We start from the raw sequence: 57,671 nt of genomic DNA, 5'->3' as shown, positions 1-57,671 counted from the left end.
AGGATCCCGGCCACGAGCGCCCGGTCGCTGCCGTGGCCCCTATAGGTGTGGGCGAATGAGTTGTAGAGGGTGAACTCTGCCCTCCTGAGCTCGCGGGGACCCAGCGAGCGGGCCACGAGGGCGATTCTCAGGGCGCCGGCGGTGTGCGACGAGGAGGGGCCCACCATGATGGGGCCCAGGATCTCGAACGCCGAGGTGGTCATCATGGGGCGTCTCTCCTAGCTGCCGCCGGCCCCTGCCGGCGAACGTCGTCAAAGTTGGCGGGCCGAGGCAGCTCCCGTGGGGTGCCCCGGCCCGCATGCATGCCCATTGTGCCCAATCCGGGCGGCTAGCCCTCGCTCGTCTCGGTGAGGGGCAGGGCGCGCTCGAGGCGCGCCAGGACCATGTCCCGGCCCAGGAGCTCGAGGGACTCTCCCAGCGGGGGAGAGACCTGGTTCCCGCACTCCGCCACGCGCACGGCGCCGTAGAACTTGCGCTTGTTGGCGCCGAGCCTCTCGGGCAGCGCCTCGAGGGCGGCGTCGATCCGCGTTGCGTTCCACTCGTCCTCGCCCAGCGCGGCAAGCGCCTCGGCGGCCGCCTTGAGGTAGCCGCGTGCGCCCTCCTTTGCCAGGTTCTTGGCGACGGACCTCTCGTCGAAGGCGAGCTCCTCTCCCTCGAAGAGGAAGCGGGACTTCTCGACCACGTCGGGGGCCAGCGTGGTGCGGGGCTTGAGGATGCTGGACAGGAGGTCGAACCAGGGGGCGCTCGCGCGGTAGACGGCCTTGGGGTCGTCGGCGACGAGCCCCGCCTCGTGCAGCTGGGGGAGGAGCACCCGCTGCGAGAACTCCGCGTCGCTCATGGCCTGAACATACTGGCCCTGGATCCAGTCGAGCTTCTTGAAGTCGAAGGTCGCCGGGTTCTTGGACACGTGGTCGAGCGAGAAGCGGCTGGCCAGGACGTCGCGGGGGACGATGGTGGTCTCGCCGTCCAGGGCCCAGCCGAGGAGCGCCAGGTAGTTGACGAAGGCGTCCGCGTCGTAGCCCTGGTCGCGGTACTCCTCGACGGAGGTCGCGCCGTGGCGCTTGCTGAGCTTCTTGCCGTCCGGCCCCAGGATCATGGAGATGTGGGCGAAGGTGGGCGTGGGTGCGTCCAGGGCCTCGTAGACCATGACCTGGCGCGGGGTGTTGGAGAGGTGGTCGTCGCCGCGGATGACGTGGGTGATCCGCATCAGGGCGTCGTCCACCACGGTGGCGAAGTTGTAGGTGGGTGTGCCGTCGGAGCGGAAGATGATGAAGTCGTCCAGCTCGCGGGCGTTGAAGGTCACCTCGCCGTGGACGGCGTCCGGGATCACCACGTCGCTGCGGTCGTCGGGCACCTTGATGCGGATGGTGTAGGGCTCGCCGGCGTCCACGCGAGCCTGGGCCTCGGTCGGGTCGATGTTGCGGCAGGTGCGCTGGTAGCCCTGGAAGGGGTCGTGCCTCTCCTCTGCGGCCTTCTTGTCCGCCGCGAGCTTCTCGGGCGTGCAGAAGCAGTAGTAGGCCTTGCCCTCGGCCACCAGGCGCTGGGCCGCGTCGCGGTACAGCGCGAGACGCTCCGTCTGTTTGTAGGGACCGAAGTCGCCGCCCACGTCGGGACCCTCGTCCCAGTCGAGGCCCAGCCAGCGCATGGCGCGCAGGATGATCTGGGTGTTCTCGTCCGTGGAGCGGGTCGGGTCGGTGTCGTCGATGCGCAGGACGAAGCTGCCCCCGTTCGCGCGGGCGAAGGCCCAGTTGTAGATGGCCGTGCGGGCGCCTCCCACGTGGAGCTTGCCGGTGGGGGAGGGCGCGAAGCGCACGCGTACGGGTCTGGTGTCTGACACGGGGTCTCTCCTGACGTGCTGGCGCGGGATGCCACGCGAGGTGTTGTCCAACTCGCCCAGTATAGGCGTTCGGGACGGGCGTCCGCAGGCAGCGCGACAGCGCGAGTCCTTCTATGGGGGGTGACGCAGCGGCAGGTGCGTGTGGAAGTCGCGCGCCCGCCGGTCCCGTTGGCCCTACATCAGCCTCGTGGACTCGAGGCTGCGCTCCATCCAGCTCGTGAGCCGCGCCACGGGCTTGCGCAGGAGGAGTCCCAGCAGCAGCGTCGGCGGCAGGAAGGCGAGCAGACGTGCCAGGGCGAGCCAATAGTCCGCCCCCCAGAGTCCCGCGATGGCGCAGCGCATGGCCTTCTCCGCGTGCACGAAGGGCAGGAAGGGGTAGGCCGCCTGGAAGAAGCCGGAGGGCAGCATCTCGCGCGGGAAGGTCCCGCCCGAGCCCGCCACCTGGATCACCATGAGGAAGACGGCGATGGCCTTGCCCACGTCGCCGAAGCTCGCCGTGAGGGCGAAGGTCAGGTTCACGAAGACGAGGGAGGCCAGCCATCCCGCGAGCAGGAAGAGCCAGGGGTGCAGGCACTGGATCCTGAGGAAGAAGAGGTCCCCCAGGAGCACGAGGGTGGTCTGGGCCAGGCCGACGACGGCGAAGAAGGCGAGCCGGCCCAGGTAGGCGTGACGGGGCCTGGCACCGGTCCGTCTCAGGACCTCGGGCGAGAGGCCCGTCCTCACCAGGGCGCAGAGGATGACGGCGCCGACCCATATGGCCAGGGTGGTGTAGAAGGGCGCCATGGCCGAGCCGTTGTTCTGGACCGGGAAGACCGCGTCACGCTGGAGGCTCACGGGAGACGAGACGAAGTCGGCGAGGTCGGCGGGGTCGCCGCTCAGGACGGCGCGCACGCGGTCCACGTCCGCGGAGGCGAGGGCCTCGTCGAGGCTCGCCCTCGTCGCGTCCATGCGGTCCGCCGCGGAGTCGAGGCGCGCCCGCGCCTCTCTCAGGGTCTGCCCCATGCCGTCGAGGCCGCTCGTGGCGTCCGCCACCTTGCCCTGGGCACCTTGGATGGCCGAGCTCGCCTGGGACGAGACGGAATCGGCCTTTCCGGCTGCCTCCTCCATGTCGTCCGCGAGCGAGCCCAGGCTCTGCCCGAGCTCGCCCTGCCACGTCGAAAGCCCCGAGGAGAGCTGGTCCTTGGCGTCCGCGACGAGGCCCTCGAGCTCGGCCTTGCTGCCGGTTGCGTCCCTCCGGGAGCCGTCCACGTCGTCGATGGCCTCCTGCAGGGCGTCGGAGAGCTGCCCCAGGTCGTCGAGGGCGGAGGAGACGCGGCGGTTCAGCCCCTGGATGGTGAGGCGGAGCTGCCGGACGTCCTGGAGCCTGGCGGCGTCGTCCCCCAGGCTGTCCTCGAGCTGGGCCGAGAGCGTGTCGCTGCCGTCCAGGTCGTCGCTCAGGGCCTGGAGGTCGGCCCTCCTCTGGTCGACCTCCGCCTTGGCCTTGGCGAGGCCGTCGGAGAGGTCGGAGCCCTGCCCGTCCAGGGTCTTGTATGCGGAGTCGAGCGCCGAGGACACGCCGTCCAGGCTCGAGGCGCCCCTCTGGAGCGAGCTCGACACGGTCGTGCCGGCGTCCTCGAGACCCCCTCCGAGACCCCTCACGCCGCCCGCCGCCTGCGAGAGCGACTGCGCTAGGGTCCCGCCGTCGCCCTGGGTGCCGGCGAGGAGGGCGTCGGCGCTCCCCATGAGTCCCTGGAGCGAGTCCACCACCGCCTGGTAGCTCTGAAGGGTGCCCGAGGCCTGCCTGAGCGACTGCGAGCTGCGGGCGAGCAGCCCCTCGAAGGAGGAGGCGAGGCGGGTGGTCTGGTCGTCGTCCAGGTAGCTGCCCAGGTCCTGCAGGACGGAGGCGCCGACCTGGGTCACCGCGTCGGCGAAGGAGGAGTCTATCTCCTCCTGGACGGAGGTCGACACCTTGCCCGTCACGATCTTGCCGATGGCGTTCTTCTTGTCGTTGCTGTAGTAGCTGACCTGGGCCTTGGTCGCCCCGGGAGAGAGGATCCCCAGGATCTTGCGGCTGAAGTCGCGGGGGATCACGATGGCGGCGTAGTACTCGCCGCTCCTCACGCCCTCGAGGGCCTGGTCCTCGTCGCAGACCACGTATCCCACCTTGTCGCTCTGGCGCAGGCGCGCGACCACGCGGTCGCCCACGTTGAGCTCGACGGGCACCAGCTCGCCCTTGTAGCCCTCGTCGGAGTTGGCGAGCGCCACCTTGAGGTTGCCCGTGCTGCCGTACGGGTCCCAGGCCCCGGCGATGTTGAACCAGGCGTAGAAGCTGGGGACCACCACCAGCCCCACGCAGACCACGAGCGCGATCACGTTGTGCCTGAGCGCCAGGAAGTCCCTCCTGGCGACCTCGAGGACGCGGCTCATCGGGCATCGCCCCCTTCCTGGCCCAGTTCCTCGTCCAGGAGCTCGTGAAGCCTCTCGTGCGGGAGCGAGCCCAGCTCGGCGCGGCTCGAGAGGTGGCTGTGCAGGTACTCCACGACGATGAGGTAGCTGCAGATGACGACGAGGGAGACGATCCACAGCACCAGGAGCGGCATCTTGGCGTCGAGGGCGAAGAGGAGCGCGCAGAGCGCCACGGGAATCACGACGAGGCAGGCGAACCCGCGCCTCACGAGGGTGGGGTAGGCCTCCTCGAAGCGCGCCGCGCGCCGCGTCAGGCGCTCGCGGTACTCCTCGGAGCCGGAGATGGCGCGCAGCAGCTCCCGTATGCCCGGCCCCTGCCGAGGGGGCGCGACCCTCTCGCTCACCATGAGCTCCGTCTGGGCGAGGCGGGCGTCGAAGAGGGCGTTGATGTTCACGAGCCTGCGACGGGCGGCGAGGCCCACGAGCAGGGCGGGCGCGAGGAAGGCGAGGAGCACGAGCAGGTTCTGCAGGTAGAGGTTGCCGTAGTAGCCCGCGATGGTCTCCCTCATGGCGTTGATGCCGTAGGTGAAGGGGAGCCAGGGGTTCAGGGCCTGGAAGAAGCCAGGCATCATCTCTATGGGATAGGTGCCCGATGAGCCCGGGATCTGCACGATCACGAGGAGGACGCCCAGCGCCATGCCGATGTGCTTGAAGGCGACGCAGAGGGCGAAGACCACGCTGACGTACACGAAGGACTCGATTACGCCGGCGAGGACGAAGGCCACGGGATGCAGGCACTGGATGCCCAGGGCGAGGTCGCCCAGGCAGCAGACGAGGGCCTGCACGAGCCCCAGGAGGCTGAAGAGCGCCCAGCGCCCCAGGTAGCCCTGCCAGGGACGGATGCGCCCCACGCCCAGCCCCTCGAGGTCCACCTCGCGCTTGTAGATGGCCACGAGCACGAAGCCACCCACCCAGAGCGCGAGGTTGGTGTAGAAGGGCGTCACGCCCGAGCCGTAGTTCTGAACGGGGAAGACCGCCTGGCTCCGGAGCTCCACGGGCGAGCCGAGGAGCTCTCCCACGCGCTGCGCGTCGAGCTTGCCCGCCGCGGAGAGGAGCCTCCAGGCCGTTCCGCTCTGGATGGCGGCCAGGTCGTCGGCGAGCTGGGAGACGCCGTCCCTCGCCGTGGCAAGGGACCCCGCGGTCGCGTCAAGGGCCGCCTTCGCCTGGACGAGGGTCTGGTCGAGCTGCGCCAGGCTGCCGTCGGCGCGGACGAGGGTGGGCGAGACCTGCCGCGCCGCGCCCGCGAGGCCGGCCCCCGCGTCCGCGAGTTGGTCGAGCGAGGCCTCGAGCTGGGGCAGGGAGTCGTCGGCGAGGGCCGACCTGAGGTCGTCGAGCTCGCTGGCGCTGCCCTGGATGGCATCGTTCACGGAGGAGGAGAGCCCCCTCACGTCGTCCGCGCCCGCGGACACGGAGGACGAGACGCGCCTCAGCTCCTCGAGCCGGGCGGCCTGGGCGTCGCTGAGCCCGGCCAGCACGCTGACCTCCGCGTCGATCCTGCCCTGGAGCTCGCGTCCCAGCTCGGCCGAGCTGCCTCCCGCCCCCTGGAGGGAGGCCGTGGTCGAGCGCAGGCCCTCCAGCGTCACCTTGAGCTCCTGTGTGGACTGGAGCGTAGTCTGGAGGCGTGCGATGGCATCGTCCAGCCGGCCCTGGGCCCATCCCACGTCGCCCGCGAGCCTGCCCAGGTCGTGGGAGGCGGTGGTGGAGAGCCCCGAGACGCCGGCCGACCCCTTGGCGACTGCGGCGTCGAGCTCCGCGGCGAGGCTGCGGGCCTTGCCGCGCGCCGCGCCTATGCTGGCAAGCCCGTCGTCGAGTTGCGACGCGACCCCGTCCCCGTCGCCAGAGAGCCCCTGCAGCGCCTGGCGCGCCTCTCCCACGCCGCCGCGCGCGCCGTCCACCCTTTGGCTCGCGTCAGAGAGCCTGTCCTGGAGCTCCCCCAGGCTGTCCTGCACGCCCTGGAGGTCTGCGAGTGCGCCCCGGCTGGCGTCCCTTGCCTGGCCTTGGACGGTCCCGGCCAGGTCTGCCGCCCGCTGGGTCACGACCTCCCCCACGACCTTCACGAACTCGTCGCCCACCTGGTCCTCGAGGGTGGTTGCGCCGGTGTCGGTCACCTTGGGGGCGACGGCGTTCTCCTTCTCGTTGACCAGGTACTGGATGTCCGCCTTGGCGGTCTTTCCCTCGAGCACCCCGGCGAGGGTGGAGCTGAAGTCGGGGGGGATGATGATGGCGGCGTAGTAGCGGCCGGAGCCCACGCCCTCGCGCGCGGCTCCCTCGTCGGTGAAGTCCCAGCCCAGCTGGTCGTTCTGACTCAGGCGCTCGACCACCATGTCGCCCGCGTTCACGAAGCCCCTGCTGCCGGCATTGGCGCCCTGGTCCTCGTTGACCACCGCGACGGGCACGGTCGAGGTGTTGTTGTAGGGGTCCCAGTTGGCGAGGATGTTGAACCACGCATATAGGGAGGGGATGACGCAGACCCCCAGGGTGACCACCACGGCCACGGGGTTGCGCAGGATCCGCCTCAGGTCCCGGAGGAATATCTTTGCCGCCGTCTTCATAGCGCTCCTTGCCACGGGGCCCCAGGGCCCGACGTTTTCCTGCGACAGTCTACCCAAGGCGCACGTTCATTTGAATGTGAGTCAAAAATTTCATCAACGAACTACAGGGGGAGAGGGGCGAAACAACCGGGTCGTGAACTGCGCTTATCTTGCATGAGACGGGCGTCGCGGCATCAAGACGACGCGCTTCTCTCCCCCTCGATTGGTGCGTTGGGGGGAGAAGTTCAAAAATTCTCGTTCCTGCATGCTAGAATCGTCGCGGCCAAGGGGGAAGGACGGCGATGGGTATCATCAACGAGCAGGCTGCGGTTGAGGTCGCCGGTGCGGCGCGCGCCATGAGGGGCGTCGCACATGGCGTCGTCGAGGGGCAGGTGGAGCGCACGCGCCAGCGGCTCAGGTCCTCGTCCAAGACGCGCAAGAGCGCCGCCACCCGTGAGCGCATCATGACCGCCGCCTCCGAGCTCATGGCAGAGCACGGCAGCACCGACTTCCAGATGAGCGAGGTCTCCGACCGCTGCCGCATGTCCAAGGGCGCCCTCTACTATTACTTCGCCGACCGCGACGAGCTGGTCCATGCGATCTTCGAGGTCGCGAGCGACGAGCTGGTCTCGTCCATCGAACGCGTGGTCTCGGAGGCGCCCACCGCGCGCGACGCGCTGAGCGGCCTCTGCGCCGAGCTGGCGCAGCGGCTCAGGACGGGAAGCCCCCTCGCCCTGGCGCTCACGCGCGAGCTCACCGAGTCGGGGGAGGGAGCGCTGCCCCTCTCCAACAGCCATTTCCTCCGCACGGTCAGGATCCTGGCTGCCCAGATTGAGCGTGCGAAGACCGAGGGCATCGTGCGCCAGGACGTAAACAGCGAGCTCGTCGCCACCTTTGCCGCGGGCGGCTTCCTGGTGACGTCGCTCGTGTCCGCCGGAGGCGAGCGCTTCGGTGACAAGGACGTGCTGGCAAGCTCCCTGCTCGACCTCTCGATCGAGGGCATGGGGACGCCCGGGGAGGCGGCTGCCATAGCTGGCGCGCGCCTGGCGTAGGGGGCGGCACTGAGCCGCTGCCGTGGGGTCCTGGCGGCAGCATCACCGTTTAGGGTAGACCCCTGCCGTCATGACATCTTGATTGCCTGTCATCGTGGTTGCGGCCCATCGGCGTCACCCTGTCCGACGTCCGCCCCGTCGCGGCATCGTGAGTTTTGAACTGCTCTCAAAAATCTGGTTTACAGCGCGGGCGCGATGTCATACTGTGTACTCGCTCGTCAAGAGGCGCCGCGAGGCGCAAAGAGCTGAGGGACCGAGCCCCATGAAGCTCCGGCAACCAGCCTCAGGGCATGGTGCCAAATCTCGGCAGGCCAAGGGCCTGGAAGACGGGGGAGCCGCGTGCCAGCAACAGCGATGTCCCCTCTATTGGAACAGGGGCCGCCTGGCCCCGCAAAGGTGCGCTGGCACCGGGAAGGGGCGCTGACATGGCGCACAGGAACTACCTTTTCACCTCGGAATCCGTGACCGAGGGACATCCCGACAAGATCTGCGACCAGGTGTCGGACGCCATCCTCGACGCGATCATCGAGAAGGAGGCACGCCTTGAGGTGGAGGGCTACGTGTCTCCCTCCGGGCACCCCGCTCGCCTCGAGGACGTGCGCGTGGCCTGCGAGACCTTCGCCACCACGGGCACCATCGCCGTCATGGGGGAGATTCGCACCCAGGCCTACGTGGACGTCCAGGGCATCGTGCGCGAGACCCTGCGTCGCATCGGCTACGACCGCGCCAAGTACGGCTTCGACTGCGACTCCTGCGGCGTGATCAACATGATCCACGAGCAGAGCCCCGACATCGCCCAGGGCGTGGACGGGAGCTTCGCCCGTGCGGGGGACGAGGACCCCTGCGAGCGCATCGGCGCTGGTGACCAGGGCATGATGTTCGGCTATGCCACGGACGAGACCGACGTCCTCATGCCCATGCCCATCTACCTGGCGCAGAGGATGGCGCAGCGCCTGGCCGAGGTCCGCAAGGACGGCAGCCTGGGCTACCTGCGTCCGGACGGCAAGACCCAGGTGACGGTGCGCTATGAGGATGACCGCCCCGTCGAGGTTACGGCCGTTGTCGTGTCCACCCAGCATGCGGCCGACGTCGAGCTCGCGCAGATCAGGCGCGACATGATCGAGCAGGTCATAAGCCCCGTCCTGGACGAGGCCGGCATCGCCTGGAAGGACGCGACCATCTACGTCAACCCCACGGGGCGCTTCGTAGTGGGCGGGCCCATGGGCGACACGGGCCTCACCGGCCGCAAGATCATCGTGGACACCTACGGCGGCATGGGCCGGCATGGCGGTGGCGCGTTCAGCGGCAAGGATCCCACCAAGGTGGACCGCTCCGGTGCCTACGCGGCGCGCTGGGTGGCCAAGAACGTCGTGGCAGCGGGACTCGCACGCAAGTGCGAGGTCGAGCTGGCGTACGCGATCGGTGTGACCGAGCCGCTCTCCATCATGGTGGACACGCAGGGCACCGGCGTCGTAGACGACTCCGTGCTGGACGCGGCCGTGGCGCGCGTCTTCGACCTGAGGCCCGGCGCGATTATCCGTGACCTGGACCTGAGGCGGCCCATCTACGAGAAGACGGCGGCGTACGGCCACTTCGGCCGCAAGGATCCCGACTTCACCTGGGAGGCCACGAACCGCACGGACGAGCTCAAGGCTGCGGTGGAAGGGCTCACGGCGTAGGGGAGCGGGGCCAGGAGCGACCGTTTTGTAAGCGAGAGGGACGGGTGGGGGCGAGGCCACCGGTCCCTCTTGCCTGTTTGTGTTTCTTGCCTTTTCCTGTCGCTTGTCTCCCGCACCCGCCCTCGAATGCGCAATCGTCGCGAGCCCCCTCCCGCGCTTACGCGAGTGCGCAATCTGAAAGCTTCAGCTTGCGCACTCGGAGGTCCTAAGCGCTGTAGATTGTCTCCAAGTTGCTGTCGAGTGCGCAATTCCGTGCTTTAAGCTTGCACACTCGGGCGGGGATAGGCGTGCCTGACAAGTTCTGCCTGGCTCCGTCAGGTGTTGGCCAGAGGCACCGTCGCTGCACAATCCGCTACGACCTCGCTGTCGATGATGGTGCGCGTGATGTGGAAGCCCTCCACCTTGTCACTGACTCTGGCGCGACAAGGAAAACCCGCTCCACGAGACGAGCGGATGTGCCCCCCTCGCAGAGGAGTTCCCGCATGGGCGCTTCGGCTCCGGCTGCGGCGAGATGGATGGCCGGCCGGACCTCTTTTCGGTGACCACGAGTTCGTTGCAGGACCGTCCCGAGAAGGTCGTGATGGTGCCTGGCTGGGCAGTGACCGGTCCAGTCTCGCTTTGCCACGGGGGCCGCCGCCGACGATGTGACAGTCAGCCGAATCGGATAGTAAAACTCAGGCGTACACAATGGTAGAGGGGGAGTTAACGCCTATTTTTAATTGCTTACAAACTGCTGAGCCGCATCGCTCCTGTTCAGATTCAGGGTTTCCGCTACTTCCAGGATGTGTTGACAGACGATTTATTTGAACGTTGGATATTGCTCCTTGAAGAGTTTGACATAATTAATCAAATGTACCTGTATGCGGTTTCAAAAAACGGCATGCCAAGAGACGTGTCCTTGGCCTTTGCGGTTGAGCTGGCAGAGCCCATGGTGGAGATCCTCGTTGCGCGGAAAAAGTTGCCCGCTAACACCAGACGTCAAACATTGAAAGAGTGTCTCGAAGCTCTTCTTGTCGAATATGACAACGTGGTCTTTTATAAAGAAACTTCTGCTGACAGCGATGGGTTTCTTGACAAGCTTAAGAACAATAGAGTACAAATTATGCATATCAAGCATAATCAGAAGAAGGAAAAATGCTTCGTCGGGGCTCACTGCGTTCTTTACCTATGCAAACTCAGCCTGCTCTATAGGTCGATTCCCCTTGATCTTTTTGACATTTCCGCCTGTGCCTACAAGGGCAAGCTCAAGATGAATGTCGCTGCCCTAGATGCTTGGGCAGAGAACCTCTAAGAGTCAAATGCGAATCGAATCGATTATTTGATTCGTACGTCAAGCGCGTCCTCGTTGGCTTGCTACCTCTACTGCCTGGATACATAAGGGCTGCTACGATATATTTCTGCTGATTGAAAATGCATTAATCAGCATTTTGCGACAGCCGTGAGTCACTTATGACCGAGCGAATGTCGAGCACCGAAATAAAGCGAGATCACTATCTCAATCTGCTCATCGGAAAGAAATGGAACGGCTTCATCAAGGTAGTGACTGGCGTGCTCCGCTGCGGAAAGTCCTTTCTCATCTTCGAGCAGTTCAAGAGGCACCTGCTGGAGAGCGGCGTCGCGGGGAATCAAATCATCGAGATGGCGTTCGACGATCCCGAGAACGAGGAGTACCTCGACTACAAGATGTTCTACTCCCCCATAAAGGAGCTTACTTCCGATGAGGGATCCTACTATGTACCGCTCGATGAGGTGCAGGAGATGGAGGGCTTCGAGAAGGTCCTCAACGGCCTTCTCCGCAGGCGTAATTTGGATGTATATGTCACCGGTAGCAATGCCAGGTTCCTATCTCGGGACATCATCACTCAGTTCCGTGGGCGCGGCGACGAGGTCCGTATGAGGCCACTCAGTTTCTCTGAGTTCATGTCGACGTATGATGGCGAGAAGTCTGATGGCTGGGCGGAGTACGTACAGTTTGGCGGCATCCCCCTGGTGGTGCTCGAGGGTACGGACGAGGAGAAGATGGGCACACTGCAGGCGCTCAACCGTGAGACGTATATCAGGGACCTGGTCGAGCGCAACGCGATACGCGACGACGCGGAGTTTGCCGACTTTCTCAGCGTGCTTGCCTCCGGCATAGGGTCCCTGACAAACCCGACGAGGATGGCTGACACGTTCAAAACTGTAAAGGGAAAGGGCGTGAGTCCCACCACGGTGCGTAGCCGGATTGGCTTTTTGGAGGACGCGTTTGTAATCGAGGAAGCTCAGCGATACGACATAAAGGGCCGCAAGTACATCGGTTCGCTCGTCAAGTACTACTTCTCGGACATGGGACTGAGAAATGCCCAGATTGGTTTCCGTCAGATCGAGGAGACCCACATAATGGAGAACGTCCTCTACACAGAGCTCGTCTCCCGGGGGTACAACGTGGATGTGGGCGTCCTCAATACCTCGGAAACGAATGCCGAGGGTGGGTCGTCCCGGAAGCAGCTGGAGGTCGACTTCGTCTGCAACAAGGGTTCCCGGCGCTACTACGTCCAATCCGCGTACTCCCTACCGACCCACGAGAAGACCCTGCAGGAGCAGAGTTCGCTTCTCAAGATCGACGACTCGTTCAAGAAGGTCATCGTTGCCAGGGACGCAGTTGCCCCCTGGTTATACCGAGGAGGGCGTCCTGGTGACGGGGCTCTTCGATTTTCTTCTCGACGGAGAGAGCCTCGAGAGACTCTGACGGAATCGCTGATATCCGTCGGTGTGGACTTGACCCTGATTCCTAATCACCGCGAAGTGAGAATCAACGGGCAGCGTGACCCTTCGTGTCTTGAAAAGTGATGCCCACCATGTTGAACGGCTGTGGCTAGACGACTGGAACCACGAGCGCTTGCCGCCCATAATGAGTGTGACGTCAATGCGGGACCACGACCTACCAAGGGGGCGGCGTGAAGGCATCTGAGGCGGCGAAGGCCTGGGGTTGGTCGGAGGACAAGGTCCGCAGGTACTGTCGGGACGGCATGGTCCCCTTTGCGAGCAAGGAGCTGGGGCGATTCGGGCGCGAGGAGTGGGTGATTCCCAACGGCAGTGCCGTGCCACCCATCTCGCTTTATGACGCAGCCAACTGGATGACGCTGATTCGCGACGTCTCCGAGGGTGCCGCCCCCGACCTTCAGGGTCCCGAGGGGAGCGACGTCAGAATCGCGGACGCCCTTGCGTACCTGGGCCAGCTTGGCTGGTGCACACGGCTTGAGCTCCGGAAGGACGCGCGTGGCAGGCTGCTGCCGCTCGAGACCGTGCGCGGAATCAGCCTCACGACGAGCGGCCTGCGGTGCCTGGACGAGTTCAACGACTCGCGGAAGCGCAGCGTCACGGTCGTTCGGTCCGGGGCGTTGACCAAGTCGGCGGCGGGGTTGCTGGGGCTTTCCATGAAGGGGGAGGTCCAGGAGACGAGAAGCGTCTACCGCGGGTAGGGGCGTCCGGGCTTATCGTTGATCACCGAGCGCGACGAGACATACCACCTTAAGACGAACGTCCATGACACGGAGCGCGAGGTGGAGCTCATTGATATCCTCCGGCGCATCGAGCCGGGCAGCGACCATGAGACCAACCACTTTGGCGTGTCGCTCGACTACGCCCAGACCGAACGGCAGATCCAGGAGGTCGTCACTCTTCTCACCCAGGGGATTTGCACGCTTTGCGAAGAACGCGGCTGAGCGAGTGAAACGTCGGCGTCACGCCCGCTGAGTTATTCTCGTCCAAAGGAAAGCATCGACGTGATCGACAACATCGGGATAGACGCCGGAAGCGACTTCGCGGTGGCCTATCACAACGCCACTTATGACACCGATGAGCTGGCCATAATCATCGGCAGCGTGCGTGAGCTTGGGCTGCTCGGTTCGGGCATCTACTCTCAATGATGCTGCCTCGCTCATTGGCAGAGTGGTCATGAGTCCTTCTTTGACGAGGAGCATCTGCCGTGGTTCCGGATTGCGTTCAGGCGTCTGCAGGAGTTGGTGTGGTGAGATTCTCAGGGGCAACAGGGCGCAAGAAGGGATTGCTTCGCCGTAATGATCCTCTCATGGTGAAGTGGAATCGTCGGATTCCCCAGTCTGATGAGTGCCAAAACGTAAAGCTCGTTTGTGTCGACTTGGGGCTCCGTTTCGGCACCCAAATGGACGGGAAGTTCGTTTGTGTAGGAAAAAAGACTGTCTGTCGGCATGAAAGCGCTCTTTTTCTCTACACAAACGCACTTCCCGTCCAAACCGAGGGTCATTGGGTGTGTGGAATCGACACAATCGCACTTTCCATGCAGTAGACTCCGAAGGCTCGTGTGTGTTTTGTCTTATGGCGCATGTACCCTACCGCTCGATGGGTGTGCGTGACCGGGCAGCGGCATGTCATTGGCATGTGCGCCTGGTTAACTAGCGGAGACGTTATGACAAATAAATCGCCGCGCTTGCAATTATGCGCACACCGCATTGGTTCATGGTAGGTCGGCGATTCGTATGTATCAATGCTATTTGTTATCAATTTGCGGAATAGAATCTATCTACACAATTTATAGATTTTGTAATTTCTTCTTTATCTTCAGTAGGTATGATCACGTCATTAATGGCATCGTATATGCAACAAGGCCATCGACTTCCATATCGATAGGTTACAAGCCACAACGAGAAATTTCCCACGCCGGAAGTTCCAGATTTTAAGCGGTCTTCGCTGGGATTAAAATCACAGGGCGCTTCGATGCGATAAATTGCATGACCAGCGGCCAATTCTTGTTCATAGAAATCCATCATTCGAGAAATAAGCTCACTGTAGTTAACATTCTCGGCATAGAATCCAGCGCTGCCATTCGTTGCGATGACGAAGTCGCAGGTATCCATCTCTATCGTCATTCGACCAAGGCGGCAGTCACTAGACAAGGTTTCCTTGGTGGCCTTCCTTATCTTTCTCATTATTCCTTTAATTGCTTCGACGATGAGTTCCGATGTAACGCCGGTCACGAGTGAAACGACGACATCTACTCCGAGGCTAACGCCAGCCGCTACAGCAAATTGACCTCTAATAATTGGGTCAATCCCATCCTGTAATAGGTTTGATTGGACCTGGGCATCGAGCGTGGTCCTGTATGCGCTCCCATGAAAATCGAGTCGAAGATGCCTGATTTCGTTCACGGAACTCTGCGATTCCATAGTGGTGTCTCCTTTCGGAAGGCAGGGCTGTTCGCTGACCCCTTGGCCTTGGCTATGGACTTTTGGTTGCGGACTCTGAAAGGTGAGAACTCCACAGGTGACTAGCATTTGGAAGGGTCCGGGCGCGTTTGCGCAGATGGCGCATCGTTGGCTGCGGACTCTGAAAGGCGAGGACTCCGCAGTCAACTACGGCTTGCGCGTGCGAGCCGGTTTCGGGTACGTTGCCCCGCCTCTCTCGCCCAAGAAATCGTGCGAGTGTACAATCTGAAGGCTTCAGCTTGCGCATTCGAGGGGCGAAACGGTGACGTTTGCCTGCGGACGGCCGTCGAGTGCGCAATTCCGCGCCTTAAGCTTGCGCACTCGACTAGGAGGGACGTGCCCGAGCGAGGACACGCATGGAGACGCGCCGCGTCCGGGCCGGAAGAGGGATCCAAGACCGTGGAAGGGGAGGCGAGAGATGCCGGCAACAGCGACAACCATACGAAGCCTCCTCGTGGGGCCCGAGTCCGACGGCGTGCGCCTCGACTCCTTCCTCGCCGCCCAGCCGGGCATGCCCAGCCGCTCCGCCTGCGCGCACCTCGTCGAGGGTGGCTCCGTGACCATCAACGGCACCCTCGCCACCAGCAAGAGCGAGCGCGTCCTCCTGGGCGACCGCGTCCAGGCGAGCGTCCCCGAGCCCGAGCCTGCCCCGGGCTCCCTGGCCCCCAACCCCGAGATACCCCTCGATGTCCGCTTCGAGGACGACTACCTCATCGTCCTCTCCAAGCAGTCGGGCCTCGTCTGCCATCCCAGCCCGGGGCACGTGGACGACACACTGGCAAACGCCCTCGTCGCCCACTGCGGCATCTCTCGCCTGGGAACCCTGCAAGGGGACGACCGTCCCGGCATCGTGCACCGCCTTGACATGGACACCTCGGGGCTCATGGTCGCCGCAAAGGACGACACGACCCAGAAGGCGCTCCAGGACCTCATCCGCATGCGCGTGCTCGACCGTCGCTACGTCACGCTCGTCCAGGGCTACGTGGCCCCCGAGCAGGGCACCGTCACCACCGGCATCGCCCGCTCCACCCACGATCGCCTGCGCATGGCGGTCTCGGACGACCCCATGGCGCGCGAGGCGATCACGACCTTCACCACCCTGGAGCGCTTCGAGGCGGGGCGCTTCGACGATGGCTACAGCCTCCTCGAGTGCCACCTCTACACCGGGCGCACCCACCAGATTCGCGTGCACATGCGCCACCTGGGCCACCAGGTCGTGGGTGACCAGCTCTACGGCCGCGGGGACGACCGGCAGAACCAGGGCCTCAGGCGCCAGTTCCTGCACTCCTGGCACATCCGCTTCGACCACCCCGCTACGGGCCAGACCATCGAGCTCGCCGACCGCCTGCCATCGGACCTCCTGGCTGTACTAGAATCTTTGAAGGGAAGCTCGATGGGTCGCACCGAGGCAGGGGAGAGGATCTGCCCCCAGCTGGGCATGGGCGACCTCTCGTAGCGCGCACACGAGGAGAGGTAGGGCCGTGTTCAACAGGTTGGGACTCACGCCGATAGTCATCTTCAACGGCATCATCTGGCTGTTCTTCACGCTCGCCTACTTCTACCAGCTGGTCTACATCATCCGCGTGATGCTGCGCGGCACGGTCGTGCTGCCGAAGGCGAAGCGGAACCACAGCTATGCTTTCGTGATCGCCGCCCACAACGAGGAGCCGGTCATCGGCAACCTGGTGCGTTCCATCCTCACCCAGGAGTATGACGGGATCATAGACTGCTTCGTCGTGGCGGACGCCTGCACCGACTCCACCGCGGACGAGGCGCGCAAGGCCGGCGCCATCACCTGGGAGCGCAACGACCTCGTGCGCAAGGGCAAGAGCTGGGTGCTCGACTACGCCTTCGACCGCATTCTCGACGAGTACGGGGAAAAGTACGAGGCCTTCTTCGTGATGGACGCGGACAACATCATCGCGCCCGACTACGTCCAGGTCATGAACCAGGCCTTCGACGCCGGCTACCTGGTCTGCACCAGCTACCGCAACTCCAAGAACTTCGACTCCAGCTGGATCAGCTCGGCGTACGCTCTCTGGTTCCTGCGCGAGGCGAAGTTCCTCAACAACGCCCGCATGATGCTGGGCACGAGCTGTGCCATCTCGGGATCGGGTTGGCTCGTCGCCGCGAGCATCATCCGCGGCATGCACGGCTGGAACTTCCACACCCTGACGGAGGACATCCAGTTCTCGACCTTCTGCTGCGCGCACGGCATCCAGATCGGCTACGCTCCCGCGGAGTTCTTCGACGAGCAGCCCCTCACCTTCAAGGCGTCCTGGATTCAGCGCATGCGCTGGACAAAGGGTTTCTACCAGGTGTTCTTCTCGTACAACAGGAACCTGCTCCATGGCATAGGCAAGGGGCAGTTCGCCTCGTATGACATGCTCATGACGGTTGCCCCGGGCATGATCCTGACGCTCCTCTCCGCCTTCGTGAACGCGTCCTATCTAATCGTAGGCTACCTGAGCCACGGCTTCATCGCCACCGATGGCGAGCTGGCCATGTGCGTGGGCTCGCTCATCATGACCTTCGCCTCTATGTACGTGGTGTTCTTCATCCTCGCCGTCATCACCACGATCAGCGAGCGCAAGCACATCCACGCCAAGAAGAAGTGGCGCATCTTCACCAACCTCTTCACCTTCCCGCTCTTCATGATGTCCTACATCCCCATCACGGTCGCGGCCCTGTTCAAGAAGGTCGAGTGGGTCCCCACGAAGCATGACATCGCGGTCAACTTCGACGATGTCATGGGGGAGGGCGCGAGGTAGCCCGAGCCTGTGCCGGATGCTAGAATCGACCACAACTTAGTCTGCAAGATGCGCCACGGCCCAGGTCGTGGCGCATCGCGAAGAAAGGGGAGCTGCATGGCAACGTTCTTCGAGGGAGAGTCCCACACCTTCTCCGAGTATCTTCTGGTTCCCGGCTACTCCTCCCACGAGAACGTCCCGGCGAACGTCTCGCTCGAGACGCCCCTCGTCAAGTTCAGGCGCGGCGAGGAGCCTGCCATCAAGATGAACATCCCCATGGTCTCGGCCATCATGCAGGCCGTCTCCGGCCCGCGCCTGGCCGTCGCCCTCGCCCAGCAGGGCGGCATCTCGTTCATCTACGGCTCGCAGACCCCCGAGGACGAGGCCGCCATGGTCCGCGAGGTCAAGACCTACAAGGCCGGCTTCGTCGTGTCCGACTCCACGCTCACGCCCGACATGACCCTGGCCGACGTGCTCGAGCTCCGCGACCGCACGGGTCACACCACCATGCCCGTGACCGAGGACGGCAGCCCCCATGGCAGGTTCTGCGGCATCGTGACCAGCCGCGACTACCGCGTGTCGCGCGACGACCGCGGCAAGCTCGTCAGCGAGTTCATGACCCCCGCCGCCGAGTGCGTGACGGCGGACACCACGGTGCCCCTCAAGGTCTGCAACGATATCATCTGGGACAACAAGGTCAACACCCTTCCCATCGTGGACAAGGACGGGAACCTCTCGTCCCTCGTCTTCCGCAAGGACTACGACTCCCACAAGTCGCGCCCCGACGAGCTCCTCGACGAACACAAGCGCTATATCGTGGGCGCCGGCATCAACACCCGCGACTATGCGACCCGCGTGCCCCTGCTGGTGGAGGCCGGTGCCGACGTGCTCTGCATCGACTCCTCCGAGGGCTACTCCGAGTGGCAGAAGCTGACCCTGGACTGGGTGCGCGAGCATTACGGCGACTCCGTCAAGGTCGGCGCGGGCAACGTGGTCGACGCCGAGGGCTTCCGCTACCTGGCGGACTGCGGGGCCGACTTCGTCAAGGTGGGCATCGGTGGCGGCTCGATCTGCATCACTCGCGAGCAGAAGGGCATCGGCCGTGGCCAGGCCTCCGCGCTCATCGACGTCTGCCGCGCCCGCGATGAGTACTTCGAGGAGACGGGCGTCTACGTGCCCGTGTGCTCCGACGGCGGCATCGTGTACGACTACCACATGACGCTTGCCCTGGCCATGGGTGCCGACTTCCTGATGCTGGGCCGTTACTTCGCCCGCTTCGACGAGTCGCCCACGCGCAGGCTCAACGTAAACGGCTCCTACGTCAAGGAGTACTGGGGCGAGGGGTCTGCCCGCGCCCGCAACTGGGCTCGCTATGACCTCGGGGGAGAGAAGAAGGCCCTCTCGTTCGTCGAGGGCGTCGACTCCTATGTCCCCTACGCGGGCCCGCTCAAGGACAACGTCGAGAACTCCCTCACCAAGGTTCGCTCCACCATGTGCAACTGCGGGGCTCTCAACCTTCCCGAGCTGCGCGACAAGGCCAAGATCACCCTGGTCTCGGCCACCTCGCTGGTCGAGGGCGGCGCGCATGACGTCATGCTGAAGGACTCAAACTCAGACATGAACTTCCGCTCGTAAGAGGCGGCGCCCGCGACGAGCCAACCTCGTCTCGGTCGAGGCCATGCGACTTTGGGCGAGAGGTCCCCGGCACGAAGCCGGCGGGCCTCTCGCCTTGTTTTGGCTGCTGGACGTTGGGTATGATATGTAGAAGAATATCCATATCAGGGGGTGGAAGGATGAATGCCGTCGCCACGATGGAAGGCACTACGAAGCTCGGTCGTTGGGGCGGCTCACGGGCGGTGCGCATACCCAAGCCGATGTGCGACCTGCTTGGGGTCGATGTCGGAGCGACGCTTGACGCCGTCGGTGGGTCGGATGAGGAGGGACCATTCATCACCCTCAGACCCCTTGGTCCCCACCGTTCGTACGGTGACGCCCCCTATCAGAGCATAGAGAGCCTCTTTAGGGGCTACGAAGGAAGTGAGCCGAGCCCAGAGCCCGACTGGGGGGATGACGTCGGGGCGGAGGTGGTGGAGTGACGCCGCTCGAGCAGGGCGACCTCGTCGAGGTGAGCTTCACCCCGGCAGTGGGACATGAGCCTGCGAAGTCCAGGCCTGCCGTGGTTCTGAGCACCTATGGCTTCAACTGCAGGTCGAGCCTGGTTGTGGTTGCGCCAGTCACCAGTACGAACAACGGCTATCCCTTGCACGTCCCGTTGAGCACGGGGCTGGTACGGGGTTACGTTCAGGTGGAGGTCCTGCGTTGCCTCGACCTCGAGCGCCGTGGATACGAGCTGCTCGGCGTCGTGCCTGAAGCCACCATGACCCGCGTGATGTCCCACGTGCGCTCGATATTTGATCTCAGGTAGGTGCCTGCCGCAGCCGGTTTGCAGGTTGCCCGGCCTACGACAGCGTTCCTTCGGGTGGCAGTGGCTTCGTTGCCGTCCCTCCCCGCCCGATTGGCCTGCCTGCGTTCGGTCGGGCTTGCGGCCTTGTCGGACGGACCCCCTTGGGTTTCGCACGAGTTTTTTGCCGCCGGGTCCCTCTGTTCCATCCGGTGGAGATAAAATTACTCTGTATGAAATTTAGTATATAAAAGCAAAGGAGTGAGAATGTCCACAAGGAGCTCTCGGGAGCTGGGCCTGGGAAGGCGGTCCCTCGTCACCGCGCTCACGCTCGCCTTGGCACTGCAGGGATTCCCCGCGGTCCCGGGCTATGCCGAACCGGCATCGGGCGCCGCCGCCGCATCGACCTCTGAGCCTGTGTCCGACGGGCAGGACGTTCCTGACGGGACGGCAGCGTCAGCAACATCGGGAGACGCTGGCGCCGAAGGCGTCGAGGCTGCCGACGCCGCTCCTGCTGACGAGGAGGCGAGTCCCTCCGCTTCTGCTGAAGCGACGGCCGCCGAAGCACCCGCCCTCGCCGCGGCACCGCCCGCGTCCGCCCCGACAGAGACGGTGGAGCTCTGGGTCGACGGCAGCACCGGAAGCGACGCCGACGATGGGTCGAGCACAGCTCCCCTCAAGTCCCTTGGCAAGGCGCTGGAGCTCCAAGCGGCAAACCCGGCGATAACGACCATCAAGATCAAGGGCAGCTTCTCTGCGCCCGCTGCGGCCACCATCCCCGCAGGTGTGACCCTGGTCGTCGCCGGCGTCACCACCATGGAGGGCACCGGCGCGGATGGCATCACGCTTGCGAGCGGATCGACCCTCAGGTGCCTGGATGGCGCCACGCTGACCATGTCCGGCTTTGGCACGGCACTGACCGCCAGGGCGGGTTCGACAATCACCGACGGCAGCTACGTGTTCGAGGACAACGCCGGCGGGAACGGCACCCGTGGCATCGCCCTGGGCGGAACGGTCAGGGGCAGCGGTGGCAAGGACAGCCTCACCATCACGGCCGACGACAAGTGCGACACCAACTTCTACGAGTCGGGCATCACCTTCGAGAACTGCACCGTGAGCGTGAACTCCCAGACGCGCACCTGGTTCGACGCTCGTGACCTCAACCTCAAGAACGCCTCGCTCACCGTGGCGGGCTTCGGCCAGACCTACTACATGAACCAACTCAACATGAGCGACTCCGAACTGACGATCAACAAAGGGAGTTCCTGGCGCTATCCCACGGGCATGGCCATCCAGTCGTCCTGCAACATCGTGAACTCGCACATCACCTCCAACACCGGGTCGACGGCCGGCATCTCGGTCGGCGGCAACGCGAGCACGACGGTCACCGTGACCAATTCCACCATCGAGCTCAACAACGGCGGCACAGGTGGGCTCAACGTCAACACCGGAAAAGTGGTCTTCGACAACTCGACACTCAAGGGCAACGGCAAGAACTCCGGCGCGCTCTTCGGCGCGCAGGGCAACGGCTACATCGAGTTCGACGGCAGCTCGCTCGTCGAGTCGCCTGCGGCGAAGAACGCAGACACGGGCGCGGGCCAGACGGGCACGAACTACGTCGTGCTCGGTGGCTCCCACCTCGTGAAGTATGCCCCGGACTACAACTCCGGCAGTGGCAGCACCGTTCCCACCAACGGCGCGGACAACGGCAACGAGCGGCTCATGCTCTTCACGCTGGCCGACGCAAGCACGAGCGCGCTTTCGCCTCTTAACTCGAACGGTACAAGCTACAGCTACCCCGTGGCCAACGCCTCGTCCGACGGACAGAAGCACGTGTGGGTCCCCGCCGAGAGCGTTACCTTCAGGCTCAATGCCCCGGACGCCGCCCAGGCGGTCGGGGCGAGATTCAGTGACGGAACGGTCGCGGACAAGGCTGCCGTCGCCATGCGCGGCTACGCGCTCGCCGACGCCACGCCCGCAGCCGGCAGCGCGCAGGTCCCAGGCGACCCCACGGCACTTGGCTATCACTTCGAGGGTTGGTTCTACAGGGATGCGGACGGTGTGGAACGCGCGTACGACAGCTCCGTCACGGTCAATGCGCCCCTGGTCGCCTATGCCAAGTGGTCGAGCGACTCCGCCAGCTATGGCATCGTCTACCACAGCAACCTTGCCGATGACGCCACCTATACCGTCTCTGCGAACAGGCCCGACCGCAGTGCGACCGTAGCGTCGATCGATGCTGCCATCGCCGCGAACGGCGCCTTCTCCCAGCCGGGCAAGATCTTCAAGGGCTGGAACACCAGCGCCGACGGCAGGGGAGAGGAGCATGCCTCTGGCGACGTCCTCACGCTTCCCACCGACAAGAGCTCCGTAGATCTCTATGCGCAGTGGGAGGACCAGCTTGCGACGGTCCGCTTCTCTGCCAACGGGGGAACTTTTTCCGATGACAGCGTGTTCAAGACCAAGACGGACGTGTTCTCCATCTCCACCGGGGCCAACGGGGGAGAGGTCGCGACCGTCAAAAGGCAGGCCAAGGTCTCGGACAACCAGAAGCTGGGCGACCTCCTGAAGTCCCTTGACGGCTCCGTCGACGCCAGCACCGCTGGCATCGCGTCTCCGAGCAAGGACACAGCGGGCTTCGAGGGCATGGCGTCCCGCGCGGGTTTCCTGCTTGAGCACGAGACAAAGGATCTCACGTTTCTCGGCTACGTTTATGGCCACGAATACAGTTATTGGTACGACGACCCCCAGGGCTCCGACGTTGCGACCCTTGACTCCGGAACCACGGTCAAGGGCGACGTCACGTACTACCTCAAGTGGAAGGACGACCCCTCCGTCCCCACCATCCAGGCGAGCGGCGCGCTCGATGCCGATATGTGGGGGGACTCCAAGGACGTGTCCAACGAGATCAAGTTCGTCGAGGCGGGCAAGGAGTTCAGCCTGACGGGGGCCATCGACACCACTGCGATCAAAGACCAGATGCGCTCTATCGAGAAGAGCTTCGAGGAGGATTCCGAGCACTTCTCGGACATCGAGCTCTCTGGTGCCGCGTCGACGTTCACGGCCAAGGTCACGCTTCCTGACGAGGTGAAGGTCCCTGCGGATCCCCAGGTGCAGGTTGCGGGCATGGGCGACCTCTTCAGGCTCGACTCCGTCACCGCCTCCGGGCAGGAGGTGACCGTCACCTTCAAGCTCAACGACGGCTTCACCACCTATCAGCTGCTGAAGGATGCCGTGGACGGTACCGGCCTGGCTGCCGAACGTGCCGCTAGCATCAACGACTCAAACTTCATCACGGCGACTATCTCTGGTCTCACGCTGGCCGACGGCGTCCAGAACGGCGTCGAGTTCGCCGCGACCGGCGACGTGAGCGGTAACTTCTTCGCCGTCGCCAAGAAGGGGAGCGAGACCAAGCGCTTCGTCTTCGACTGGACCTCCCAGCAGCTGGAGGCCGGCAGGGACCCCCGCGGCGACGACGTCCGCCAGACCATGGTCTCCGTGGTCCCCTCCACCATCGGACTGCCCGCAGACCTCGAGGCGGACGGTGACACGGAGCACGAGGCAGTGCACGAGGTCCTGCAAGGCGAGGAGGTGAACCTCACGGGCGTCGTGGGGGTGACGAGCGTCAAGAGCCAGATGGAGGCCATCGAGGGCCAGTTTGGCACCACCCCCGACCGCTTCGAGTCCATCGCGCTCTCGGACCTCAGCTCGGGCTTCGTGGCCACGCTCACGCTTCCCGAGGGTGTGAGCCCCAAAGTCGGGCTTGGGAAGAGGGACGTCACGGTCGAGGGCTTCTCCGACACCTTTGCCGTGTCGGACGTCACGACGGAGGGCAACAAGGTCACCGTCACCATGGACCTCAAGTCCGGAATCGCGAACTACCAGCAGCTGAAGGATGCCGTCTCCGCAGTCTCCGACACGATGAGGCTCACGGTTCCCACGCGGGTCTCGGATGACGTCGCGGTGGGTACCCGCCTGAGCGTCACGGGCACGGTCACGGGGACCTTCCACTCGAAGGCGACCTCCGAGGGTGGGAAGACCAAGGTCTTCGCCTTCACGTGGAACGGCGAGCAGACAGACGAGGGGCGTGATGCCATCCTGTCCGCAAGCGATCCCACCATCCAGCTGACCCTCGCCACCACCTCGCCCATCGAGGGCGGTCTCGAGGGTGACATGCTCGTCGCCGGCGACACCGAGCACGACGCGGTCATAAGGGCCGAGAAGGGCTCCAGCTTCGACCTGACCGGGGCGATTGACGTCGCTCCCGTCAAGGCGCAGATGGCCGCCATCGAGGCCCGCTACCCCGGCGTCAGCCACGAGGACATCAAGCTGGACGTCAGGGACTTCGGCTTCAGCGCCAGCTTCACCGTCCCCGACGACATCGAGCTCCCCGCGTCCCTCGATCCATCTCAGGTCACGACCGAGGCGTTTGGCCCCGGCTTCAAGGTGGGTGACGTCAGGGTCGACGGCAAGACCGTCACCGTCTCCTTCGTCCTGAGCGACCCCGACCAGATCACGACCTATGACAAGCTCGAGGCCGTCGTCGACGCCGCCGGTGACGCGGGCGAGAACAGCCCCAGCTGGATGAGGCTCGTCGTCCCCGGGCTCAAGGTCTCCACGAATGCCGAAACGGGCAAGACGTTGACCATCGTGGGCACGGTCGGCGGCCATTTCGCGGCACGCGCCACCACCGACGAGGGGACCTCGAAGGTCTTCTCGTTCGTGTGGAACGGCACGCAGTGGGCACCGGGCAAGGATGCCGTGGCGACGGACGATGACACCATCCAGCTCTCGCTCGAGGTGACCGAGCCCTCCAACCCCAACCCCAACCCCAACCCCAACCCCAACCCCAACCCCAACCCCAACCCCAACCCCAACCCAACCCCAAGCCCGATCCGACGCCCGACCCGACCCCGACGCCAGATCCGACCCCCAACCCGACGCCGGACCCGGCTCCGCAGCCCGGACCGGTGCCCGCGCTCCCAGGGCATGTGGGGCACGTGGTCCGCAAGGTCCTCTCCAGGCTCCCCAAGACCGGGGACGACCTCTCTCCCGTCGCGTACGTGGCGGTCACAGGCCTTGCCGCCGCCTCGCTGCTCGTCGCGTTCCGCCTCCGTCGCAGGGACGACAAGGCCTAGGCGCCCCGTCAGGCCTCCTTGCAAGGTGCCGAGTCCGAGGGGTCAGGCTGAGCCTGGCCCCTCTTCCTTGTCGGCTCGCCTGGCAGGCGCCACGGACGTGTGGCAGCGCAGTGACCGCACGTCCGCATCAGCGCCCTGCGCGAGACCGCGACGCGTTTCTCGCTATACTCCCCCATGTATGTCTTTTTGTGCCAAGGAAAGGAACTCATGGCTGAGAACAGCGATGTCAGGCGCGAGACGGGCGACGTTCCCGCCTATGACGCCCAGAGGATAGAGACCAAGTGGCAGGCGCGCTGGGAGGAGGAGTCGCTCTACAAGACCGACGAGGACCCCTCCAAGCCCAAGAGGTACGTGCTCGAGATGTTCCCGTACCCCTCGGGCGACCTGCACATGGGCCACGCGCGCAACTACACCATCGGTGACGCCATGGCGCGCCAGGCCCGCATGCGCGGCTTCGATGTGCTGCACCCCATGGGCTTCGACGCCTTCGGCCTGCCCGCCGAGAACGCCGCCATCAAGCACAACACCCAGGCGAGCGAGTGGACCCACCAGAACATCGCCCAGGCAGTCAAGACCATGAAGCGCATGGGCTTCTCGTATGACTACGACCGCATGTTCAACACCTGCGACCCCGAGTACTACCGCTGGGGCCAGTGGATGTTCATCAAGATGTGGGAGAAGGGCCTGGCGTACCGCGCCACCTCGCCCGTCAACTGGTGTCCCCACTGCAAGACCGTGCTCGCCAACGAGCAGGTCGTGGACGGTCGCTGCTGGAGGTGCGGCTCGATTCCCGAGAAGCGCGAGCTCTCACAGTGGTACCTCAAGATCACCGACTACGCCCAGGAGCTCCTGGACGACCTCGACAAGCTGGAGGGCTGGCCCGAGAACGTCAAGGCCCAGCAGCGCAACTGGATCGGCCGCTCCGAGGGAGCCGAGATCGACTTCGTCCTGGCGGCCGAGGACGGCGTGACCCCCACCGACCGCAAGGTCACCGTCTTCACCACCCGCGCCGACACCCTCTTCGGCGTGAGCTTCTTCCTGCTGCCCCCGGAGTCGCCGCTGGCGACCGAGCTCGTCGCCGGCAGCGAGCACGAGGCCGAGTTCCTGGAGCTCAAGGCCGCGACCGAGAAGGTCTCGAGCGTTGACCGTCAGGGCTCCGGCAGGGAGAAGCACGGCGTCTTCACCGGGCGCTACGTCATCAACCCCATCAACGGCCGCCCCGCGCCCATCTGGGTCGCCGACTACGTCCTCATGGACTATGGCACCGGCGCCGTCATGGGCGTCCCCTGCGGCGACCAGCGCGACTTCGACTTCGCCAAGAAGTACGGCCTCGAGATAGCCCCGATCATCTGCAAGAAGGACGACCCACTCTACGAGGAGCTCAAGGACGAGCGCGAGCTGCGCGTGCGCAGCGTGGACTGGGAGCACGCCATGGACGCCGAGGGCTACCTGGTGCAGTCCGGCCAGTTCACCGGCCTCAAGGGCGGCAAGCACTCCGAGGCCGTCGACGCCATCATCAAGTGGCTGGGCGAGAGGGGCGTGGGTCGCGAGAAGGTTCAGTTCCGCCTGCGCGACTGGCTCATCAGCCGCCAGCGCTACTGGGGCAACCCCATCCCCATGATCCATTGTGACGACTGCGGTGACGTTCCCGTGCCCGAGGAGGACCTGCCCGTCCTCCTGCCCGACAACCTCGACCTCGGTGCCGGCGAGACCTTGGCCGAGTACGCCCCCTTCTACGAGACGACCTGCCCGCGCTGCGGCAGGCCCGCCCGTCGCATCACCGACACGATGGACACCTTCACCTGCTCGAGCTGGTACTACCTGCGCTACTGCGACCCGCACAACGACCAGGCCCCCTTCTCGAAGGGGTCCGTGGACCGCTGGATGCCCGTCGACAACTACGTGGGCGGCATCGAACACGCCATCCTGCACCTGCTCTACTCGCGCTTCTGGACCAAGGTCCTGCGCGACCTGGGCATGATAGACGTGGACGAGCCCTTCACCAACCTGCTCTGCCAGGGCATGGTCAAGGACGCCAACGGCGAGACCATGAGCAAGTCCAAGGGCAACGTCGTGCCGCCCTCCAGCGTGATCGAGCCCTACGGCGCCGACACCATGCGCCTGGCCATCCTCTTCGTGGCTCCCCCCGAGAAGGACTTCGACTGGGACGAGGAGGCCGTCGCCGGCGCGAACCGTTTCATCAAGCGTGCCTGGCGCGTGGTGTGGGGCCTCTCCCAGACCGCTGACGCCAGGGCAGGGCTCGACCTTACGACGACCGATGCCGCCTCGAGGGAGCTCAACCGCTGCCTCAACGAGATGGGCCTGCGCTGCACCTCCGACTTCGACCGCGGGCAGTTCAACACCGCCATCTCGGCCTGCATGGAGCTTGTCAACGCGGCGAGCAAGTACCTGAACGAGACCGAGCCCGCCGGACGCGACGCCGCGGTCTGCTATCGAGCGGTCCATGCCATCGTGACCATGCTGGCCCCCATCTGCCCGCACTGGGCGGAGGAGCTCTTTCACGAGGCACTGGGCAGGGAGGGCTCCGTCTACGACGAGCCCTGGCCCGAGTTCGACCCCGAGCAGGCAAAGAGCGACAGCGTCGAGATTGCGGTGCAGGTCAAGGGTAAGATTCGTGCTCGCATCATGGTTCCTGCGTCTGCCGGCAAGGACGAGCTCGAGGCAGCGGCACGCGAGGCGGTCGCCGAGCAGATCGCCGGCAAGGGCGTCAAAAAGGTCATCGTCGTCCCCGGCAAGCTCGTGAACATCGTCGCGATCTAGTCGCGCAGCATCGGAAAGGCATGCGAAGTCGTCTGGGTGGGGCTCCGGCCTCGCCCAGACCCGTAAGCGTGGCAGCCCGCCGGGAAGCCACCAGAAGCTACCAAGGAGCTGACATGGAGGGGGAGACGACCGCCAGGAGCGACGCCGCGGGCACCAAGCTGCCCTGGGTGGACGTCGCCAAGGGGCTGGGCATCCTCCTCGTCGCCCTGGGCCACCTCACCAACGGCGACGGCCAGAGCGTCTGGCTGCCGGCCCTGGCCGAGCTCCACTACGACCTCTACCTCTTCCACATGCCGCTCTTCTTCTTCCTGGGCGGGGTAGTCCTGCGTCCCAGGGGACGGGGGTTTGCGGGCTTCGCCCAAAGGCGCGCCCGGGGTCTTCTCGTCCCGTACTACGTCTTCTCGCTCTACTACCTCCTCAAGCCCGTCGCCCTCGCCCTGGCGCCCGCCCTCGGGGATTCGTTCGCGATCGAGGGCACCCAGGACCTCGCGACCTCGGCGTTCGACGTCCTGGTCATGGGAGAGGGCCTCTGGTTCCTCTGGGCGTACTTCTGGGGGCAGCTCCTCGCCTTCCTGGTGCTCCGCGCCCTCGCCGGCCCGGACGACGATGGGGCGGGCGAGGGGGGGCACGTCCCCGCCTGCGCCCTCGTCGGGGTCCTGCTCGTTCTCGCGTCCCAGCTCTGGTGGACCGTGGGACCGGAGGTCAAGCTGCCCCTCTGCCTCCTCAGGGGCGTGGAGGCGGCGGGCTACATCCTCCTGGGCGTCGCGCTCAGGGGGGCGCTGGCCCGCGTGCCGCGCGGTGCGCTCGTGCCCCTTGCCCTGGCACTCGCGGTCGTGCTGGCCCTCGTCGCCCACCGCGTCATGCCCGACCTCTACGTGACCCAGGAGTACGTGGCGCTCTTCCCCGGGGGGGAGAGCCCCTCCCTCGCCCTGGCCGTTCCGCAGGCGGCGCTCATGCTGCTCCTGGCGCTGGCGGGGACTCTTGCCGTGGCGTTCCTCTCGCTTGCCCTGGGAGAGTGCGGCCCCCTGCGGGAGCTGGGCCGCAGGAGCCTCGTCCTCTATGCGCTCTCGGCCCCGTCGATGAACCTCTGCAAGCTGCTGCTCTTCTCGCTCGCCGGCGTCGACCTCCATGACGCGCCCTTCGCCGCGCAGCTCGGTGTGGGCGTCCTCCTCGCCCTGGTCTCCGTCCTCGTCCTCGTTCCCGTGGAGCGGCTGATTCGGCGGCACCTGCCCTTCCTCCTGGGACGTCGTCGCGAGCGTTAGGCTGCGCGGACGAACGCCGTAGCGGGCGAATGCCGCCGCGGGCAAACGCCGTCGCTCGAGCTAGCTGCCACGCCGCGCATATGAGCTGCTGCGTGGCCCAGACGCCCCGCAGCCGGTGCGACGTGCGCATTCTAGATTTGAAATGTACACTTCCCTCCGCTGAGCTGGGGTTTTGTGGAGAGGTGCGCATTTCAGATTTCAAATGCGCACCTCGAGTGGGTTCACTCTGCTCGCACCCTGCTTCTACGCGGTCCCACCCCACCCCCTCCTCGTGGCATCGGATGCGCAAACGCTGCACTCAAGCACAAATTGCCACCTTGCCTGCGCCCGTCCATTTGAGTCGGTCCACATTGCCGACCCCACGACGCGCGCGGATACTGAGCCTCGAACCAGAAGGCAGGCCCGCGGACGCTCGCGGGCGGGGGCGTGGACGCGTCCCCTCGACGAAGGGAGCAGCAATGGACGAGGATCGCCAGGAGGTTTGGGACGCGCTCACCACCCGTGCCGGCCAGCTCTTTGGCAAGGACCCCTCCGAGTTCAGCGAGGACACCAGGTTCGAGGACCTCGGCATCAAGTCCGTGCAGGTGTCGCAGATCACCACCTACATCGAGGACGAGCTCGACGTCGAGGTGCCCTACATGAAGTTCCGTCGCTGCGCGACCTTCGGCGAGGCCACCGACTTCGTGTGCGACCTGCTCGACGAGTAGCACCCGTGACTGCCGCCCGTGCCGCCATGGCGCGGGCGTCTCGTTGACGTTGAGAAAGAAGACCCCATGCTTGACTACAAGATTCCCGAGCACTGGAAGGCCGTGACCGACAAGAAGGTCTCCGACCTCGTTCAGGGCAGCGGCGAGGAGTACTCCGACGAGTGGCCCGTCTACCTTGACACGGACCGCGAGCGCTACCTCTACCTGAAGCCCGAGACCTTCAAGGGCGTCGAGATGATGACCGCCTACCTCGTGGCCCGCCAGCCCAACGACAACCAGGCCGAGGTCGACCTCTCCGCCTCCGACGACCCCATGGCGCGCATGGGCCAGGGCTTCTGCCCGCCCTTCAACCAGCGCGTCTACCAGGTCGCTCCAGGCGTCATCTGCATGCAGGACCAGGAAGTCGTCATGCGCGACGGCTGCAGGATCTATGCGGACATCTTCCGCCCCGGTGACCTGGACGAGGCTGGCAACGTGATCGAGGGAGCCAAGGTCCCGGCCATCGTGTCGTGGTCCTGGTTCGGTAAGCGCCCCGGCGACGGCATGAGTGAGTGGCAGATCATGGGCGTGCCTCCCATGACCGTCTCCAAGACCGCAAAGTTCGAGTCGCCCGACCCCCTCTACTGGTGCTACCAGGGCTATGCCGTGGCCAACGTCGACGTGCGCGGCGCCGGACACTCCGAGGGCTCGGTGCACATGTTCACCCACCAGGACCGCGAGGACGGCTACGACTTCGTTGAGTGGCTCGGCATCCAGCCCTGGTGCAACGGCAACGTCGGCATGTCCGGCAACTCCGGCGTGGCCATGCACCAGTGGGGCATCGCAGCCGAGTGCCCCCCGCACCTCAAGTGCATCGCCCCCTGGGAGTGCACCACCGACCTCTACCGTGAGTCCTTCTACGAGGGCGGCGTGCCCGCGCTCTCGTTCAACAAGTTCATCGCCGCTCAGGTGACGGGCCCCAACGGCGTTGACGACCAGGTGTCCATGGCGCAGATGTACCCCACCATGAACGAGTACTGGGAGGACAAGCGCGCCGACTTCAAGATGATCAAGATTCCCGTCTACCAGACCGCCGGCTGGTCCCACTTCCACCTGCCTGGATCCGTCAACGCCTGGCGTCGCTGCCGCTCCCACCTCAAGTGGCTCCGCGCCCACCGCGACTTCGAGTGGCCCGACACCTATGATCCCGACAACCTCGAGGACCTCAGGCGCTTCTACGACCGCTACCTGAAGGGCATCCACAACGGCTGGGAGATGACCCCGCGCGTGCGCCTGGACATCATGGACGCCTATGACGTGGACTACCAGGAGAAGCGCCCCGAGAAGGCCTGGCCCATCAAGCGCACCGAGTACAGGAACCTCTACCTCGACGCCAGCGCGCATGTTGACTCCGCCGACGTGAGCCAGGACGGCGGCAGCAAGGAGACCTTCGCCGCCGGCTTCGACAAGCCCGAGGCGGAGGCCGTGGCCAAGTACGACGCCAACAGGGGCGAGCTCGACTTCGACTACGTCCTCCCCGAGGACATCGAGGTCACCGGCTACATGGACCTCCACCTGTTCGTGTCCTGCGAGGGCCATGACGACATGGACCTCTTCGTCAACGTGCAGAAGGCTGCCGCCGACGGCACGTGGGTGCCCTGGACGACGCTCGACGAGCCGCACCCGGCGCCTGGGGCAAGTGCCGCGTCTCCCGTGCCATCGTGGACACCAAGCTCTCCAAGAAGCACAACCCCGTGTACACGATGAGGGACGAGCCGGCCAAGCTTGCCGAGGGCGAGGTCCGCGAGGTCGAGATCGCCATCGTCCCCACCGCCCGCGTCTATCACAAGGGCGAGCGCTTCCGCATCCAGGTCTCTGGCCGCTACATCCGCGAGGGCTGGTTCGAGCCCCTGGCCTGGGACCAGGAGAACCATGGCACGCACTGCGTCCACACCGGTGGCCAGCATGCCTCCTACCTGGAGCTTCCGGTCGTTCCCCCGAGGTACCAGGCGGGCGAGTACATCCATCGCTAGGTCCGGCTGGATGTTGTCACAGGTAGTCTGAACGTGGGGTGCCCGGCCTTTGGGCCGGGCACCCTCCCCTATGAGTGGAGGAATCATGCCGCAGAGGGCGGAGTGGAAGGTGGCGCAGGTCAGGCCCTGCGTGTGGAGGCTCACCGACGTGGGAGACAACCGTGCGTTCCTGGTGGTGGGCGACGAGGCGGCGCTCCTCGTGGACACCGGCGAGGGCTTGGGCGACCTCAGGTCGACCGTCGAGGGCATCTCGACGCTTCCGCTCACCGTCGTCCTGACACACCATCACCACGACCACGTGGGTTGCGCCTACCAGTTTCCGGAGGTGTGGATTTCCGCGTCCGAGCGCCGTTCGGGGGTGGGCCCACGGCCACCTCCCGCACAGCGTCCTGGGGGGCCGGGCGGGCGGCGCTGCGCTACGATCGTCGGCGGCGCGGGGGCGACGAGGGGGAGGGGGCGCGAGGTGAGGGGCGTCTACGACCCGCCCGACTCCGGGCCGCTGTCCGGGCTCACGCCCGACCAGACAGGGGACCTGCTGCTCAGGGCGGTGTTGGCCGACCCAAAGGCGGGAGGGTGGGACCCGGCTTCGATCTCGAACAGGAGCAAGTGCGAGCTCGGCGAGAGATCGGGGCGGGAGACAGGCCTGCCCCTCCGCTCGACCACCGGTTTCTTGAGGATATCGAAGAGCTCCTATGAGTGCTGGCGGGGGCTCCTCCTGCGGGGCGGCCCCAGGGACCGCAGGGCCGAGGTCGCGGGGCGGGTCGAGGAGGCCTTCCGCGAGGGGGGCCGCTGCGCCCGCGGCTACCGCTTCGTCCACCGCGAGCTCGCGCTCAGGCTCGGCCGCCCGGTCTCGGAGAAGGTGGCGCGCGGCGTGATGCGCGAGCGGGGCCTCAGGCCCCTCTACCTGAGGCGCCGGCGCCGGCACGGCTCCTACGCCGGCGAGGTCGACGAGGCGCCCGCCAACCTCCCGCTGCGGCCCGACGGCACCCACGACTTCTCCGCCTCGCGGCCCAACGAGCCCTGGGTCTCGGACATCACCGAGTTCCGCCTCCCGGGCGACCCGCGCAAGGTGTACCTCTCGCCCGCCGTCGGCCTCTTCGACTCCAGGCCCGTGGCCTGGTCGGTGGGCACCAGCCCGAGCGCGTGGCTCGCCGAGTCGTCGCCGCGCGCCGCCCGCGCGACCCTCTCCCCGGGGGAGGCGCCGGTGGTCCACACGGACCGGGGCTGCCGCTACCGGTGGCCGGGCCGGAAGTCCGCCTGCGCCGAGCACGGGCTGACCCGCTCGATGTCCCGCAAGGGGAGGAGCCCCGGCAACGCCCCCGCCGAGGGCTTCTTCGGCCTGTCGAGGGACGGGTTCTCCCGCGGCAGGGACTGGGGCGGGGTCACGGCGGAGGAGCCCGTGGGGAGGCCCGACGGCTGGCTGCGACACTATCGGGAGGGGCGGTCGAGGCGCTGCCGCGAGGGCGGGCGCTGGGTCTGGGGGACGCCGGACGAGCGTCGGAGGCGTCTGGGGCTGGCCGTCTAGGCGGTCCAGGAAATCGTCCGCACACCCGTTTTGCCACAAGGTGCGCATTTCAAATCTGAAATGCGCACCTTCCTCCATTGACCTGCGATTTTGCGGCGAGACGCGCATTTCAGATTTAGAATGCGCGCCCCGCCGTAATAGAATGCGCGCCCTGCCGTGCGAAATGCGCACTCCGCGGCGCGACCGGCACCCCGCATCTGCGCTAAGGTTCTGGAGGCGGCCTTCCGCTGCGGCGGGAGCCCCTCCCGCCGGCCGTGCCGCCGACTCGGCCCGTCTCGGGCCAGAGGGGAGCAGATGGGCGACTGGTGCGCCCTCTGGTCTTCAAAACCAGTTCGGGCAGGCAACTGCTCGGGTGGGTTCGATTCCCACCTGCTCCCGCCAAGCCAGCCCCGGCGCCGGGTTCGTGCCCGGCGCCCCGCACGACCCCCGACGAGGGAGGACCCCATGGCCGACAAGAGCCTCTTGCGCAGCATCCCGCGGGTGGACGCGATCCTGGGAAGCCCCCGCATGGCGGCGCTCAGGGGCCAGGTCCCGGCAGGCCAGCTCACGGACTTCGTCCGCGCCTCTCTCGCACGCCTCAGGGAGGAGGTGCTCTCGGGCGAGCGGGACCACGTCGCGGGAGAGGACGAGCTTGCCCGCGACATCGCCGACGACTACCTCGCCCGCGGTCCCCACCGGCTGAGGCGCACGATCAACGCCACGGGCGTCGTCCTCCACACCAACCTGGGGCGCGCTCCCCTGGGTCCCGAGGTCGCGGTCCACGTCGCCGAGGTGGCGCAGGGCTACTCCAACCTCGAGTACGAGCTCGGGGATGGCGCGCGGGGAGGGCGCGGCTCCTGCGTCGAGGGGCTGCTCCGCGAGCTCTGCGGCGCGGAGGACGCCCTCGTCGTGAACAACAACGCGGCGGCAGCCCTCCTCATGCTCGACACGATCTGCCGCGGGAGGGACGTCGCCATCTCGCGCGGGGAGCTGGTGGAGATAGGCGGCTCCTTCCGCGTGCCGGACATCCTCGCGCGCGGCGGTGCGCGCCTCGTGGAGGTCGGGACCACCAACAAGACGCACCCGGCCGACTACGAGCGCGCCGTGGCCGAGGGGGCCGGCGCCATCCTCAAGGTGCACCGGAGCAACTTCTACATGGGCGGCTTCACCGAGGAGGTGGGCCTGCCCGGGCTCTCCGCGATCGCCCGCCAGGCGAAGATCCCCCTCCTCTTCGACCTGGGTGCGGGCCTCCTGATGCCCGGCGAGGCCCTGGGGCTGCCCGGGGTGCCCTCCCCCCGCGCGGCCATAAGGGACGGTGCGGACCTCGTCTGCTTCTCGGGAGACAAGCTGGTCGGCTCGGCCCAGGCGGGCATCGTCGTGGGCAGGGCCGAGCTCGTGGCCCGGCTCAGGCAAAACCCCCTGGCCCGCGCCCTGCGCATAGACAAGCTCTCGCTCGCTGCCCTCGAGGCCACGCTCAGGCTCAGCCGCAGCCAGACCGACGCGCTGGGTCACGTCCCCACGCTGCGCATGCTGTCCCTCGGGCGAGAGGAGCTCCTCGCCAGGGCCGAGGCGCTGGCGGCAAGGGTCGCGGGAGAGCTGCCCGCATTTGGCTGCAGGGTGGTGGAGCTCGAGGACGAGGCCGGGGGTGGCTCGCTCCCGGGCACGCTCCTCCCGGGGGCGGGGGTGGAGCTCGAGCTCGCGGGAACGCCCTCCGCACGCCTCGAGGCACTCCTCAGGGCGGCCCCCGTCCCCGTCGTCTGCCTCTTGAGGGACGACCGCGTCGTGCTCTCCGTGCGTACCCTCCAGGAGGGCGACGAGGACGAGGTGGTGCGCGCCCTCGGGCGCATCGCGGGCGGAGGCGCCCGATGAGCGAGCTGGTCATAGGCACGGCCGGCCACGTCGACCACGGCAAGACCTGGCTGACGCGCGCCCTCACGGGGATCGACACCGACCGGCTCAAGGAGGAGCGCGAACGGGGCATCACCGTGGACCTCGGCTTCGCGCGCCTCGAGCTGCCCGACGGGCAGGTGGCGAGCGTCGTCGACGTCCCCGGCCACGAGCGCCTGGTGCGCAACATGATCGCCGGGGCCACGGGCATGGACCTGGTGCTCATGGTGGTCGCCGCGGACGAGGGCTTCATGCCCCAGACCCAGGAGCACCTCCAGATCCTGCAGCTCCTGGGCGTGAGGCGGGGTGTCCTCGTGCTCAGCAAGTGCGACGCCGTGGACGCGGGTTGGGCGGACGCCGTCGAGGCCGACCTCCGCGAGCGCGTGAGGGGGAGCTTCCTGGAGGGGGCTCCCTGCGTGCGCTGCTCGGCCGTCACGGGGGAGGGCCTGGACGAGCTGAGGGACGTCATCTCAAGGCTCGCGGAGGGTCCGGGGTCCCGCGGTTCGATTCGCCGCGACCCGGACCGTGCCTGCAGGCTTCCCATAGACCGCTCCTTCACGAAGGCGGGCTTCGGCACCGTGGTCACGGGAAGCCTGGTGGACGGGCGCATCCGCGTGGGGGACGAGCTCGAGCTGTATCCCAGCCATGTGCGCGTGCGCGTGCGCGGCCTCCAGAGCAACGGCGAGGCGGTGGGCGAGGCCGAGGCCGGCATGCGGGTCGCGGCCAACCTGGCGGGTGTCGAGCGCTCCGAGGTCGGGCGCGGCGACGTCCTGGCGCTTCCGGGCACGGTCGAGCTGGCGGACCGCGTCACGGTGGAGCTCGAGGTCACGGGCGACGCGCGCTTCTCGCTCAGGAACTCCTCCTCGCTCCACCTCTTCTGCGGCACGCAGGAGCTGGTGGGGAGGCTGCGCCTCCTCGATGCCGACGAGCTCCTCCCCGGCGAGCGTGGCTTCGCGCAGCTGAGCCTCCAGGGGACGCTCGCGGCCAGGGCGAATGACCGCTTCGTCGTGCGTTTCTTCTCTCCCATGGTGACAGTGGGCGGCGGGCGCATCCTCGAGTTCGGCTCGAGGCGCCTGAAGCGCCACCGTCCCGAGGTCCTCGCGCGCCTCGCCCGCCTCGCCGGCACGCCCGAGGAGGCCCTGGCCCAGCGCGTCGACGACGCGGGGCTCGCGCTCCCGGGGGAGGGCCGGCTCGCCGTGGCGCAGAACCTCTCGCCCCGGGAGGCGGGGCGGATCGCCGGCCAGCTGGTGGATTCCGGCGCCTGCGTCCGCATGGGGGGCGGGCTCGCCTCGTCCGCTCGCGCCCGTGCGCTCGCCGACGAGGCCAGGGAACTGCTGGGGGAGCACCAGGACGGCCATCCCCTGGAGCGCGGTATGGGGCTGGGGGAGCTGCGCGAGCGCGCCCTCGCCTCTTGTCCCTCCGTCGCGGACGCCTGGCTCTGCTGGCTCGCGGACGAGGGCGTCCTCGAGCTGGGGGAGGGCCGTGCCTGGCTTCCCGGCTTCGAGCCCCATCTGGATGGCCGCCAGCTTGCGCTTCGGGGGCGCCTGCTCGAGGTCCTGGGCGAGAGGGGCCTCAGGGCGATGTCGCGCGACAAGCTCGCCGAGGAGACCGGCGCTCCCGAGCCGGAGCTCGCGGCCCTTCTCGCCCACATGGAGGGGGAGGGTGCGCTGGTCGAGCTGCCCGGCGGCTGGCTGGTCCTGGCCAGCGCGTACGAGGAGGCCCGCTCCGCTCTCGGTGAGCTCTTCGCCTCTGGCGCCCCTGTGACGCTGGCGCAGTTCCGGGACCGCCTGGGCATCTCGCGTAGGTACGCGCAGATGCTGCTCGAGGCCTTCGACCACGCGGGGGTGTCCCGCCTGGCGGGCGAGGCGCGCGTGCCGGTCGGGGGACGGGGCTAGATGCCCCCTCGTCGCGGCGGGCGGCTCGCGGCGCGTCGCTGCGGCCGGGACGCCCCGGCGATGCTAGAATCTTGCCCCGATGGGCATCGACCCTTCCGATGGGGCAGGCGAGGGGCGCCGCCCCGCCGCCCCCGTCACGATTGGTGGACCTGGCATGGACCTGAGGCAGCTGCAGTCCTTCGTGAGCGTCGTGCGCTGCGAGAGCTTCACGAGGGCGGCGGAGGTCCTGGGCGTGTCCCAGCCCACGATCTCGACCCACCTGAGGGCGCTCGAGGAGGAGCTGGGAACCACGCTCGTGCTGAGGGGCGCCCGTCGCGTCGAGCTCACGCTCCAGGGGGCCAGAGTCTTCGAGCAGGCGAGCTCGATGCTCGCCCTGCGCGACCGCCTGCTCGAGGACGCGCGCAGCCGCGAGCGCAATGCCATCTACCTGGGAAGCTCCTCCGTCCCCTCGGCCTACGTCCTGCCCGACGCGCTGTCCGCCTTCACCAGTGCCTGGCCTGGCGCGCGCTTCAGGATCTTCCAGCACGACAGCCGCGAGGTCGTCTCGGGTCTCGCCGAGGGCAGCTTCGACCTGGGACTCACGGGGCTTCCCGCAGACGAGCCCTCGCTCGAGTGCGTGCCTCTCTGTGCCGATGACATGGTGCTCGTCACCCCCGCCGAGGACCGCTTCCGCGCGCTCGCGGGGGCTGGGGCCGAGGCCGTGCGCGAGCTGCTGCTGCGCGAGCGGACCGTCCTGAGGGGCGAGGGCAGCGGGAGCCGCTCCACCATGGACAGGATCCTGGAGGAGCTGGGGCTTGCGGGCGAGGGGCTCGACGTCGTCGCGCGCACCAACGACCAGGAGACCATCCGCCAGCTCGTCGAGGCGGGCCTCGGCGTGACGGTGATGTCGTCCCGCGCGGCCAGGGCGGGGGTGGAGGCGGGCAGGCTCCTGCAGTTCGAGCTGCCCTGCCAGGCCTCGCGACGCTCCCTCTACGTCGCCTGGCGCAGGAACTCCGCGCTCGACGAGCCAACCCGGGCGTTCAGGGACTTCCTGCGGCAGCGCCTCGCGGGGGAATGACGCGGGTCGCCGCCACGTGCAGCAAACGTGTGGGTCCGCCTCGTCGCTCCCGTCCCGTCGCCGGCGTGCTATAGTGTGCAGAGCTTAATCGTGAACGTTCGAGGAAGTGGGGCAGCGTCTTTGCCCCGCTTCCTTTTGGTATGCAGGGACGCCGCAGGGCGGGAAGGAGACAGGGTGGCATCGACTGACCTTGAGAAGCGGCTGGTCGCCGCGTTGGAGGAGGCCGCGGCCCCCCATGGCATCGACGTCGTGGACGTGGAGGTCGTGGGGTCCGCCAAGGCTCCCACGGTCCGCGTGCGCATCGACCATGCGGACGAGGGGCTCCCCACGATCTCGCTCGACGAAGTGGCGGCCCAGAGCGGCTGGATCAACGAGGCCCTCGACGCCTTCGACCCCATCGAGGGCTCCTACACCCTCGAGGTCTCGTCCCCCGGCCTCTCGCGCCCCCTGCGCCGCGCGCGCGACTTCGAGCGCTTCGCGGGCGAGGACGTCTCGCTGACCACCGCCGCCACGGAGGGGAGGCGCCGCTTCGCCGGGCGCCTCCTGGGCATCGAGGGCTCCCTCGTGCGCGTCGAGTGCGAGGGAGAGGAGCTCGCCTTCGAGCTCGACCAGATCAAGTCCTGCAAGATCAAGCCAAACTTCGACCGGGCGTAGCGCCGGGGCAAGGAGAGGAAGCAGCATGGCATCCGAGATGATGGAAGCGCTGATGGCGCTCTGCCAGGAGAAGCACATCGACGAGCTCTACCTGATCGACCGCCTCGAGCAGTCGCTGGCCAAGAGCTACACCGAGGTCCTGCACCTCGACTGGGGCGCGCGCGTCACCATCGACCGCGCCACCGGCAAGGTCTACGTCTACAAGCTCATCCCCCGCGACGACTCGATGGACGAGGAGACGGGCGAGTACACCGAGTTCGACGAGGAGGACGTGACCCCCAAGGACGCCTCCCGCATCGCCGCCCAGCACGCCAAGAGCGAGATCATGGACATCGTGCGCAACTCCGCGCGCCAGCAGATCTTCGAGGAGTTCTCGCACCGCATCGGCGACATCATCACCGGCACGGTGCTGCAGACCACGCCCGACTTCGCCTTCATCAAGATCCGCGAGGGCGTCGAGGCGGAGCTGCCCTACTTCGACCAGCGTCGCTTCCCCGACGAGCGCAACGAGCGTCCGCAGGGGGAGCGCTACAGCCACAACCAGCGCATCCGCGCCATCATCGTGGACGTGCGCGACCCCAACAGCTCGCAGCCCCCGATCCGCTCCGAGCGCCAGCGCCCCTCCATCGTGGTCTCGCGCACGCACCCGGACCTCCTGCGCCGCCTCTTCGAGCTCGAGGTGCCCGAGGTCTATGACGGCATCGTCGAGGTGCGCTCCGTCGCGCGCGAGCCGGGCGTGAGGTCCAAGGTGGCCGTCTCGTCCATGGACGACCGCCTCGACCCCGTCGGCGCCTGCGTCGGCCCCAAGGGCAGTCGCGTGCGCACCGTGGTCTCGGAGCTGCGCGGCGAGCGCGTGGACGTCGTCCTCTGGAGCGACGACCCCGCCAAGTGCGTCGCCAATGCCCTCTCGCCCGCCCGCGTCTCGCGCGTGATCGTGGACGACGACAACAACTACGCCACCGTCATCGTGCCCGACGACCAGCTCTCGCTGGCGATCGGCAAGGAGGGCCAGAACGCCCGCCTGGCCGCCCGCCTCACCGGCATGCACATCGACATCAAGAACGAGTCGCTTGCCGCCGACGTCATGCGCGAGCTGCCCCACGACGACGTCGACATCCTGGCGGAGGAGGGGAGCCACCGCTGCGAGTACGTGGGACCCACGGGCATCCAGTGCCGCAACATGGCCCGTCCCGGCTCCCGCTTCTGCGGCATCCACGAGAAGCTCCAGGAGCTCTCGGACGCCTCGGTCTCTGACGACCCGGACTCCCTGATCTAAGAGGTCACCCACCCCGTCCGCCCAAACGTACGTAAGAAGGTTGGTTACATGGCAAAGACCCGCGTGCATGACCTGGCAAAGGAATACGGCATGTCGAGCAAGGAGATGCTCGGTCACCTCCAGGACATGAAGATCCCCGCAAAGTCCCCCTCGTCGACGCTCGAGGACGCCTACGTCTCGATCGTCCGCAAGAAGCTCAAGCCCATCCTCGAGGCCCGCGCCGCCGAGATCGAGGCGCAGCGCAAGGCCGAGGAGGAGGCCAAGGCGGAGCAGGAGCGCATCGAGGCCGAGAAGGCCGAGAGGGAGCGCCTGGAGGCGGAGGCCCGTCGCGAGCGCGAGCGCGCCGAGGAGGAGCGCAAGCGCGCCGCCGCCGAGGCAGCCCGCAAGAAGGCCGAGGAGGAGCGTGCCGAGGAGGAGCGCAGGAAGGCCGAGGAGGCCGAGCGCAACCGCGTGAAGGACACCGCGCCCAAGATGGCGCCCTCCTTCACCAGCCTCCTTGACCAGATCGCCCAGCAGGAGCAGGTGCTCAAGCAGCAGGCCGAGGAGGCCGCCAAGAAGAAGGAGGAGTCGCGCGGGCAGAGGCGCGAGTCCGCTGCCCGCCCGGGTCGCCGTGGCCCCGCCCCGCAGCGAGACGGGGCGCCGGCCACTGCCGCCGACTCCGCCGACTCCCGCGGTCGTGGCAAGGGCCGCAAGGGCGGGCGCAGGGGCCAGGAGGAGGACCGCTACAGCCGCATGGCCCGCGAGGCCGAGGAGTTCACGCGCTCGAGCCACGTCATCGTCGAGGCCCGCGAGGCCATCGAGGAGGCCCGCCAGTCCACCGGCAGGCGCAAGAAGCGCAAGGAGCGCAGGAAGCAGCAGCAGCAGGCCGCGGCCGAGGAGCAGCGCATACAGGAGGCCATCGAGAACGACCAGGACCTCTCGCAGCTCGACACGGTCAAGGTGCCCCAGGGCTCCACGGTGGCCGAGCTCGCCGAGCTCCTGGGCATCGCCGCCAACGACATCATCAAGAGGCTCTTCCTCCTGGGCACCCCCCTCACCGTCACCGAGTCCATGTCGGACGAGCTCATCGAGCTGGTCGCCGACGACCTGGGCCGCGACGTCAAGGTCATGAGCAAGGAGGAGGAGAACTCCTTCACCTTCTACGACGACCCGTCCACCCTCAAGGGCAGGCCGCCCGTGGTAACCGTCATGGGCCACGTCGACCACGGCAAGACGTCGCTGCTCGACGCGATCCGCCACACCGGCGTCGCCGAGGGCGAGGCGGGTGGCATCACCCAGGCCATCGGCGCGTCGCAGGTCAGGATCAACGACCGCGTGATCACCTTCATCGACACCCCCGGCCATGAGACCTTCACGGCAATGCGCGCCCGCGGTGCCAAGGTGACGGACATCGTCATCCTGATCGTCGCCGCCGATGACGGCGTCATGCCCCAGACCATCGAGTCGATCAACCACGCCAAGGCCGCCAACGTGCCCATCATCGTGGCCGTCAACAAGATCGACAAGCCGGGCGCCGACCCCACCCGCGTGCGCCAGGAGCTCACCGAGTACGGCGTCATTCCCGAGGAGTGGGGCGGACAGAACATGTTCGTCGACATCTCGGCCAAGAAGAAGCAGGGCATAGACACCCTCCTGGAGTCCGTCCTGCTCGAGGCCGACGTGCTCGAGCTCAAGGCCAACCCCGACACCTTCGCCTCGGGCAACGTCCTCGAGGCCAAGCTGGACCGCGGTCGCGGCTCGGTCGCCACGCTGCTCATCAGCCGCGGCACCCTCCACGTGGGCGATGCCATCGTCGCGGGCATGTCCTTCGGCAAGATTCGCGCCATGGTCGACCCTCGCGGCAACAGCGTCACCGAGGCCCGTCCCTCCGACCCCGTCGAGGTGCTCGGCCTCCAGAGCGTGCCCATGGCGGGCGACGAGTTCCGCGTCTTCCAGGACGAGCGCGACGCACGGGCCCTGGCCGACGAGCGCTCGCTGAAGGCCCGCATCGAGGAGCAGAACAAGGTCAAGCACGTGACGCTCGAGAACCTCTTCTCCACCATGGAGGACTCCGAGGTCAAGGAGCTCAACCTCATCATCAAGGCCGACGTCCAGGGCTCCATCGAAGCGCTCGTCGACTCGCTGGGCAAGATGGACCAGAGCGAGGTTCGTATCAACGTGATCCACTCTGCCGTCGGTGCCATCACCGAGACCGACGTCACCCTGGCAGACGCCTCCAACGCCATCATCATCGGCTTCGGCGTTCGTCCCGAGGCGAAGGCCAGGGTTGCCGCCGAGCAGCAGGGCGTCGAGATCCGCACCTACAGCGTCATCTACAAGGCCATCGAAGAGATCGACGCCGCGCGCATCGGCATGCTCAAGCCCACCGAGCAGGAGGTCCAGACCGCCTCGATCGAGGTCCGCAACACCTTCAAGGTCCCCAAGGTCGGCATCGCCGCCGGCTGCATGGTCCAGGAGGGCGAGGTCTCGCGCGACGACAAGTGCCGCCTCGTCCGCGACGGCATCGTGGTCTACGAGGGCAAGCTCGCGTCCCTGCGCCGCTACAAGGACGACGTCAAGTCGGTCAAGGCCGGCTTCGAGTGCGGCGTGGGCCTCGAGAACTTCCAGGACATCCACGTCGGCGACATCATCGAGACCTACCGCATCGAAGAAGTCGCCCGTACGGAGTAGAAGATGAAGCAGAACCAGAATTCGCGTCGCGTCAACAAGATCGCGCGCGAGAAGCTCGCGAGCATCCTCCTCTTCGAGGTCTCCGACCCCGATCTCGCGCTGGTGACCCTCACCAGCGTGGAGGTCTCGGTCGACAAGTCGGTGCTCAAGGCCTACGTGAGCTGCGACAAGGAGAGCTACGACAAGGTGCTCGCCGCGCTCGGGCGGGCCAGGGGCCGCGTTCGCAGCCTCCTGGGCCATGCCCTGGGCTGGCGCGTCACCCCCGAGCTCATCTTCCAGATCGACACGACCGCCGACGAGGCCGAGCTCATCGCACGCGCCCTCGAGAACGTGCCCAGCACGCTCTCGGTGGAGAAGGACGAGGAGGGCTATCCCGTGGGGTCTTCCGCGGGCGACGCGCCCTCCGGGGACGGCGAGGGGGAGTAGCCAGCCCGTGGACATCAGACCCAATCCCGAACAAGAGGAGAGGTTCGCCTCCATCGCCGTGGCGATGGAGGCGGCTGGCTCCATCGCCATCTGTGCGCACACCAACCCGGACGGCGACGCCCTGGGCTCAGGCCTGGCGCTTGCCGCGGCCCTGAGGGCGAAGTGGCCCGAGAAGGAGGTCGTCTCCCTCCTGGCGGACCCCGAGCCCATTCCCAGGCTCTATGACTTCCTGCCCTTCGTGGACACGCTCGTCCATGCGGCGGACTACGACGGGGTGCCTGACCTCTTCGTGAGCGTGGACCTCTCTGACGTCGCGCGCCTGCACGACGGCGAGGCGGTCATGAGGCGGGCCCGCCGGAGCGCGATAATGGACCACCATCCCTGCGAGGAGCCGTACACCGACCTCGCCCTGATTCGCCCCGACGCTGCCGCGGCGGGCGTCATCGTCGCCGAGTTCGCCCTCCACCTGGGGGTCCGGATCACACCGCAGATGGCCCAGTGCCTCTTCTGCGCCCTCTCCACCGACACCGGTCGCTTCCAATACCAGAACGCTGACGCCGAGGCATTCTCGGTGGCGTCGCTCCTGGTGGACGCAGGGGCCTCCCCCTCGGAGGTCTCCCTCAACGTGTACCAGAACTACAGCCTGCCCTTCCTACACCTCAAGTCCGCGGTGATGGGGCGCATTACCACCTTTGCCGAGGGCAAGGTGGCCTACAGCTACGCCACCGCGGCCGACCTCGAGCGCACGGGGGCCAGCCCGGACGAGTGCGACGGCCTCATCGACGTCGTCCGCAGCGTCGCGGGGTCCGAGGTGGCGCTCTTCCTCAAGGAGCTCCCCGACGGCAGGGTGAGGGGCAACCTTCGCAGCAAGTCCGACCTCGACATCTCGGGCATCGCCCGCGAGCTGGGCGGCGGGGGGCATCGCGCGGCCGCGGGCTTCACCATCGAGTCGGACCTCGACGAGGTCCTCTCTGCCGCTCTTCCCCGCCTGGTCGCCCTCTTCTCGCCTGTCGCGAGCGAAGGCGGGCGTGGGGTCCAGTGAGGCGCGGCCAGAGCGGGATCAACTGCCTCGTGGCCGTCGACAAGCCCCAGGGGCTCTCGAGCCATGACGTGGTGGGCAGGGTGCGTCGCGCGGTGGGCGAGAGGCGCGTGGGCCATGCCGGCACGTTGGACCCCGCGGCGACGGGCGTCCTCGTCGTGGGCATCGGGCAGGCGACGCGCCTCCTCGGCCTCCTCTCGGCCGACTCCAAGTCATACGAGGCATGGGTCGAGTTTGGCAGCCAGACCGACACCGACGACGCCGAGGGCCGGGTCGTGCGCGTGGCGGAGGTCCCCGACCGGCTGCGCGACCCCGATGGGGCGGCGCGTGCCCTCGCGTCCCTGGTGGGGGAGCACGACCAGCTCCCCCCGGCCTTCTCCGCCATCTCGGTGGGGGGCAGGCGCGCCTACGAGGCGGCCCGGGCCGGGAGCCCCCTCGAGCTCGAGGCGCGCCACGTCCGCATCATGCGCGCCGAGCTCCTTGGCATCGGCTCCGAGGGTCCGCTCACCTGGCACTGCCTCTTCGAGGTGTCCAAGGGCACCTACATCAGGAGCATCGCGCGCGACCTCGGCGCCGCGCTCGGGAGCGCCGCGCACCTCTCGGGCCTGCGCCGCACGAGCGCGGGCAACGTGGGCCTCGTCGATTGCGCGGGCCTGGAGCTCCTCGAGGAGCTTGGCTCTGCCGGCCTCGCCGACCTGCGGCTCGACCCCTGCCGCGCGCTGGGCCTGCCCGTGCGCGAGCTTGCCGCGGACGAGCTCGACGTCGTCGTCTGCGGCCGCCGCCTCCGTGCCTCCGGCGGCGACGTGGCTGACGGCCAGTCCTGCTGCCTCGTGCACGACGGCAGGCTCCTGGGAGTCTGGGAGCGGTCGGGCGGATGGCTCCGCTGCGGGAGCAACTTCCCCCAGGGCATAGACGGGGTGGCACGATGAGCGCCCCAAGCCTGCTCGGGTATCCGCTGCCCCTCGCCGGGGACGACGCCGCGACGCTCGTCAGGGACTCCCTCCTCCTGGACGGACGTCCTGCCCCGACCGTGCGCGCGGTCCCGGGCGGCAGGCTCTTCCTACGCGCCGGGATGGACGTCGGGACCCCCCTCCCCTGCGTGGCCTGCATCGGCGCCTTCGACGGCGTCCACCGAGGTCACCGGGAGCTCCTCTCGCATGTCCGCCGCGAGGCCGACGAGCTCGGGCTCGCCTGCGTGGCCGTCGCATTCGACCCCGACCCGGCCGAGCTCCTTGCGGGGCCTCGCCCCTCGTCTCGGCTCCTGGAACCCATGGACCGCGTGCGTGGCCTGCTCCTCGCGGGGGCGGACGCCGTGCTCCTGCTCGACTTCACCCCCAGGCTCGCCGCGACGCCGTACGACGCGTTCCTCTCCGCCGCGCTCGAAGGACCCCTGCGTCCCGTCTCCATGCACGTGGGGAGCAACTTCCGCTTTGGCAGGGGGGCCAAGGGCGGCCCTGCGGAGCTCGCCGCCGTCGCCGCCCCGCTCGGCATGCGCGCCCACTGCCACGAGCTCGCCCGCTCGGGTGGCGAGCACATCTCGGCCACGCGCGTGCGCGGGCTCGTCCGAGGGGGTCGCGTCGAGGACGCCGCAGGGCTCCTGGGCCGGCTGCACTTCGTGTCCGGCGTGGTGGTCCACGGGAGGGGAGAGGGGACCGCTTTCGGCTTCCCCACGGCAAACGTCAGCTTCCCCCTGGAGGCCTGCGCGCCCGACCAGGGCGTCTATGCGGGCTTCGTGAGCGCGCGGGGACGCTCGTGGCCCGCCGCGATCAACGTGGGGGCGCCTCCGAGCTTCTCCGAGGCGGACCGTCCCTTCCTGGAGGCGAACCTCCTGGGCTTCTCCGGCGACCTCTATGGCCGGAGGGTCCACGTCTCGTTCGGCCGCTGGCTCAGGGACTCCCGCCCCTTCGACTCCCTCGAGGAGCTCGAGCGGGTCGTCATGGGCAACATAGCTTGGGTGCGCGCCAACTTTGGCGATCGCGCCGTGACGCTGGGAGGGGCCGCCGACCTCGAGGGGGTGTGGGCGTGATCACCGACGAGGACAAGGAGCGCGTGCGCCAGGCGACCGACATCCTGCAGCTGGTGGGAGAGACGGTGGAGCTCCGCCGCCGCGGCGCCGACTTCTGGGGCTGCTGCCCCTTCCATCACGAGAAGAGCCCGTCCTTCCACGTGAACCCCTCCACGGGCCTCTGGAAGTGCTTCGGCTGCGGCGAGGGCGGCGACCTCTTCGCCTACGTGATGAAGCGCGAGAGCCTGGACTTCCCGGACTCCATCCGCTACCTTGCCGACCGCGCCGGCATCGAGCTCAGCGAGGAGAGGACCGCCGGTCCCAGTGGCCCCAAGCGCAACCGGCTCATCGACTGCCTCGCCGCCGCCGAGGGATTCTACTCGACCCTGCTCATGAGGGGCAGGGGAGAGGGGCCGGCCGCCGGTCGCGCCTACCTCGCGGGGCGCGGCTTCGGATCGGCCGTCTGCCGGCGCTGGGGGCTGGGGTACGCCCCCGGGCACGGCCAGCTCGTCTCCCATCTGCGCTCCAAGGGCTTCTCCCCCCAGGAGATGCTCGCCTGCGACCTCGCGCTGGACGGGAGGGGCGGCCCGCGCGACCGCTTCTTCGACCGCGTGATGTTTCCCATCCACGACGAGCAGGGGCGCACCATCGGATTCGGCGGCCGGGTGCTCACGGACGCCAAGCCCAAGTACCTCAACACCAAGGAGACCCGCGTCTTCCACAAGGGCAAGCACCTCTTCGCCTTCCATCGCGCCAAGGAGGCCATGGTGGCGAGCGGCGAGGCGATCGTCTGCGAGGGCTACACCGACGTCATCGCCATGCACGAGGCGGGGATCACCAACGCCGTCGCCGCCCTGGGCACCGCCCTCACCCTCGACCACGTGCGCATGATCGAGCGCTTTGCCAAGTCCCGGGTCGTCTGCATGTTCGACGGCGACGAGGCCGGGCAGCGCGCGGCCGAGAGGGCGATCCAGTACATCGACAAGACGTCGGTGGAGCTGAGGTGCGTGGTGCTTCCCGGCGGGCAGGACCCTGCGGAGTACCTGGGCGCGCATGGGGCCGACGAGCTTCGCGCGCGCATCGCCGAGTCGCGTCCCCTCATGGACTTCGTGTTCGAGAAGCGCCTCGCCGGCGTGGACCTGAGCGTGCCGGGCCGGCGCGTGGCGGCGCTCGACCAGATGGCGGCGCTTCTCGCCCCGCTGGACGGCTCCATCCTCCTCGACGGCTATGCGACCCAGCTGGCCGACCTCCTGGGGACGAGCGTGGACGAGACGAAGCGCCACGTCCATCGCCAGGCGCAGCGCAAGCGCAACCAGGACGCGGGCGGCGCCGGCACGCGCGTCCCCACGACGGCGGGCGCTGCCCCGTCCTCGGCAGGCGGGTACCTGCCCGCGGAGGCGTACGCCGGCTACGACGGGCCTTCCGAGGTCGGCGCGCCCATCGCGCTCGCGGCGCTCTCGAGCGACGAGCGCATGCAGGCCACGGCCGAACGGGAGCTCCTCTCGCTCATGGCGAAGGACATCGAGGCGATACGGCCCGACGCCGACCGCATCGCCTCCTTCTCGTGGGTCGATGCCCGCCACGAGTCCATGGCCTGGGCCATGCTCGCCACGCCCGAGGGCGCGACGCCCGCCGAGGTGGTGGCGGCCGCGAGCTCCATGGTCGCCGACGCCCCACGGCTCCTGGCGGGAGGCAGGCTCCAGCTGGTGTCTGGCATAAGCGCCTCCGACCAGGCGTCCTTCCTCCTGGACGTGGTCGAGCTCTGGAGCTGCAGGCGGGCCGTCAGGTCCATGAAGGCGCGCCTCAGGAGCGCCTCCTCGCTGCCCGACGAGTCCTCACAGGAGCTCTTCAGGCGGGCGACCGACGTGCAAAAGCGCATCGGCGAGCTAGGAAGGCGCATCTCGTCGTTAGTGAGTTCGTAAATTGGGTACCATTCCCTACGCCCTTGCGTGGAAAGGAAACCAGTGGCAAACAAGAAGAACAGCACCGCTCCCAACCTCACCGACGAGCTCCAGGGGGTCGTCGAGAGGCTCGTCAAGCAGGCCTCTGGCTCCAAGTCGGTGACCGAGGACGACGTCCAGGTGGCCATCGGGGAGCTCGACGTGGACGACGACGACGACGAGCTCTCGGACCTCTATGACGCGGTGCGCGCCAAGGGCGTCCAAATCACGAGCGACGGCGATGCCGCCAGACCCAAGGGCGACTCCGACGACGAGGAGGACCTGGACGAGCTCGAGGAGGACGACGAGCTAGAGGAGGACGACGAGCTAGAGGAGGACGAGGAGGAGGACGAGGACAGCGGCATCAAGGAGGCTCGCGCTGAGGCCCGCGCTGCCAACGAGGTCCTGCGCTCCGCCCCCAAGAGCAAGCCCCGCAAGCGCTCGTCCCGCGCCCGCGCCCGCCGCACGGACAGCTCGACAGTCATGCTCACGGGCGACCCCGTGCGCATGTACCTCAAGGAGATCGGCAAGGTCGACCTGCTGACCGCCTCGGAGGAGGTCAACCTCGCCATGAAGATTGAGGCTGGCACCGAGGCCTCGCAGAAGCTCGAGGCTGCGGACAACGGGGAGATAGAGCTCACCCGCGCCGAGATGCGCCGCCTCATGCGCATCGAGCAGGTGGGCCTCGAGGCCAAGCAGGCGCTCATCAGCGCCAACCTGCGCCTGACCGTCTCCATCGCCAAGCGCTACGTGGGTCGCGGCATGCTGTTCCTCGACCTGATCCAGGAAGGCAACCTGGGCCTCATCCGCGCGGTGGAGAAGTTCGACTACACCAAGGGCTTCAAGTTCTCCACCTATGCCACCTGGTGGATTCGTCAGGCCATCACCCGTGCCATCGCCGACCAAGCACGCACCATCCGCATCCCCGTGCACATGGTCGAGACCATCAACAAGCTCGTTCGCGTGCAGAGGCAGCTGCTCCAGGACCTCGGTCGCGACCCGACCCCCGAGGAGATCGGCGAGGAGATGGGCATCACCGCCGACCGCGTGAGGGAGATCCAGAAGATCAGCCAGGAGCCCGTCTCGCTCGAGACGCCCATCGGCGAGGAGGAGGACTCCCAGCTGGGCGACTTCATCGAGGACTCCAGCGCCGTGGCGCCCCCCGAGGCGGCAAGCGACTCGATGCTCCGCGAGCAGCTCGAGCAGGTGCTGGACAGCCTGGCCGACCGCGAGCGCAAGGTCATCAAGTTCCGCTTCGGCCTCGAGGACGGGCATCCCCGCACCCTCGAGGAGGTGGGCCGCGAGTTTGGCGTCACGCGCGAGAGGATCCGCCAGATAGAGAGCAAGACCCTGGCGAAGCTCCGGCATCCCTCCCGTTCGGGCAGGCTCAAGGACTACATGGAGGACTGAGGCTCCTCTCGCCCACGGAGAACGACCTGGCCCCCGCCGAGTGCGGGGGCCTTTTTCTGGCGTCTCCGCTCCCGCGTTCTCTATGCACCCTGCCTCCGCTTCGCCCTCTGCCCTTCTCCCACCCTTCCCCCGCGTTCTCGTTCTCTATGCAACTTGCTGAATCGATAGCCTCGCCAACTGGGCGTTTGCACGGCCGACTTCAGAGAACGGCATAGAGAACGACGGCGGAACGGCATAGAGAACGATGGTGGAATGCCGGCAGGGCGGCGGCGCAACGCCGGCGGGACGCCAGGGGGTCGATGACGGGGGAGAGGGGCGCCAGGGGAGCACGGGGGCTGCGTTCGCTCATAATGGGTGACGGGCACCGCGCGCGGGCGTACGGATGCGCCTGCGGCATCGTGCCGACCCTTAGCCCGGCGACCACGTGGGCATCACCTACGCCTTCGACAACAGCTGCGACGCCTGCAAGCACGGGGAGCCCTACTATTGCGAGAACTTCAACCCCATCAACTTCGGTGGCGTGGCGGCGACCGACGGCACCACCCGCCTGCACCAGGACGGCAGGGACGTGAGCATGTTCTTCGGCCAGTCCTCCTTTGCCACCCACTCTGTGGCCGCTGCTGCGTCGGTGGCCAAGGTGGACGATGACATTGACCTGGGGCTCGTCGCACCCTTGGGGTGTGGCGTCCAGACGGGCGCCGGCGCGGTCATCAACGCCGGGCAGGCCGATCCCAGCTCGCAGGTCGCGGTCTTTGGCTGTGGCGCCGTAGGCATGAGCGCCATCATGGGAGCTGCCGTCGTGGGCTGCAAGACCATCATCGCCGTGGGAGGCAATCCAAAGAGCCTCGAGCTCGCTCGCGAACTGGGAGCCACGCACACCATCAATCGTCGCGAGGTGGAGGACATTGCGGGAGAGATCCGTCGCATCACCGGTCGTGGCGCCGACATCAGCGTGGACACCTCCGGAAACGGCAACATGATGCTCAATGCCATCCGGGGCCTCAAGTTCCATGGCACCTTCCTGCTCGTGGCGGCCGCGGGCTCCCTCGAGCACTTCGAGGTCGGCACTGACATCATGATGCCCATGCGCACCATGAGGGGTACCTGCGAGGGAGAGTCCAACCCCAAGCAGTTCATCCCCCAGATGGTCAAGTGGTACAAGGAGGGTCGCTTCCCGATCGACCGCATCCTCTCGTTCTACGACTTCAAGGACATAGACCAGGCCCTGCGGGACTCGCACGACGGCAAGATCATCAAGGCGGTGCTCAGAATCTCGTAGTCTTGCCACGAGGTCATGGCTCCAGGCCGTGATGCCGATAACGACGTGGGGCTCGGGACCCGTCCGTTCGGGGGTTCCGGGCCCCTTTCTGTAACGGGAGGGGCATGTGCGGGAGGCGGCCTGTGGTGGGGCGGGTCCGCATGCGCGCCTGGGCGCAGAGATAGCAAAAGAGCCAGGACCTGAGTCCTGGCTCCGAGTCTACATGGTGGAGAATAGGGGGTTCGAACCCCTGACCTCGTGACTGCCAGTCACGCGCTCTCCCAACTGAGCTAATTCCCCGTTCGCGTTGGTGCAGTAGCTATATTAGCAAAGGGAGAAGGTCGGTCAAGGACTTTTTTGACAAATTTTGTTGAACCCCGAAAAAGCGTCTGGATGACAATCGCACCGATGGGCGCTCTGATGGCTGACGTGGCGGAGGCCGTGGTGGCGTTCGCCACGTCCCGGTGCCGCTCATGCAGGCCAACGCTACCGTCGACACATTTTTTCCTCGTCACAACACGAGGACACTACTATGTTTCATGAGTTGCCGGATTTTATGCACAGACGCAACAGTATGTCATGGCGATTGCTCGGTTGGTCGCCGTGGGGCAGGGGGATGAGGGGCGACATGCTCAGCGACGAGCTCATGAGACGGGTGCTCGACTGGGAGGCGAGGGAGCGCGACCCAGAGCTGCTGGGGGAACTACGCGCGCTCCTCGCGCCAGGCCATGAGGACGAGCTCTTCGATGCCTTCTATCGATCCCTCTCCTTTGGCACCGCAGGTATTCGCGGCGTCATGGGCGTGGGGACCAACCGCATGAACGTGCACGTGGTCGCGCAGGCGATGCAGGGCCTCGCCGATTGGGTCAATGCCAACGCGGAGCCCGGGAAGTGTCCGCGCGTCGCCCTCTGCCGCGACACGCGCAACAACTCGGAGCGATTCGAGCGCGTCGCCGCAGAGGTCTTCGCCGCGAATGGCATCGAGGTACTCATGTACCCCAGGGTCGAGCCCGTGCCCACCCTCTCCTTTGCCATACCGCGCCTGGGCTGCTCCGCCGGAGTGATGGTCACCTCGAGCCACAACCCGCGCCAGTACAACGGCTGCAAGGTATTCGCGTCGGACGGCTGCCAGATCTCCGGCGAGGTCGCAGAGGAGGTCGCCACTGCCATAGGGAGGATTGACGTGCTGGACGGGCCCAGGAGGCTGCCCTTCGAGGACTGCCTTGCCCAGGGGCTCGTCAGCTGGATCGACGACTCGGTCCTCGACGACTTCCTAGCGTGCGTGCATGCGCTCCATGTCCCTGGCTCGATCGACCCGGCTCGTCCGCCGAGGGTCGTCTACACCCCACTCAACGGCACTGGGCTCGAGTTGGTGAGACGCTCGCTCGCGAGTATCGGCGTGAGCGACGTGTCCGTCGTGCCCGAGCAGGTGGAACCCGATGGCGACTTCACGACCTGCCCCTATCCCAACCCGGAGTTCCGCGAGGCCCTGGAGCTCGCGCTCTCCCTTGCGGACGAGCTGCATCCCGACCTCGTCGTGGCGACCGACCCCGATGCGGACCGCCTGGGCAGCGCCGTCCTCCACGATGGCAGGTACGTCCTGCTCACGGGGGACGAGGTGGGCATCCTCCTCATGGACTGGATGGCACGGACGCGTGCGGAGGCGGGAGACGACCTCTCACGCAAGGTGGCCGTCTCGTCCATCGTGTCATCCGACATGTTGGACGACGTCGCGCGCGAGCACGGCTTCCAGCTGCGTCGCACGCTCACCGGCTTCAAGAACATCGGCGGCCAGATTGCCGTTCTCGAGCGGCAGGGCGGAGCCGAGCGCTGGCTCATGGGATACGAGGAGAGCTACGGATACCTGCCGGGCCCCTACGTGCGGGACAAGGACGGCGTTACGGCGCTCACCCTCCTCGTCGAGATGGCGGGCTGGTACGCCAAGGGGGGCCTCGACCTCGTCGAGGCCATGGACGTCCTGTACGAGCGGCACGGCTTCCACCTGAACCGCACACTTAACCTCCAGTACCCCGGCGCCGAGGGGGCCACGCTCATGGCGTCCAAGATGCGGGCCTTACGCGAGGGCGCGCCTCGGGACATCGCCGGGCGCGGGGTGACCCGCACCGTCGACTACCTCCACCCCCAACCCCTTCCGCAGCTGGGAGGTCCGGGGGACGACCGATCGCAGACGCTGCCTGCGTCCGATGTCCTCGAATGGAGGCTCGACGACGGGTGCAAGGTCATGGTGAGGCCATCTGGGACCGAGCCGAAGCTCAAGTGTTATCTCTTCGGGATCGCTGGCAGTCGGGATGAGTCGACCCGAGCCCTCGACGAGCTCGAGGCGGCGACGCGCCAGCTCCTTGGCGCCTAGGGAAGGGGACGAGGTCATGGGAGACGAACTGCAGCCACGAGAGGGGCAGCGCCCACAGGGGCAGCCGCAGCCGCACGTGAGGTGCACGAGGAAGGACGCGGCCCGCTACGCGATCCTGCCCGGAGACTGGGCGCGCGTGGACCGCATGCGCGAGTTCCTCGACGACGTACAGGACATTGCGTTCAACCGGGAGATGAAGAGCATCGTGGGCAGCTATCGGGGCGTACGCGTCATGTGCGTCTCGACTGGCATGGGCGGCGCCTCCACGGGGATAGCCGTCGAGGAGCTCCACAACGTCGGCGTCGAATGCATGATCCGCATCGGATCCTGCGGCGCCCTCCAGCCCGAGGTGGGCATGGGCGACCTCGTCGTGCTGAGCGGCGTGGTGCGTGACGACGGCGCCTCGAGGGCGTACGTGGGCGAGAACTACCCTGCCGTCCCCGACACCGATGTACTCATGGCTGAGGTCCAGACGGCCCGCGAACTTGGCCTCCCGTTCCACGTCGGGCTGGGGAGGAGCCACGACAGCTTCTACACCGACCGCGAGGAGGACATAGACCGCTACTGGCACGACCGTGGCGTGCTCGGAGCCGACATGGAGACCTCGGCGCTCTTCACCATCGGACGCCTGCGCAGGGTTCGGTGCGGCTCCATCCTGAACGTCGTCTCGCTCTACGAGGGCGACCTCGCGAGCGAGATCAACGCCTACACCGGCGCGGAGGACAAGGCGGCCCAAGGCGAGAGGAACGAGATTACGCTCGCGCTCGAGACGGTCGTGCGCCTCGAGCACTACCGCAAGGCGGGGGAGTAGCGGCCGCATCGGGCAATCGGCTCATTCGGAGGGGCGCCTCGCCCCGTCCGACAGAATCTGGCATACGAAAGGAGCAAGTTCCATGTCAAGCAAGAGAGAGGGAAGTCCCTGGTCGCTCAAGCTGAACACCGCGTCGCTCGTGCTCATCCCCGCGGCCATCGGCATCAATTACGTCGGAAAGCTCTTCGCGAGCATGCTCAAGCTGCCGCTGTGGCTCGACTCGATCGGCACCTGCCTTTCGGCCTGCATGGCCGGGCCCGTGGTGGGGGCGCTCTCGGGCTTCCTGACCAACGTGATCTATGGCCTCACCATGGACCCGATCTCTACAGTGTACGGGCTCACCCAGGCGGGTATCGGCATCGCCGTGGGCCTCATGGCCTGGTACGGTCACATGCGCAAGGCGCCCGGCATCCTCGTCGCCGGCCTCGTCGCCGGCCTCGTAGCGGTCTGCATCTCGACGCCGCTCAACATGGCCTTCTGGGGAGGCTCCACGGGCAACGTCTGGGGCGACGCGGCATTCGCAGCCATGGGCTCGCAGGGCTTCCTCGCCTCCGCCGTCGACGAGATCATCGTTGACCTGCCCGACAAGATCGTGGTGCTCTTCATCACCGCCGGCATCTACAAGGTGCTGCCCAAGAGCCTCATCTCGCTCTACCAGGCGAAGGACGAGTCCCTGGACTAACGCCTCCCGTTCCCCGGGAACCCCCGGGGAGCCCCCGTTCCCTTGGTTCCCAGCCGGGACCCCTATCGAAACCGTGACCATGAAAAGCATCAGCCTGTTCGAGGAGAAGCACTCCTTCCTCAATGGACTCTCGCCCGAGACGAAGCTTCTCTACGTGGTCGTCGCCATCGCATTTCCTGCCCTCGTGGGCGGGACGGTGCCACAGCTGGCGATCATGCTCCTGAGCATTGCGCTCCTGGCGGGCTCCAAGATCCTGACGAAGTCAAGGCCCATCATCGCGGTGTCGGGCTTCGTCCTCCTCACTGTCGTGATCGTCCAGACCTTCTTCCGCGGCGGCGCCTACACCGAGCTCTTCCGCATCGGGCCCCTGGTGGCACGCCGGGAGGGATTCGACTACTCCCTGGGAATCGTCCTCAACGTCTTCAACATTATCTTCGCCTTCTGCGTTTTCGTGCTCGCCACGAAACCCTCCGACATGATGCAGTCCATGGTGAGACGGGGCATCTCGCCACGCCTGGGCTACGTCTTCGTCTCGCTCTTCCAGATAATCCCGCAGATGACGGAGCACACGTCGACCATCACGGACGCCCAGCGCAGCCGGGGCATGCAAACCGAGGGAAGCCTGGGGACGAGGGTGAGGGCGTTTCTCCCCCTCATCTCTCCCGTGATCATGAGCTCGTTCACCGACACGCGCGAGCGGTCCATCGCCCTCGAGGTGCGCGGCTTCAACTCGCACGAGCGCAAGACCTTCCTGGACGAGTTCGTACCAAGCTCTGCCGACCGTCCGGTGCGGATCGCCCTCCTGGCCCTCCTCACGCTCGGCGTCGCATTCTTCGTCCTGAGAATCGCGGGGGTGGTCTCGTGGCCCAGATAGAGGTGCGAAACCTGAAGTATCGCTACCCTGACGCGAAGAGACTCGCGCTGGACGATGTGAGCTGCCAGATAGAGCGCGGCGAGTTCGTGGGCGTCATCGGCAGAAACGGCGCGGGAAAGTCGACGTTCACGCAAGCGTTGCTCGGGCTGGTCCCCAACTTCTACCACGGCGCCTACGGAGGCTCCGTGACCATCGACGGCCAGAACGTGCGGGAGTCGAGCGTGGACGAGCTCTGCCGCAAGGTGGGCCTCGTGTTCCAGAACCCCTTCAACCAGGTGACGGGATCGAAGCTCACCGTGTACGAGGAGATCGCCTTCGGGCTCGAGAACTTCGGGGTTCCTCCCAAGGAGATGCGCCGCCGCATCGACGCGGCCATGGAGCTGCTGGACATCGCCCAGTACAAGGACCGTGCTCCCTTCGACCTCTCGGGTGGCCAGATGCAGCGCATGGCCCTTGCGGGGATCATCGTCATGGAACCCGAGGTCATCGTGATGGACGAGCCCACCTCGCAGCTCGACCCCCAGGGATCTGAGGACGTGTTCCGCGCGGTGGACGTCCTGCGCGCCCAGGGCAAGACCATCGTCATGGTCGAGCACAAGATTGAGAAGATTGCGGCGTACAGCGACCGAGTGATGCTCTTGGACGAGGGCAGACTCGTGGCGATGGACACGCCCCGCGCTATCTTCTCGCGCGACGACCTCGCGGAGCACGGCGTCGTCGCGCCGACCTACACCCAGATCTGCCGGCAGCTCGGCGTGCGTTCCGCAGACGGGCTCTACCCGGTCACGCTCGAGGAGACGCGCAGCCTGCTTGGTGCAGGCGGAAGGGGCGGTGAGGTCCGATGAGCAAGATCGACGTCAGGGACCTGCACTTCTCCTATGCCAAGGGTCCCGAGGTCCTGAAGGGCCTCGACTTCTCGCTCGACGGGCGCTCCTGCGCCCTGGTGGGTCAGAACGGCGCCGGGAAGACGACCTTCGTGAAGCTCCTGAAGGGCCTGCTCAGGCCTAGCTCGGGGAGCATACTGCTTGACGGCCGCGACATCGCCGGATCCTCCGTCCCGGAGCTCGCGCGCCACGTCGGCCTTGTCTTCCAGAATCCTAACGACCAGATCTTCAAGAACAACGTGCTGGACGAGGTCATGTTCGGGCCGCTCCAGATCGGCATGGGCGAGGGCGAGGCGCGGGCCTCAGCGCTCGCCGCTCTCGAGCTGGTCGGGCTCTCTGGCCACGAGGCTGTGAACCCCTACGACTTGGGGCTCTCGGATCGCAAGATGGTGTCCATCGCGGCCATCCTCGCCATGGACACCGACGTGGTCATCTTCGACGAGCCGACCATTGCGCAGGACCATGACGGCAAGGAGCGTCTCGCCCGGATCGTGCGAGACCTGTCGTGCCAGGGGAAGGTCGTCATATCAATCCTCCACGACATGGACTTCGCGGCGCAGACCTTCGAGCGCGTCATCGCCATGGCGCACGGCGAGGTCCTCCTCGACGCGGACCCACGCTCTGTGTTCTCGCAGCGGGACGTCCTCGAGCGCGCGCGGCTGGAGCAGCCCACCACGGCGCAGCTCTGCCATGCCCTGGGCTACGAGGAGCTGTTCCTCTCGCCACAGGAATTCGTTGACTTCTACAGATCCCAGCACGGGTCCCACGCCTAGAGGAGACGCGCGACAGGGGAGAGGTTGCTGCGTCTGGGTCATGCGCGCCATGCTCGATGGCGCGCGAACAACAGGAGGCCCCTCCATGGCTTGGTTGCCTTGGAGGGGTCTCGTCTTGCCTGTCCGGACACCAGGGCGTCAGGGACGTTTGACTTGCGGGCTGGGGACCTAGTCGCGGTCGCGTCCCTTGCCGTAGCCGCCGCGGCGGTCGTCCCGGCCCCCGCGGTCGAAGCCCCCGCGCCCTCCGCGCTCGTCGCGGCCGTGACCGTAGCCGCCCTTGCGGTCGGAGCTCTGATAGCCGTAGCCTCGGCTCGTGTTCTGGGGGCCGAAGCCCTTGGGCCCGCGGCTGGGGCGCTCGTCCCTGCTGCCGCGTTCGTCTCGCCCGCGTCCAAAGCCGCCGCGGCGGTCGTCGTGGCGCTCGCGGTCGAAGCCCCCACG

At 66.9% G+C, this 57,671-nt stretch carries 43 protein-coding genes, 2 tRNA genes, 2 pseudogenes and 1 riboswitch (1 of these 48 only partly in view); of the genes and pseudogenes, 40 read left to right on the top strand and 7 right to left on the bottom strand.

Going from position 1 to position 57,671, the window contains the following annotated elements; translation table 11 throughout:
• The 4 genes from sdaAA to HMPREF1008_RS08230 form a co-directional block, all read right to left on the bottom strand.
• Positions 1–206 carry the start of an L-serine ammonia-lyase, iron-sulfur-dependent, subunit alpha gene (gene sdaAA / locus HMPREF1008_RS08245; protein ID WP_009279407.1) on the bottom strand. It extends 1,393 nt beyond the left edge of the window, so 206 of the gene's 1,599 nt are visible here — the first part of the coding sequence; the start codon lies at positions 204–206; its stop codon lies off the left edge, out of view.
• A gap of 122 nt (positions 207–328) precedes the next feature.
• Positions 329–1,837 carry a glutamate--tRNA ligase gene (gene gltX / locus HMPREF1008_RS08240; protein ID WP_009279406.1) on the bottom strand — a complete coding sequence of 503 codons (1,509 nt, stop codon included), beginning with the start codon at positions 1,835–1,837 and terminating at the stop codon, positions 329–331.
• Positions 1,838–2,011: 174 nt separating this feature from the next.
• Positions 2,012–4,243 (bottom strand): YhgE/Pip domain-containing protein, encoded by a 2,232-nt coding sequence (locus tag HMPREF1008_RS08235; protein ID WP_009279405.1) that lies wholly within the window; start codon positions 4,241–4,243, stop codon positions 2,012–2,014.
• Entirely contained in the window at positions 4,240–6,834 is a 2,595-nt protein-coding gene (locus HMPREF1008_RS08230) for a YhgE/Pip domain-containing protein (RefSeq protein WP_009279404.1), read from the bottom strand. The genes HMPREF1008_RS08235 and HMPREF1008_RS08230 overlap by 4 nt, the downstream gene beginning before the upstream one ends.
• Before the next feature lie 281 nt (positions 6,835–7,115).
• On the opposite strand from HMPREF1008_RS08230, the gene HMPREF1008_RS08225 reads away from it, so the two are divergent.
• The 7 genes from HMPREF1008_RS08225 to HMPREF1008_RS10500 all read left to right on the top strand — a co-directional run bounded on the left by HMPREF1008_RS08225 (position 7,116) and on the right by HMPREF1008_RS10500 (position 13,452).
• Positions 7,116–7,865 (top strand): TetR/AcrR family transcriptional regulator, encoded by a 750-nt coding sequence (locus HMPREF1008_RS08225; protein ID WP_009279403.1) that lies wholly within the window; start codon positions 7,116–7,118, stop codon positions 7,863–7,865.
• A gap of 212 nt (positions 7,866–8,077) precedes the next feature.
• Positions 8,078–8,198: riboswitch (SAM riboswitch) on the top strand.
• Positions 8,199–8,290: 92 nt separating this feature from the next.
• Complete coding sequence (gene metK, locus HMPREF1008_RS08220; protein WP_009279402.1) at positions 8,291–9,544, top strand: methionine adenosyltransferase; 1,254 nt, start codon at positions 8,291–8,293, stop codon at positions 9,542–9,544.
• A gap of 817 nt (positions 9,545–10,361) precedes the next feature.
• Positions 10,362–10,835: a hypothetical protein gene (locus HMPREF1008_RS08215; RefSeq protein ID WP_156797628.1), complete on the top strand. Its 474-nt coding sequence runs from the start codon at positions 10,362–10,364 to the stop codon at positions 10,833–10,835.
• Between the two features lie 170 nt (positions 10,836–11,005).
• Complete coding sequence (locus tag HMPREF1008_RS08210; protein ID WP_198003165.1) at positions 11,006–12,373, top strand: ATP-binding protein; 1,368 nt, start codon at positions 11,006–11,008, stop codon at positions 12,371–12,373.
• A gap of 107 nt (positions 12,374–12,480) precedes the next feature.
• A complete protein-coding gene (locus tag HMPREF1008_RS08205; protein WP_009279399.1) occupies positions 12,481–13,005 on the top strand; it encodes a hypothetical protein in 525 nt (174 codons plus the stop codon).
• A gap of 81 nt (positions 13,006–13,086) precedes the next feature.
• The gene (locus HMPREF1008_RS08200) at positions 13,087–13,248 is read left to right on the top strand and encodes a hypothetical protein (protein WP_198003164.1); all 162 of its coding nucleotides are present in this window, start codon (positions 13,087–13,089) and stop codon (positions 13,246–13,248) included.
• 60 nt (positions 13,249–13,308) lie between these two features.
• Complete coding sequence (locus HMPREF1008_RS10500; RefSeq protein WP_009279397.1) at positions 13,309–13,452, top strand: hypothetical protein; 144 nt, start codon at positions 13,309–13,311, stop codon at positions 13,450–13,452.
• 609 nt (positions 13,453–14,061) lie between these two features.
• Here the strand turns inward: HMPREF1008_RS10500 and HMPREF1008_RS10495 are convergent.
• Positions 14,062–14,727: a hypothetical protein gene (locus HMPREF1008_RS10495; protein ID WP_198003163.1), complete on the bottom strand. Its 666-nt coding sequence runs from the start codon at positions 14,725–14,727 to the stop codon at positions 14,062–14,064.
• A gap of 457 nt (positions 14,728–15,184) precedes the next feature.
• Here HMPREF1008_RS10495 and HMPREF1008_RS08195 point away from each other — a divergent pair, with 457 nt between their 5' ends.
• From HMPREF1008_RS08195 to HMPREF1008_RS08075, 27 genes and pseudogenes are all read left to right on the top strand, one after another.
• Positions 15,185–16,222, top strand: a complete 1,038-nt coding sequence (locus HMPREF1008_RS08195; protein WP_009279395.1) for an RluA family pseudouridine synthase — start codon at positions 15,185–15,187, stop codon at positions 16,220–16,222.
• A 25-nt stretch (positions 16,223–16,247) separates the two neighbouring features.
• Positions 16,248–17,537, top strand: coding sequence for a glycosyltransferase family 2 protein (locus HMPREF1008_RS08190; protein ID WP_009279394.1), 1,290 nt, complete (start codon positions 16,248–16,250; stop codon positions 17,535–17,537).
• A gap of 96 nt (positions 17,538–17,633) precedes the next feature.
• Positions 17,634–19,151, top strand: a complete 1,518-nt coding sequence (locus HMPREF1008_RS08185; RefSeq protein WP_009279393.1) for an IMP dehydrogenase — start codon at positions 17,634–17,636, stop codon at positions 19,149–19,151.
• A gap of 158 nt (positions 19,152–19,309) precedes the next feature.
• Positions 19,310–19,612, top strand: coding sequence for a hypothetical protein (locus tag HMPREF1008_RS08180; RefSeq protein WP_009279392.1), 303 nt, complete (start codon positions 19,310–19,312; stop codon positions 19,610–19,612).
• A complete protein-coding gene (locus HMPREF1008_RS08175; RefSeq protein WP_009279391.1) occupies positions 19,609–19,941 on the top strand; it encodes a type II toxin-antitoxin system PemK/MazF family toxin in 333 nt (110 codons plus the stop codon). Before HMPREF1008_RS08180 ends, HMPREF1008_RS08175 begins: the two co-directional genes overlap by 4 nt.
• Positions 19,942–20,184: 243 nt before the next feature.
• Positions 20,185–22,026, top strand: a pseudogene (locus HMPREF1008_RS11095) (cell wall-binding protein); the annotation flags it as partial.
• 2,861 nt (positions 22,027–24,887) lie between these two features.
• Complete coding sequence (locus tag HMPREF1008_RS11090) at positions 24,888–25,055, top strand: LPXTG cell wall anchor domain-containing protein (RefSeq protein ID WP_369750399.1); 168 nt, start codon at positions 24,888–24,890, stop codon at positions 25,053–25,055.
• A 207-nt stretch (positions 25,056–25,262) separates the two neighbouring features.
• On the top strand, positions 25,263–27,836 hold the full coding sequence (gene leuS, locus HMPREF1008_RS08165) for a leucine--tRNA ligase (protein WP_040656781.1): 2,574 nt from the start codon (positions 25,263–25,265) through the stop codon (positions 27,834–27,836).
• Between the two features lie 113 nt (positions 27,837–27,949).
• Positions 27,950–29,098 (top strand): acyltransferase family protein, encoded by a 1,149-nt coding sequence (locus HMPREF1008_RS08160; protein WP_009279388.1) that lies wholly within the window; start codon positions 27,950–27,952, stop codon positions 29,096–29,098.
• 458 nt (positions 29,099–29,556) lie between these two features.
• Positions 29,557–29,805, top strand: coding sequence for an acyl carrier protein (locus tag HMPREF1008_RS10685; protein WP_009279387.1), 249 nt, complete (start codon positions 29,557–29,559; stop codon positions 29,803–29,805).
• A gap of 66 nt (positions 29,806–29,871) precedes the next feature.
• On the top strand, positions 29,872–31,551 hold the full coding sequence (locus HMPREF1008_RS08150; RefSeq protein WP_009279386.1) for a CocE/NonD family hydrolase: 1,680 nt from the start codon (positions 29,872–29,874) through the stop codon (positions 31,549–31,551).
• Complete coding sequence (locus HMPREF1008_RS11005; protein WP_009279385.1) at positions 31,506–31,817, top strand: CocE/NonD family hydrolase C-terminal non-catalytic domain-containing protein; 312 nt, start codon at positions 31,506–31,508, stop codon at positions 31,815–31,817. Before HMPREF1008_RS08150 ends, HMPREF1008_RS11005 begins: the two co-directional genes overlap by 46 nt.
• An 85-nt stretch (positions 31,818–31,902) precedes the next feature.
• Entirely contained in the window at positions 31,903–33,342 is a 1,440-nt protein-coding gene (locus HMPREF1008_RS08145) for a DDE-type integrase/transposase/recombinase (RefSeq protein WP_009279384.1), read from the top strand.
• 286 nt (positions 33,343–33,628) lie between these two features.
• Positions 33,629–33,723, top strand: a tRNA-Sec gene (locus tag HMPREF1008_RS08140).
• 63 nt (positions 33,724–33,786) lie between these two features.
• The gene (gene selA, locus HMPREF1008_RS08135) at positions 33,787–35,190 is read left to right on the top strand and encodes an L-seryl-tRNA(Sec) selenium transferase (RefSeq protein WP_009279383.1); all 1,404 of its coding nucleotides are present in this window, start codon (positions 33,787–33,789) and stop codon (positions 35,188–35,190) included.
• A complete protein-coding gene (gene selB / locus HMPREF1008_RS08130; protein WP_009279382.1) occupies positions 35,187–37,103 on the top strand; it encodes a selenocysteine-specific translation elongation factor in 1,917 nt (638 codons plus the stop codon). Before selA ends, selB begins: the two co-directional genes overlap by 4 nt.
• Positions 37,104–37,257: 154 nt before the next feature.
• Complete coding sequence (locus tag HMPREF1008_RS08125; RefSeq protein WP_009279381.1) at positions 37,258–38,160, top strand: selenium metabolism-associated LysR family transcriptional regulator; 903 nt, start codon at positions 37,258–37,260, stop codon at positions 38,158–38,160.
• Between the two features lie 174 nt (positions 38,161–38,334).
• Positions 38,335–38,814, top strand: a complete 480-nt coding sequence (gene rimP, locus HMPREF1008_RS08120) for a ribosome maturation factor RimP (protein WP_009279380.1) — start codon at positions 38,335–38,337, stop codon at positions 38,812–38,814.
• Positions 38,815–38,839: 25 nt separating this feature from the next.
• Complete coding sequence (nusA, locus tag HMPREF1008_RS08115; protein WP_009279379.1) at positions 38,840–40,090, top strand: transcription termination factor NusA; 1,251 nt, start codon at positions 38,840–38,842, stop codon at positions 40,088–40,090.
• A 48-nt stretch (positions 40,091–40,138) separates the two neighbouring features.
• Positions 40,139–42,760 (top strand): translation initiation factor IF-2, encoded by a 2,622-nt coding sequence (gene infB, locus HMPREF1008_RS08110; RefSeq protein WP_009279378.1) that lies wholly within the window; start codon positions 40,139–40,141, stop codon positions 42,758–42,760.
• 3 nt (positions 42,761–42,763) lie between these two features.
• Complete coding sequence (gene rbfA / locus HMPREF1008_RS08105; RefSeq protein WP_009279377.1) at positions 42,764–43,186, top strand: 30S ribosome-binding factor RbfA; 423 nt, start codon at positions 42,764–42,766, stop codon at positions 43,184–43,186.
• Positions 43,187–43,193: 7 nt separating this feature from the next.
• Positions 43,194–44,228, top strand: coding sequence for a bifunctional oligoribonuclease/PAP phosphatase NrnA (locus HMPREF1008_RS08100; protein WP_009279376.1), 1,035 nt, complete (start codon positions 43,194–43,196; stop codon positions 44,226–44,228).
• Positions 44,225–45,154 carry a tRNA pseudouridine(55) synthase TruB gene (gene truB / locus HMPREF1008_RS08095; protein ID WP_009279375.1) on the top strand — a complete coding sequence of 310 codons (930 nt, stop codon included), beginning with the start codon at positions 44,225–44,227 and terminating at the stop codon, positions 45,152–45,154. Before HMPREF1008_RS08100 ends, truB begins: the two co-directional genes overlap by 4 nt.
• Entirely contained in the window at positions 45,151–46,251 is a 1,101-nt protein-coding gene (locus tag HMPREF1008_RS08090; RefSeq protein WP_009279374.1) for a riboflavin kinase, read from the top strand. The genes truB and HMPREF1008_RS08090 overlap by 4 nt, the downstream gene beginning before the upstream one ends.
• Complete coding sequence (gene dnaG, locus HMPREF1008_RS08085) at positions 46,248–48,152, top strand: DNA primase (RefSeq protein WP_009279373.1); 1,905 nt, start codon at positions 46,248–46,250, stop codon at positions 48,150–48,152. Before HMPREF1008_RS08090 ends, dnaG begins: the two co-directional genes overlap by 4 nt.
• A 42-nt stretch (positions 48,153–48,194) precedes the next feature.
• Positions 48,195–49,580, top strand: coding sequence for an RNA polymerase sigma factor RpoD (gene rpoD, locus HMPREF1008_RS08080; protein ID WP_009279372.1), 1,386 nt, complete (start codon positions 48,195–48,197; stop codon positions 49,578–49,580).
• A gap of 424 nt (positions 49,581–50,004) precedes the next feature.
• Positions 50,005–50,859 carry a zinc-binding dehydrogenase gene (locus HMPREF1008_RS08075; RefSeq protein WP_009279371.1) on the top strand — a complete coding sequence of 285 codons (855 nt, stop codon included), beginning with the start codon at positions 50,005–50,007 and terminating at the stop codon, positions 50,857–50,859.
• Positions 50,860–51,062: 203 nt separating this feature from the next.
• On the opposite strand, the gene HMPREF1008_RS08070 is transcribed toward HMPREF1008_RS08075, so the two are convergent.
• Positions 51,063–51,138: transfer RNA gene (locus HMPREF1008_RS08070), tRNA-Ala, on the bottom strand.
• 316 nt (positions 51,139–51,454) lie between these two features.
• Between HMPREF1008_RS08070 and HMPREF1008_RS08065 the strand changes: the two genes are divergently transcribed.
• From HMPREF1008_RS08065 to HMPREF1008_RS08040, 6 genes are all read left to right on the top strand, one after another.
• Positions 51,455–53,209, top strand: a complete 1,755-nt coding sequence (locus HMPREF1008_RS08065; RefSeq protein ID WP_232202855.1) for a phospho-sugar mutase — start codon at positions 51,455–51,457, stop codon at positions 53,207–53,209.
• A 16-nt stretch (positions 53,210–53,225) separates the two neighbouring features.
• Complete coding sequence (locus HMPREF1008_RS08060) at positions 53,226–54,020, top strand: nucleoside phosphorylase (RefSeq protein WP_009279369.1); 795 nt, start codon at positions 53,226–53,228, stop codon at positions 54,018–54,020.
• An 82-nt stretch (positions 54,021–54,102) separates the two neighbouring features.
• Entirely contained in the window at positions 54,103–54,702 is a 600-nt protein-coding gene (locus HMPREF1008_RS08055) for an ECF transporter S component (protein ID WP_009279368.1), read from the top strand.
• A gap of 79 nt (positions 54,703–54,781) precedes the next feature.
• On the top strand, positions 54,782–55,576 hold the full coding sequence (locus tag HMPREF1008_RS08050) for an energy-coupling factor transporter transmembrane protein EcfT (RefSeq protein WP_009279367.1): 795 nt from the start codon (positions 54,782–54,784) through the stop codon (positions 55,574–55,576).
• Positions 55,564–56,421 (top strand): energy-coupling factor ABC transporter ATP-binding protein, encoded by an 858-nt coding sequence (locus HMPREF1008_RS08045; RefSeq protein WP_009279366.1) that lies wholly within the window; start codon positions 55,564–55,566, stop codon positions 56,419–56,421. The genes HMPREF1008_RS08050 and HMPREF1008_RS08045 overlap by 13 nt, the downstream gene beginning before the upstream one ends.
• Positions 56,418–57,233, top strand: coding sequence for an energy-coupling factor ABC transporter ATP-binding protein (locus HMPREF1008_RS08040; protein WP_009279365.1), 816 nt, complete (start codon positions 56,418–56,420; stop codon positions 57,231–57,233). The genes HMPREF1008_RS08045 and HMPREF1008_RS08040 overlap by 4 nt, the downstream gene beginning before the upstream one ends.
• Positions 57,234–57,401: 168 nt before the next feature.
• Here HMPREF1008_RS08040 and HMPREF1008_RS10680 read toward each other — a convergent pair.
• A pseudogene (locus tag HMPREF1008_RS10680) lies at positions 57,402–57,671 on the bottom strand (hypothetical protein); the annotation flags it as partial.

Source organism: Olsenella sp. oral taxon 809 str. F0356, from assembly GCF_000233535.1.
Taxonomy (GTDB): domain Bacteria; phylum Actinomycetota; class Coriobacteriia; order Coriobacteriales; family Atopobiaceae; genus Olsenella_I; species Olsenella_I phocaeensis.
The sequence above is the reverse complement of the archived record's forward strand: the minus strand, read 5'-3'. Positions and strand labels throughout refer to the sequence as shown.

Coding starts and splice junctions, on each gene's coding strand:
- HMPREF1008_RS08210 (WP_198003165.1), top strand. CDS start 11,006: ATGTCGAGCACCGAAATAAAGCGAGATCACTATCTCAATCTGCTCATC.
- HMPREF1008_RS08235 (WP_009279405.1), bottom strand. CDS start 4,243: ATGAGCCGCGTCCTCGAGGTCGCCAGGAGGGACTTCCTGGCGCTCAGG.
- HMPREF1008_RS08150 (WP_009279386.1), top strand. CDS start 29,872: ATGCTTGACTACAAGATTCCCGAGCACTGGAAGGCCGTGACCGACAAG.
- HMPREF1008_RS08040 (WP_009279365.1), top strand. CDS start 56,418: ATGAGCAAGATCGACGTCAGGGACCTGCACTTCTCCTATGCCAAGGGT.
- infB (WP_009279378.1), top strand. CDS start 40,139: ATGGCAAAGACCCGCGTGCATGACCTGGCAAAGGAATACGGCATGTCG.
- selA (WP_009279383.1), top strand. CDS start 33,787: ATGGCCGACAAGAGCCTCTTGCGCAGCATCCCGCGGGTGGACGCGATC.
- HMPREF1008_RS08060 (WP_009279369.1), top strand. CDS start 53,226: ATGGGAGACGAACTGCAGCCACGAGAGGGGCAGCGCCCACAGGGGCAG.
- HMPREF1008_RS08160 (WP_009279388.1), top strand. CDS start 27,950: ATGGAGGGGGAGACGACCGCCAGGAGCGACGCCGCGGGCACCAAGCTG.
- nusA (WP_009279379.1), top strand. CDS start 38,840: ATGGCATCCGAGATGATGGAAGCGCTGATGGCGCTCTGCCAGGAGAAG.
- HMPREF1008_RS08225 (WP_009279403.1), top strand. CDS start 7,116: ATGGGTATCATCAACGAGCAGGCTGCGGTTGAGGTCGCCGGTGCGGCG.
- metK (WP_009279402.1), top strand. CDS start 8,291: ATGGCGCACAGGAACTACCTTTTCACCTCGGAATCCGTGACCGAGGGA.
- HMPREF1008_RS08125 (WP_009279381.1), top strand. CDS start 37,258: ATGGACCTGAGGCAGCTGCAGTCCTTCGTGAGCGTCGTGCGCTGCGAG.
- HMPREF1008_RS08050 (WP_009279367.1), top strand. CDS start 54,782: ATGAAAAGCATCAGCCTGTTCGAGGAGAAGCACTCCTTCCTCAATGGA.
- HMPREF1008_RS08055 (WP_009279368.1), top strand. CDS start 54,103: ATGTCAAGCAAGAGAGAGGGAAGTCCCTGGTCGCTCAAGCTGAACACC.
- HMPREF1008_RS08065 (WP_232202855.1), top strand. CDS start 51,455: ATGAGGGGCGACATGCTCAGCGACGAGCTCATGAGACGGGTGCTCGAC.
- HMPREF1008_RS08230 (WP_009279404.1), bottom strand. CDS start 6,834: ATGAAGACGGCGGCAAAGATATTCCTCCGGGACCTGAGGCGGATCCTG.
- leuS (WP_040656781.1), top strand. CDS start 25,263: ATGGCTGAGAACAGCGATGTCAGGCGCGAGACGGGCGACGTTCCCGCC.
- HMPREF1008_RS08195 (WP_009279395.1), top strand. CDS start 15,185: ATGCCGGCAACAGCGACAACCATACGAAGCCTCCTCGTGGGGCCCGAG.
- HMPREF1008_RS08180 (WP_009279392.1), top strand. CDS start 19,310: ATGAATGCCGTCGCCACGATGGAAGGCACTACGAAGCTCGGTCGTTGG.
- HMPREF1008_RS08185 (WP_009279393.1), top strand. CDS start 17,634: ATGGCAACGTTCTTCGAGGGAGAGTCCCACACCTTCTCCGAGTATCTT.
- HMPREF1008_RS08145 (WP_009279384.1), top strand. CDS start 31,903: ATGCCGCAGAGGGCGGAGTGGAAGGTGGCGCAGGTCAGGCCCTGCGTG.
- selB (WP_009279382.1), top strand. CDS start 35,187: ATGAGCGAGCTGGTCATAGGCACGGCCGGCCACGTCGACCACGGCAAG.
- rbfA (WP_009279377.1), top strand. CDS start 42,764: ATGAAGCAGAACCAGAATTCGCGTCGCGTCAACAAGATCGCGCGCGAG.
- HMPREF1008_RS08090 (WP_009279374.1), top strand. CDS start 45,151: ATGAGCGCCCCAAGCCTGCTCGGGTATCCGCTGCCCCTCGCCGGGGAC.
- HMPREF1008_RS10495 (WP_198003163.1), bottom strand. CDS start 14,727: ATGGAATCGCAGAGTTCCGTGAACGAAATCAGGCATCTTCGACTCGAT.
- HMPREF1008_RS10685 (WP_009279387.1), top strand. CDS start 29,557: ATGGACGAGGATCGCCAGGAGGTTTGGGACGCGCTCACCACCCGTGCC.